Annotated in this window: 40 protein-coding genes; 21 read left to right on the top strand and 19 right to left on the bottom strand. The window is 73.6% G+C overall.

Annotated elements, in window-relative coordinates; genetic code table 11:
* Window positions 1-557 precede the first annotated feature (557 nt).
* From ABD296_RS32450 to ABD296_RS32440, 3 genes are all read right to left on the bottom strand, one after another.
* A complete protein-coding gene (locus tag ABD296_RS32450; RefSeq protein ID WP_344275948.1) occupies window positions 558-1,982 on the bottom strand; it encodes a metallophosphoesterase in 1,425 nt (474 codons plus the stop codon).
* Window positions 1,983-2,179: 197 nt separating this feature from the next.
* On the bottom strand, window positions 2,180-2,890 hold the full coding sequence (locus ABD296_RS32445; protein WP_344275945.1) for a type 1 glutamine amidotransferase: 711 nt from the start codon (window positions 2,888-2,890) through the stop codon (window positions 2,180-2,182).
* Window positions 2,880-4,130: a Mur ligase family protein gene (locus ABD296_RS32440; RefSeq protein WP_344275942.1), complete on the bottom strand. Its 1,251-nt coding sequence runs from the start codon at window positions 4,128-4,130 to the stop codon at window positions 2,880-2,882. Before ABD296_RS32440 ends, ABD296_RS32445 begins: the two co-directional genes overlap by 11 nt.
* Before the next feature lie 431 nt (window positions 4,131-4,561).
* Here ABD296_RS32440 and ABD296_RS32435 point away from each other — a divergent pair, with 431 nt between their 5' ends.
* The 6 genes from ABD296_RS32435 to ABD296_RS32410 all read left to right on the top strand — a co-directional run bounded on the left by ABD296_RS32435 (window position 4,562) and on the right by ABD296_RS32410 (window position 11,076).
* Window positions 4,562-6,265, top strand: a complete 1,704-nt coding sequence (locus ABD296_RS32435; protein WP_344275939.1) for a hypothetical protein — start codon at window positions 4,562-4,564, stop codon at window positions 6,263-6,265.
* 262 nt (window positions 6,266-6,527) lie between these two features.
* The gene (locus ABD296_RS32430) at window positions 6,528-7,487 is read left to right on the top strand and encodes a hypothetical protein (protein WP_344275936.1); all 960 of its coding nucleotides are present in this window, start codon (window positions 6,528-6,530) and stop codon (window positions 7,485-7,487) included.
* Window positions 7,488-7,626: 139 nt separating this feature from the next.
* Window positions 7,627-8,808 carry a cytochrome P450 gene (locus ABD296_RS32425; protein WP_344275933.1) on the top strand — a complete coding sequence of 394 codons (1,182 nt, stop codon included), beginning with the start codon at window positions 7,627-7,629 and terminating at the stop codon, window positions 8,806-8,808.
* On the top strand, window positions 8,805-8,993 hold the full coding sequence (locus ABD296_RS32420) for a ferredoxin (protein WP_344275930.1): 189 nt from the start codon (window positions 8,805-8,807) through the stop codon (window positions 8,991-8,993). The genes ABD296_RS32425 and ABD296_RS32420 overlap by 4 nt, the downstream gene beginning before the upstream one ends.
* Window positions 8,990-10,126, top strand: a complete 1,137-nt coding sequence (locus tag ABD296_RS32415; RefSeq protein ID WP_344275928.1) for an NAD(P)/FAD-dependent oxidoreductase — start codon at window positions 8,990-8,992, stop codon at window positions 10,124-10,126. Before ABD296_RS32420 ends, ABD296_RS32415 begins: the two co-directional genes overlap by 4 nt.
* Window positions 10,127-10,155: 29 nt before the next feature.
* Entirely contained in the window at window positions 10,156-11,076 is a 921-nt protein-coding gene (locus tag ABD296_RS32410; RefSeq protein ID WP_344275926.1) for a LysR family transcriptional regulator, read from the top strand.
* Window positions 11,077-11,100: 24 nt separating this feature from the next.
* Here ABD296_RS32410 and ABD296_RS32405 read toward each other — a convergent pair whose 3' ends face one another.
* The 10 genes from ABD296_RS32405 to glf all read right to left on the bottom strand — a co-directional run bounded on the left by ABD296_RS32405 (window position 11,101) and on the right by glf (window position 28,478).
* Entirely contained in the window at window positions 11,101-11,457 is a 357-nt protein-coding gene (locus ABD296_RS32405) for a DUF5955 family protein (RefSeq protein ID WP_344275923.1), read from the bottom strand.
* Window positions 11,458-11,473: 16 nt separating this feature from the next.
* Window positions 11,474-13,357 (bottom strand): hypothetical protein, encoded by a 1,884-nt coding sequence (locus tag ABD296_RS32400; RefSeq protein WP_344275920.1) that lies wholly within the window; start codon window positions 13,355-13,357, stop codon window positions 11,474-11,476.
* Window positions 13,358-13,466: 109 nt separating this feature from the next.
* Window positions 13,467-16,556 carry an ATP-binding protein gene (locus ABD296_RS32395; protein WP_344275918.1) on the bottom strand — a complete coding sequence of 1,030 codons (3,090 nt, stop codon included), beginning with the start codon at window positions 16,554-16,556 and terminating at the stop codon, window positions 13,467-13,469.
* A gap of 67 nt (window positions 16,557-16,623) precedes the next feature.
* On the bottom strand, window positions 16,624-18,708 hold the full coding sequence (locus ABD296_RS32390; protein ID WP_344275916.1) for a coiled-coil domain-containing protein: 2,085 nt from the start codon (window positions 18,706-18,708) through the stop codon (window positions 16,624-16,626).
* A 276-nt stretch (window positions 18,709-18,984) separates the two neighbouring features.
* Complete coding sequence (locus ABD296_RS32385) at window positions 18,985-20,862, bottom strand: class I SAM-dependent methyltransferase (RefSeq protein WP_344275913.1); 1,878 nt, start codon at window positions 20,860-20,862, stop codon at window positions 18,985-18,987.
* On the bottom strand, window positions 20,852-23,512 hold the full coding sequence (locus ABD296_RS32380; RefSeq protein WP_344275911.1) for an HAD family hydrolase: 2,661 nt from the start codon (window positions 23,510-23,512) through the stop codon (window positions 20,852-20,854). Before ABD296_RS32380 ends, ABD296_RS32385 begins: the two co-directional genes overlap by 11 nt.
* A 78-nt stretch (window positions 23,513-23,590) precedes the next feature.
* Entirely contained in the window at window positions 23,591-24,355 is a 765-nt protein-coding gene (locus ABD296_RS32375) for an ABC transporter ATP-binding protein (RefSeq protein ID WP_344275908.1), read from the bottom strand.
* Window positions 24,356-24,358: 3 nt separating this feature from the next.
* Window positions 24,359-25,228: an ABC transporter permease gene (locus ABD296_RS32370; RefSeq protein WP_344275905.1), complete on the bottom strand. Its 870-nt coding sequence runs from the start codon at window positions 25,226-25,228 to the stop codon at window positions 24,359-24,361.
* A complete protein-coding gene (locus ABD296_RS32365; RefSeq protein ID WP_344275902.1) occupies window positions 25,225-27,312 on the bottom strand; it encodes a glycosyltransferase in 2,088 nt (695 codons plus the stop codon). The genes ABD296_RS32370 and ABD296_RS32365 overlap by 4 nt, the downstream gene beginning before the upstream one ends.
* Window positions 27,309-28,478 carry a UDP-galactopyranose mutase gene (gene glf / locus ABD296_RS32360; RefSeq protein ID WP_344275899.1) on the bottom strand — a complete coding sequence of 390 codons (1,170 nt, stop codon included), beginning with the start codon at window positions 28,476-28,478 and terminating at the stop codon, window positions 27,309-27,311. The genes ABD296_RS32365 and glf overlap by 4 nt, the downstream gene beginning before the upstream one ends.
* 135 nt (window positions 28,479-28,613) lie before the next feature.
* Here glf and ABD296_RS32355 point away from each other — a divergent pair, with 135 nt between their 5' ends.
* Genes ABD296_RS32355 through ABD296_RS32340 form a run of 4 tightly spaced genes read left to right on the top strand, consistent with a single transcriptional unit; the run spans window position 28,614 to window position 33,736 of the window.
* Window positions 28,614-29,912: a hypothetical protein gene (locus ABD296_RS32355; RefSeq protein ID WP_344275896.1), complete on the top strand. Its 1,299-nt coding sequence runs from the start codon at window positions 28,614-28,616 to the stop codon at window positions 29,910-29,912.
* 2 nt (window positions 29,913-29,914) lie between these two features.
* Window positions 29,915-31,111 carry a hypothetical protein gene (locus ABD296_RS32350; protein WP_344275893.1) on the top strand — a complete coding sequence of 399 codons (1,197 nt, stop codon included), beginning with the start codon at window positions 29,915-29,917 and terminating at the stop codon, window positions 31,109-31,111.
* Window positions 31,108-32,079 (top strand): glycosyltransferase, encoded by a 972-nt coding sequence (locus ABD296_RS32345; RefSeq protein ID WP_344275890.1) that lies wholly within the window; start codon window positions 31,108-31,110, stop codon window positions 32,077-32,079. Before ABD296_RS32350 ends, ABD296_RS32345 begins: the two co-directional genes overlap by 4 nt.
* Entirely contained in the window at window positions 32,057-33,736 is a 1,680-nt protein-coding gene (locus ABD296_RS32340; protein WP_344275887.1) for a glycosyltransferase family 39 protein, read from the top strand. Before ABD296_RS32345 ends, ABD296_RS32340 begins: the two co-directional genes overlap by 23 nt.
* Here ABD296_RS32340 and ABD296_RS32335 read toward each other — a convergent pair.
* On the bottom strand, window positions 33,733-35,166 hold the full coding sequence (locus ABD296_RS32335) for a family 43 glycosylhydrolase (protein WP_344275884.1): 1,434 nt from the start codon (window positions 35,164-35,166) through the stop codon (window positions 33,733-33,735). The two genes, ABD296_RS32340 and ABD296_RS32335, sit on opposite strands and share 4 nt — an antisense overlap.
* A gap of 231 nt (window positions 35,167-35,397) precedes the next feature.
* On the opposite strand from ABD296_RS32335, the gene ABD296_RS32330 reads away from it, so the two are divergent.
* From ABD296_RS32330 to ABD296_RS32320, 3 genes are all read left to right on the top strand, one after another.
* Complete coding sequence (locus tag ABD296_RS32330) at window positions 35,398-36,960, top strand: sulfatase family protein (RefSeq protein WP_344275882.1); 1,563 nt, start codon at window positions 35,398-35,400, stop codon at window positions 36,958-36,960.
* 55 nt (window positions 36,961-37,015) lie between these two features.
* Window positions 37,016-38,140 carry an alpha/beta hydrolase gene (locus ABD296_RS32325; protein WP_344275879.1) on the top strand — a complete coding sequence of 375 codons (1,125 nt, stop codon included), beginning with the start codon at window positions 37,016-37,018 and terminating at the stop codon, window positions 38,138-38,140.
* Between the two features lie 112 nt (window positions 38,141-38,252).
* Window positions 38,253-41,621 carry a WD40/YVTN/BNR-like repeat-containing protein gene (locus ABD296_RS32320; RefSeq protein ID WP_344275875.1) on the top strand — a complete coding sequence of 1,123 codons (3,369 nt, stop codon included), beginning with the start codon at window positions 38,253-38,255 and terminating at the stop codon, window positions 41,619-41,621.
* Window positions 41,622-41,721: 100 nt separating this feature from the next.
* Here the strand turns inward: ABD296_RS32320 and ABD296_RS32315 are convergent, their stop codons facing one another.
* Both ABD296_RS32315 and ABD296_RS32310 read right to left on the bottom strand, forming a co-directional pair.
* Window positions 41,722-42,816, bottom strand: coding sequence for a glycosyltransferase (locus ABD296_RS32315; RefSeq protein WP_344275873.1), 1,095 nt, complete (start codon window positions 42,814-42,816; stop codon window positions 41,722-41,724).
* A 272-nt stretch (window positions 42,817-43,088) separates the two neighbouring features.
* Window positions 43,089-44,522: an LCP family protein gene (locus ABD296_RS32310; RefSeq protein WP_344275871.1), complete on the bottom strand. Its 1,434-nt coding sequence runs from the start codon at window positions 44,520-44,522 to the stop codon at window positions 43,089-43,091.
* A gap of 138 nt (window positions 44,523-44,660) precedes the next feature.
* On the opposite strand from ABD296_RS32310, the gene ABD296_RS32305 reads away from it, so the two are divergent.
* The 4 genes from ABD296_RS32305 to ABD296_RS32290 all read left to right on the top strand — a co-directional run bounded on the left by ABD296_RS32305 (window position 44,661) and on the right by ABD296_RS32290 (window position 48,947).
* The gene (locus ABD296_RS32305; protein WP_344275868.1) at window positions 44,661-45,605 is read left to right on the top strand and encodes a DUF6177 family protein; all 945 of its coding nucleotides are present in this window, start codon (window positions 44,661-44,663) and stop codon (window positions 45,603-45,605) included.
* Between the two features lie 118 nt (window positions 45,606-45,723).
* Window positions 45,724-46,443 (top strand): VC0807 family protein, encoded by a 720-nt coding sequence (locus ABD296_RS32300; RefSeq protein WP_344275866.1) that lies wholly within the window; start codon window positions 45,724-45,726, stop codon window positions 46,441-46,443.
* Between the two features lie 44 nt (window positions 46,444-46,487).
* On the top strand, window positions 46,488-47,486 hold the full coding sequence (locus tag ABD296_RS32295) for a hypothetical protein (protein ID WP_344275864.1): 999 nt from the start codon (window positions 46,488-46,490) through the stop codon (window positions 47,484-47,486).
* A gap of 33 nt (window positions 47,487-47,519) precedes the next feature.
* Window positions 47,520-48,947, top strand: coding sequence for a DUF1266 domain-containing protein (locus ABD296_RS32290; RefSeq protein ID WP_344275862.1), 1,428 nt, complete (start codon window positions 47,520-47,522; stop codon window positions 48,945-48,947).
* A gap of 33 nt (window positions 48,948-48,980) precedes the next feature.
* Here the strand turns inward: ABD296_RS32290 and ABD296_RS32285 are convergent, their stop codons facing one another.
* Both ABD296_RS32285 and ABD296_RS32280 read right to left on the bottom strand, forming a co-directional pair.
* A complete protein-coding gene (locus ABD296_RS32285) occupies window positions 48,981-49,460 on the bottom strand; it encodes a hypothetical protein (RefSeq protein WP_344275860.1) in 480 nt (159 codons plus the stop codon).
* Entirely contained in the window at window positions 49,457-51,154 is a 1,698-nt protein-coding gene (locus tag ABD296_RS32280; protein WP_344275858.1) for a MinD/ParA family protein, read from the bottom strand. The genes ABD296_RS32285 and ABD296_RS32280 overlap by 4 nt, the downstream gene beginning before the upstream one ends.
* Before the next feature lie 341 nt (window positions 51,155-51,495).
* Here ABD296_RS32280 and ABD296_RS32275 point away from each other — a divergent pair, with 341 nt between their 5' ends.
* Entirely contained in the window at window positions 51,496-52,230 is a 735-nt protein-coding gene (locus tag ABD296_RS32275; protein ID WP_344275856.1) for a hypothetical protein, read from the top strand.
* A gap of 77 nt (window positions 52,231-52,307) precedes the next feature.
* Here the strand turns inward: ABD296_RS32275 and ABD296_RS32270 are convergent, their stop codons facing one another.
* Window positions 52,308-52,583 (bottom strand): hypothetical protein, encoded by a 276-nt coding sequence (locus tag ABD296_RS32270; protein ID WP_344275854.1) that lies wholly within the window; start codon window positions 52,581-52,583, stop codon window positions 52,308-52,310.
* Between the two features lie 236 nt (window positions 52,584-52,819).
* On the opposite strand from ABD296_RS32270, the gene ABD296_RS32265 reads away from it, so the two are divergent.
* The 3 genes from ABD296_RS32265 to ABD296_RS32255 all read left to right on the top strand — a co-directional run.
* A complete protein-coding gene (locus tag ABD296_RS32265) occupies window positions 52,820-53,227 on the top strand; it encodes a YbaB/EbfC family nucleoid-associated protein (protein ID WP_344275852.1) in 408 nt (135 codons plus the stop codon).
* Window positions 53,224-53,526 (top strand): WXG100 family type VII secretion target, encoded by a 303-nt coding sequence (locus ABD296_RS32260; protein ID WP_344275850.1) that lies wholly within the window; start codon window positions 53,224-53,226, stop codon window positions 53,524-53,526. The genes ABD296_RS32265 and ABD296_RS32260 overlap by 4 nt, the downstream gene beginning before the upstream one ends.
* A gap of 8 nt (window positions 53,527-53,534) precedes the next feature.
* Window positions 53,535-55,309 (top strand): WXG100-like domain-containing protein (locus ABD296_RS32255; RefSeq protein ID WP_455363869.1); only part of this gene is annotated, 1,775 nt, incomplete at its 3' end.

Genomic DNA, 55,309 nt, shown 5'->3' with positions numbered 1-55,309 from the left:
GCGACGCCGAAGGCGCCCTTGACTTTGGAGGGGCGGCCCCGTACGCCAGCGCCACCCCACCACACGAACACCCTTCCCACTAACAGCCGAATACCCCGTGCACCAACTCCGCAAGACAATGATATGCGTCGCTCCAGGAATGGCGATCAGAGCCCCGGTTCAGGCGAGCGACATACGGAGGTCGATGTTCACCACACGGTCGCTGAAAGGCTGCTGAGGACCCCAATGGCCGTTCCCGCACTGCGATCATCCACAGGCGGTGTCGCCGACGGCGTCCACCCAGCTCATCACGAGCCCGCCGGACGCTCCCGTCGCGGCCAGCGCCAGGCCAGCGCCAGGCCGCCGCTTGGCCGCCTGGCGAAGGTTCCGGGCACCGCGCCGCGCAACTCCCACGCGTCGCCGTCGTAGACCGCCCAGTAGATCGACGTGTCGGCGCCCGGGCCCGCGCCAGACCATGTAGAGCGGACGCCGCCCGGATCCGGACCGGGCCCGCGACGAGGCGGCCGACGTCCTCAACGCCTCGCCCTGATCGCCGGGCTGCGCCGCCGGCCCGGGGGCTACGCGGCGGTTCTGAGGCCGGACAGGTCGCGGGGGACGACGGAATTGCGGTCGGTCACGCGGTTTCCGAGGGACAGTTGCGGCCAGAGCCCGGACAGTTCCTGCCGGCTGCGCTCGCTCCACGCGCGGGCTTCGGGGCTGTGGGTCTTGTAGAAGTTCAGCGCGTAGCCGCCGGTGTGGACGCGGACGAGGGTGAAGCCGCCGGGGTATTCCTTGACGGCCCCCACCTCCTGCTGGACGACGCGGGGCGCCAGCGGGAACACCGAGCGCTGGTTCCGGTGGGTGTGGCCCGCGTGGTGGAGGAAGACGCCCGGGGTGCGGGCGTAGGCGCCGAGAATGCGGAGCGATTGGCCGGCGTCGAGGGAATGGGTGCCGGTGATGGACAGCGGGTCGTTCTCGGTAAAGACCGGGTGGTGGCCGAAGACGAGGGTGGGGCGGTCGGGGTCCTTCTTGAGCTCGGATTCGAACCAGGCGTGCTGTTCGGCCGAAAGGCCGCCCGAGTCGCCACCGTCGCCGGGCTTGTCGTAGGTGTCGAGGCCGATGACGCGGAGGCCGCGCAGGTCGTGGGAGTAGTACGTGCGGCCGGACGGGAAGAACGCGTCCTGGAAGCAGTCGTTCCCCTGGTACTCGCCGACCGTGCAGGTGGAATAGGCGGCGCCTTCGTGGGCGCGGTCATGGTTGCCGCGGGCGACGAAGTAGTTGCCGAACGCGTCGAGAATGCTCTTGGCCTTCAGCAGGTCGGCGGGGGCCGCTTCGCTGGAGACGTCCCCGGCGGCGAGGAGGTAGTCCGCGCCGCGCGCATGGGCGTCCTCGATGAGCGCCTTCGCCATGATCTCGGGATAGGGCGGGTGCCCGGGAATCTGCGAGATGCCTTTGATCCAGGGGAGCTGGCCGACGAGTCCGGCGACCGTTTCGCCGAGATGCAGGTCGTTGCAGAGCGCGATGGAGAAAAGGTGCTCGCCCGGCGGCGGCTGGGGCGTGGTGAAGGCGAACGTGTCGTCCTGCGGAGTGCCCGCGGCCTGGCCGGCCGCGAGCCCTGTCGCGGTGGCGGTCCGGCCATTCGAGCGGGCCTTGTAGTAATAGGTGCGGCCCGGTTCCAGATCGGTGAGCTCGACGTAGTGGTACGGGGTCCCCGACGGGCCGTGGGCGGTGCGGGTGAGGCGGGACGGGTGCGTCCCGTAGACCACTTCGGCGTCGGACGGGACGGGCTCCATCCGGCCCAGCCCGTCGTCGGTGCCCGCGGCGCCGGTGTACCAGGTGAGGACGGCGGACGTCTCGGTCAGCGTCACCAGTTCGAGGTTCACCGGGCGGACGGCGCCGGCGGCGCGCGCGGGAGGCGGGTCGAGAGCGGGCAGCAGGCCCGCCCCCGCCACGATCGCGCTCCAGCGCAGCAGCTCGCGGCGGCCGGGACGGCAGCAGATCATGATCGCCACGCTGGCACCCCGGCGGCCCGGAGGCCAGCCCCCTAACCGAACGTTCACCGGACCGCCGCCCGCGGCGACGGCCGGGTGCGACGTCACGTCGGCCCGCACGGCGGGCGGCACCGCCGCGACGGCGAGCCCCAGCCCGCCGGTGGCCGGGCCGCACCGGGGAATCCGGTGTCCTCAGCCAGCCGGCCGGGTCAGGTTTGGACGGCGGCGAGGCGTTCCTCGCGGAGGCGGCCGGCCCACGAGTCGTCGATGGGCTGCAGGTCGCGGCCGACGGCCCAGCGCAGCAGCAGGTCGGCGAGGCCCGGGTTGCGGACGAGCGCCGGGCCGTGCATGTAGGTGCCGAGCACGCGGCCCGCGTAGGCGCCCTCGTAGCCGTCGCCGTTACCGATGCCGTGCAGGACCTTCGCGAACGGGCGGGCGTTCGGGCCGAGCCGGGTGACGCCCTGGTGGTTCTCGAAGCCGGTGATGCGCGGGACGTTCAGCTCGCCCGCGACGTCCCCGACGATCTCGCCGACGGCGCGCTGCTCGCCGCGCCCGGAGCTGATGTCGAGCAGGCCGAGGCCGCGGACCGGCTGGCCCTCCTCGCCGCCGAACTCGTGGCCGAGCAGCTGGTAGCCGGCGCAGACCGCGAACACCACCGCGCCGGACTGCACGGCGCGGGCGAGGCCGCCGTCGCCGAGCAGCCGCTGCGCGGCGAGGATCTGCGGGCGGTCCTCGCCGCCGCCGAGCAGGTAGATGTCGCCGTCGGAGGGGACGGGCTCGTCCGAGCGCAGGTTCACGGTCTCGGTCGGGATGCCGCGCAGCGCCGCGCGCCGCTCCAGGACGATCGTGTTGCCCTGGTCGCCGTAGGTGCTGAGCAGGTCCGGGTAGATCCAGACGATCTTGATGCGGTCAGACGACACGGCCGTACCTCGTTCGGATGTTCTGGAAGGCGGTGTAGTTGGCGATCACGTCCAGGTGCCCGGGCGGGACCGCCATGACGGCCTGGTCGAAGTCGTCCACCACGGTGAACGAGACGTCGGCGGCCTCGAGGCGGGCGGCGAGGTCGATGCGGCGCTCGCCGGCGATCCAGACGGGACGCCCGCGCAGGATCCGGTAGTCGACGTCCCACAGCCAGGAGGTGTCGCGGCCGTCGGGGCCCTGCGCGTTGATCGACAGGGCGACGGGGCCGGGCGCGGGCTGCAGGACGTCGAACGCCTCCAGCCAGCCCGCCGGGTTCTTCGACAGCAGCAGCCGGAGCGTGCGGCCCTCGTGCTCGACGGTGGTGTAGCGGCCGGCGACCGACCGCACCTGCGACAGCAGCGGCAGCGCCTGCTCGGGCGGGACGCCGAACTGGGCGACGACCGCGAGCGCGATCAGCGCGTTGGACCGGTTGGCGCGGCCGGGCAGCGACAGCTGCGCCAGCGAGAACGCGCGGCCGTCCGGGCCGGTGATCTGGTCGCCCTTGAGCGCCCAGTCGGGGCGGGGCCGCCGGAAGTGACACTGCCGGCACGCCCAGTCGCTGTCCTCGTCGGTGTCCTGCCGGTCGAGGGGGCCGCCGCACTCGGGGCAGCACCAGGAGTCCTCGCGCCAGTGCTGGCCCGCGGCGACCCATGTCACGCTCTTGGCGGACGACGCACCCCAGGTGACCAGCGGGTCGTCGCAGTTGGCGATGACGTGGCTGTTGGGGGACGCCTCCAGCGCGCGCCGCCACTTGCCGGCGAGCAGCCAGATCTCGGCGGCGCGGTCCATCTGGTCGCGGCTGAGGTTCATCAGCGCGACGATGTTCGCGCCGGTCTCCCTCAGCACCATCGGGACGTACTTCTCGTCGCACTCCAGCACGCCGTAGCGGGCGGTGGGCGCGGACGCGAGCGCGGACACGTGCCCGGTGGGCATGTTCGCGCCGAACGCGTTGGTGGCGACCTCGCCCAGCGGGGTCATCGCCGAGGTGATCAGCCGGGTCGTCGTCGTCTTGCCGTTGGTGGCGGACACGAGGACGAGCTTGCGGTCCTTGGCGAGGCGGGTGAGCAGCTCCGGATCGAGGCGCAGGCCGATCCGGCCGCCGATCACCGAGCCGTCCCCGCGGCCCGCCATCCGGGACATCTTGGCGGCCGTACGACCGAGCGCGACGGCCAGCTGCGAACGCAGCGGAAGATCGCTCATGGACTCCGTCTTCTCTGGATGCGCCTGTCTCGTTCGACTGCGCGGTCTTGTCGGGTGCGCCCTGAACCGCTCCGAGCCTAGCCGCTGCGCGCAGCGCTCGCGGCGCGCCAGGCCCGTCGCGGCGGCCGGTATGCGCGGTTCTCCGGCGGCGCGCCGCCGCCCGCCCTAAGATGTGAGCAGCCTCACAGGCGACCCGGTAAACCACCGGCGGCAATCTTGACCGGCACCGAGATGTCGTGATTCGGTGCGAGCCCGTTAGCGGTGAGTCCAGATTCCCATCCACGCGCCCTCGAACGCCATCACCCACTACTTTTGTCGGAGCCCCGCCGGCTTGCGGGGTTCCCTGGAGATGTGCGGGGAGGGCGCCCGCCCGAACCGGCGGGCCGAGTTTCGCGAAGCGTGGCAAGCGGCGACAAGGCGAGGTCAGAGCGATGCAGTGTCCGACGTGCGGTTCTCACACGCCCGGGACGCTCGGCAAGTGTTCGAACTGCGACGCGCCCATCGACGTGTACTCGGTCGGGCCGCTGCCGGCTCCGGTGCCGGACGGCTCCGCGGCGCTCGGCGGGACGGCCGGGCTGGACGAGAAGACCATGATGGTGCCGCCGCCGACGCCCGCGTGGGCGTCCGCCAACCCGCCGCCCGGCGACCCGGAGTCCACCGCGACGTGGACGTTCGACCCGGACGCGGAGGGCTACACCCCCTCCGGCGGCATGCCGGCCCTGCCCGCAGGCAACGGCAACGGCGGCGGGCACGGCGCCACGGGCGGCGGCACGAACGGTGCCGCCCTCCCTCCGCCGCCGATGTGGGCCGGGCAGCCGGACACCGGCGGTCAGCCGCAGGTGCCGGCAGGCATGAACGGCCAGGCACAGCCGGGCATGAACGGCCAGGCACAGCAAAGCGTGAACGGGCAGGCGCAGCCGGGTGCGAATGCGCAGCCAGGCGCCACCGGGCAGGCGAACGGGTATGAGCAGCCGGCGCTCGGTGCGCCGCCCGCGGCCGGCGCGCCGGCGCTGCCGCCCGCCGGCGGGATCGGCGGCCGCTCCCTCGCCCCGGAGGCGCCGCCGACGCCGGTCGAGTCGATCGTCCCGGACTCGTGGTTCGCCCAGCCGCGCAAGCCCGACCCGCAGGAGGCCGCGGACGCCACGCAGGTCTACGGGCAGCAGCAGCCGCAGCAGCCCGCCGGCCAGGCGTGGGGCGCGCCGCTGCCGATCGCCGGCTCGCAGCCGCAAGCCGAGGCGACGATGCTCGACGCGGACGCGGGGCGGCTCGCGTCCGGCCCGATGGGGGCGCCGCTCGACGGGCGCACCCGGATGGACTTCGGGCAAGGCGGCGGCTTCGACCAGACCCGGATGGACCCTGGCGGCACGTCCGTCATGGGCGCTCCCCCGATGGGCCCCGGCGGCCCGGACGGGTACGGCGCCCCGATGGGGCAGGGCATGCCGATGGGGCAGATGAGCCCGATGGGCCCCGGCGACCCCGCCTATCCCGGCTACCCGCCGCCCCCGGCGCGCTCCGGCGGCGGGCCGAGCAAGCCGCTGCTCATCGGTGTCGCGGCCCTCGTCGCCGTGGCGCTCATCGCGGTGGCGTTCGTCGTGTGGCCGTCCGGCGGCGGCAAGAACGAGGCGTCGCCGAAGGCGTCCGAGTCGTCCACCAAGCCGGTCTCGCAGCACGAGAAGGTCAGCCCCAAGGAGAAGGAGCAGGCCGAGGCGATGAGCGCGGTGCTGAACGCCAGCGTCGACGCCCGCCGCGTCCTCGCCGGGGCGCTGTCGCGGACCGGCAAGTGCAAGGACATGCCGACCGCGATCCAGGGGTTCCAGCAGGCCGTCCAGCGCCGCCAGAACCAGCTGACGCGGACCCGCCAGCTCCAGGTCGCCCAGCTGACCAAGGGCGAGCAGTTGCAAACGTCGCTGGCTCAGGCGCTGCAGGCGTCGTTGCAGGTCGACCAGCTGCTGCTGAACTGGGCGCGGCAGAGCGGGGCGCACTGCCACGGCAAGCCGAAGCCGAACGCCGCGCACGTGCCGGGCCGCGCGCAGGGCGAGCGGCGCGCGACGCTGGCCAAGCAGCGGTTCGTCGCGCTGTGGAACCCGGTGGCGAAGAAGACGGGTCAGCCGGCGCGCAGCTGGCAGCGGGTGTGACCGCCGGACGGCCGCGCGCACAACGGTCGCGCCCGTGACGGCCGGGCGGGAGTGACCGTCCGATCACAACCGGGTTGCGACCCGCGGGCGGCCCATCCGCTGCGGGGAATGGGGCAGTATCTTGTCACCGATGCACCTCACGGGGTAAGGGGCTGTTATGCGGTGTCCGGGCTGCGGAAGCGACACCAATCCGGCGCTTCCCCGTTGCACGCGCTGCAACGCGCCGGTGGACCCGGCCTCGTCCGGCGGTCCCGGCCATACCGTGGCCGCGGGTGAGGAGACGTCCCGCGACCCGTCCGCGGAGGACGAGACCACGCGCGACTACGGGGTCCCGCCCGCCCCCTCGGGCGGCCTGTTCGAGAAGCCGTCCGCCGGCGCTCCAGGGCCCGCGCCGGGCGGTTTCGGGGGCGGCTACGGCGATCCGCTGCCGCCTCCCTGGGTCCCCGTTCCCGACCCGCCTGAGCAGCCCGAACCGTGGCGGCCCGACCACACCACGCCCCTGCCGCCGTCCGGGGAGCACGCGACGCGGCTCGGGGCGGAACCGTGGGGCGAGACGTCGACGCAGCTCGGGCCGGAACCCTGGGCGGCCGAGCCCGCCATCTGGCAGCCGCCGGCGCCCGCGAAGCGGAACGGCGCGCTGTTCCTCCTCATCGGGGCCGGTGTGGTGCTGCTCGTCGTGGTCGCGCTCGGCATCGTGTTCTGGCCGAGCGGCTCCGGCAAGCCCGCCCGGTCCGTCGCCGGCCCCGCGTCGTCGGCGTCGGGGCAGCCCGTCACGACCGACGACGAGAGCCCCAGCGACTCCCCCTCGCCGGACGACTCGCCCAGCGGCGACATGACGACGCAGGCCCGCGCGGTCGACGGGCTGCTGGACGCGATGGCGCAGACCCGCTCCGAACTCGGCACCGTCGTCGAGGAGGGCTGCACCACCGGGGGCCTGCAGCGCATCCACGACGAGCGCCAGGGACAGCTCGACCGGGCCAACGCCCTCGACGTCAGCGCGCTCGACAACGGCACCGCGATGAAGGACGCGCTCGTCCGGGCGCTTCAGGCGTCGGTCGAGTCGAACCAGCGCTACCTGGACGTCGCGCCCGGCTGCCCGTCCGACGACGACGTGGCGGGCGCCAACCAGGAGGCGTCGGACGCCAAGAACGAGTTCATCGGCTACTGGACGCCCATCGCCCAGCAGGCCGGACTGCCCGCCCGCGACGGCGACAACATCTGACGGCTGACCCGTCGTACCGGTCTGTCGACCGAGGCTGGTCATGCATCAGATTCATGTCTGCCCATATCGAACATGCGTTTGCCTGATGTGACTCCGGTCGCTTCACTGGGTCGACGATGACCGACCCGAGGTGAAGCCGATGACCGATCCCGCCCCGCCCGTCTCCGATCTCGACCTGTTCGACGACACGGTGCTCGTCGACCCCTACCCGTCCTATGCGGCGCTGCGCGATCTCGGCGCCGCCGTCCACCTCCCGGCGAACGACGTGTACGCGCTCACGAGGTACGACGCGATCCGCGACGCCCTGGGCAACTGGGAGACGTTCTCCTCCGCCGGGGCCATCGGGTTCAACCCGGCGGTCAACGAGGCGCTGACCGGCACGTCCCTCGCCTCGGACCCGCCGATGCACACGCGGCTGCGTGCGGCGCTGACCGCGAACCTGTCGCCGCGGGCGCTGCGCGGGCTCAAGGACGGGATCGCCGCCAAGGCCGACGCGCTCGTCGCGGAGCTGGCCGCCAAGGGCTCGTTCGAGGCCATCGACGCGCTGGCCCGCGCCTTCCCGCTGGAGGTCGTCGCGGACCTCATCGGGTTCACCGGCCATGTCCGCGCCAACATGCTGCGCTGGGGCCAGGCGGCGATGCAGGTCATCGGGCCGATGAACCGGCGCACCGAGGAGAGCTTCCCGATCGCGGGCGAGCTGTACGCGTGGTGCTCGGGCGTCACCGCCGACGACCTCGCGCCCGGCTCGGTCGGACGCGGGATCTTCGAGGCCGAGACCCGCGGCGACATCCCGCCCGGCACCGCCGGCCACATCATCCACCAGTACCTGGGCGCCGGCGTCGACACCACGATCGCGTCCATCGGCAACATCGTCGCGCTCTTCGCCGCGCACCCCGAGCAGCTCGCGCTGGTGCGGGGGGACCCGTCGCTGGTGCCGGCCGCGTTCAACGAGGTGCTCCGCTACTGGGCTCCCGTCCACGCCTGGGGACGCCGCGCGACCCGCGACGTGGAGGTCGGCGGCGTCCTGATCCCGGAGGGCGCGAAGGTCGCGATCCTGTTCGGCGCCGGCAACCGGGACCCGCGCCACTACGACGACCCCGATGTGTTCCAGGTCGAGCGCAACCCGGTCGACCACCTGTCGTTCGGCTACGGCCCGCACGGCTGCGCCGGGCAGGGGCTGGCCCGCCTGGAGGGCCACGCGGTCATCGAAGCCCTGGCGCGCCGCGTCGAGCGGCTCGTCGTCGGCACCGCAGTGCGGGTGCCGAGCAACATCACCCGGAGCATCGAAGAGCTCCCCGTCCTGGAAGTGTTCCCCGCATGAAGATCGTCCTCGACCGCCCCCGCTGCGAGGGGCACGGCCTGTGCGAGGAGGCCGCGCCGCAGCTGATGCATCTTGACGACGACGGCGAACTCGTCCTCGACCGCGAGGAGATCGGTGACGCCGAAGCCCCGCTGGCCAACGCCGCCGTCCGGGTCTGCCCGGTCGCGGCCCTGCGCCTCGCGTGAGCGCCCCGATCAGGCGGATCGTCGTCGCCGGCAACGGAATCGCCGGGCTCACCGCGGCGGACGCGCTGCGGGCGAACGGGTTCGACGGGGAGCTGACCATCGTCGGCGACGAGCCGCACGCGGCCTACAGCCGTCCGGCGCTGTCGAAGGCGCTCCTGCTCGACAGCGGTGACATGGCGTCCCACGTGCTTCCGGCGGCGACGCACGGGGCGAAGGAGATCCTTGGGGTCCGAGTGTGCGGGCTGGACGTGAAGCGCCGGCTCGTCGGCCTCGACGACGGCTCCGACCTCCCGTATGACGGGCTCGTGATCGCCACCGGTTCCCGCGCACGGCGGCTGTCCGGCCTGCCCGGTGAGTTCACCCTGCGCGGGCTGGACGACGCGCTGGCGCTGCGCGGTCGGCTCGTGGGCCGTCCACCGGTCGCCGTGGTCGGCGGCGGACCGCTCGGCATGGAGATCGCCTCGGCGTGCCTGGCGGCGGGCTGCCGGGTCACGCTCGTGTCCCAGGGCGTCCCCCTGACCGCGCAGCTGGGACCGTACCTGGCGGACGTCTTCCTCACGGCGGCCGTGGAACGTGGGCTCACCATCGTCCAGACCGGCGCCGCCCGGATCGAGGGGGATGCGGGAGACGCCCGGGCCGTCTTGGACGACGGCACCGCCGTCGAGGCCGAGCTGGTGGTGTCCGCTATCGGCGACGTCCCGAACACCGAGTGGCTCGGGGGCACGGGCCTGGCGGACGGCGGCGTCCTCCGGGTCGACTCGCGCGGGCTCGTCCGTTCCGGCATCGCGGCGGCCGGTGACCTTGCGGCGTTCCCGACGCCGTACGGCCTGCGGCGCATCCCGTTGTGGAGCAGCGCGATCGAGCAGGCGAAGGTGGCCGCAGCCGCCCTCGTGCGGGGAGATGAGGCGCCGCCGCTCCAGTTCCAGCCGTATTTCTGGACCGAGCAGTTCGGGCTCAGTCTCAAGGCCGCGGGTCATCTGCCGGTGGACGGAGAGCCGGTGTACGTCGAGGGTGAGCCCGGCGGGCCGGGCCTGATGCGCTGGTCCCACGGTGACGGCTCCGGTACGGCCGTGGCGCTGAACCACCGGATCCCGATCCCCCGGCTGCGCCGCGTGAGCCGAACCGCGGCTTGAATCAGGCCGCCGCGTAGAGTTTCGTCGCGATGAGCGATGACGGCGGGGGCACCACGGGTTCCGGGTTGGACCGGCTGGCGTCGGTCAACCTCAACCTGCTGGTGCCGCTCCTCGCGGTGCTGGAGGAGCGCTCGGTGACCAAGGCCGCCGAGCGCGTCGGCCTGACCCAGCCCGCGATGAGCCACGCTCTCGGCCGGATGCGGCGCCTGCTCGGCGACGATCTCCTCGTCCGGCAGGGGAACGCCGTCACAATGACCCCCCGCGCGATGGAGCTGATCGCACCGTTGCGGGCGACGCTCCAGCACGCCGCGGACGTGGTCGCCTTCCCCGGCTTCGATCCGGCGACGGACCGCCGGGTCATCACCATCGCGATGACCACCAGTACGGCGTTCGTCCTCGGAGGCCGGCTGGGGCGGCTCGTGGCGGAGCGGGCCCCGAACGCGACGCTGCGCCTGCGCACGATCACGGTGCCGACCGAGTCCACGTTCACCGAGCACGGCGTCGACGCCGTCCTGATCTCCGAGGGGTTCGCGTCGCCGCATCCGCGCGAGCGCCTGTACGACGACCGCATCGTGGTGGTGGCCTCGGCGGACACGCCGCCGGAGGCGAGCGCGCTCGACCTGCTGACCACGCAGCCGCACATCGTCGTGGACACCGAGCGGCGGCCCTTCCCCTACTCGGTGCTCGACGACAAGGGGATCGGCTACCGCGTCGGCCAGCTGGTCTCGGACTTCCTGCTCGTCCCGTACCTGGTCGGACGCGCCGGCGGTGTCGCCCTGCTCCGCTTCCGGGTCGCCGCCGAGATGCGGGACCTCGTTGGCCTGCGGGTCGAGGAGTTCCCGTTCCCGCTCCCCGGGCTGGGCATCGACATGGTCTGGAACCCGCATCTGGGCGACCGCCACTTCATCGAATGGCTGCGCCTGCTCCTCTTCGACGCGGCGCGCCCCTGACGGAACCAGGGTGCCCCGCCCCGGTCAGCCGCCCATGCCGACCGCGGCGGCGAGGGCGCGGACGGCTTCGGCCAGCGCCGCCACGCCGGCGACGCGGCGGCCGAGCCGGGCGAGGGCGCCGCCCATGCGCTCGGGGTCCGGGTCGTCCTCCTGCGCCTCCTCGTGGACGTCCGCGAGGTCGCGGCGGGCCCGCGCCGCCTCGGGCAGCTCGGCGGCGTGCCGCTCCAGCAGCGCCTCGACGCGGGCGAGGGCCTCGGTCACGTCCGACCCGGCCGCGCCGGCGATCTGCTGGTTCTGGGTGACGTTGTCGCCGGTGGCGACCTGGCCGGACACGTTGGCGTGCCCGCCGATGCTGATGCCCCGGTCACCGTGCTGGGCCATGCCGTCCTCCACGAGGTCAGGGGTTGATGCGCGTCTGCCGCTGCTCGACGCTGTGTCCGGACGCGACCTGCCCGTGGACGGTGCCGCCGGTCATGATGACGCCCTGGTTCAGGATGACGCCGGCCTGCGCCCGGTAGGCCGACACGTCGATCCCGCACTCGTCCGACAGGTAGTCGAGGATCGCCTCGTTCACCCGCCGCTCGATCAGCCGCATGTACTTGTCGACGTCCGTCTCCTGGACGAACGTCGCGAAGCCGTCCTCGGCGAACAGCTCGCGGACGCTGATCCGCGCGCCGTAGTCGTGCGAGGTCTTGCGCGCCGGGTTGCCGGACGAGGTCGCCGCGACGAGGCTGCGGGCCATCGTCCAGCAGGTGGTGAGCATCCGCGGCCAGGCGAGCAGCGTGCCGGCCAGCACGGTCCGCCAGCTCTCGGTCAGCGTGCGGAACAGCAGGGTCACCGCGTCCCAGTCGGGCAGGCGGTCGACGATGCGGTACTCCTCGCGGACGGGCGGCAGGACCGTCGTGACGAACTGCCCGTAGAGCATGCGCCCCTCGACCGCGAGGTAGACGAACGCCGAGAGCACGACGTCCTTCTCCTCGGCGGGCGCGACGGGGCGGCCGTCCGGCGCGTCGATCGCCTGGCCGTGCCCGGCGACGGTGATGCGCTGGTAGCAGCGCAGGTCGCCCTGCGGATGCCGCATCATCGCCTCGACGGCCTCGGCCGAGGCGACGGAGAACGGGACCCCGGCGGTCGCGTCGATCAGCGGGTGCCCCTGGAACCAGCGGCCGCTGACCGCGTCGACGGGGCGGGGCCGCTGCCCGCACCGGCCGCGGCCGACGATGTGGACGTCGCTGACCAGCCCGGTGATGCGCTCGTTCGGGGGAAGCGGGGACCGGTCCGGGACGGGCTCGCCGGGCCGCGGCGGCGGCGCCTCGTCCCGCATCCGAAGGATCTTGGTGCGGATGCGGTCGTGCATGGTGACCGCGTCCACCCGCCGGGGGCCCGGGGAGGCCGCGTCGCCGTTCGGGGAGGCCCCATCGCCGTCCGCAGCGCCTGGCCCGGACGCGGCGCGGTCCAACTCCAGCGCGATCGACCAGACGCGGGACCAGGGCGCCGTCACGTCGCCCGCGCCGATGAAGGGGTTGGCGCCCGAGTAGAGCGTCACGTTGCCGTGCTGCGCCGACCGCACCCGGTCGAGCACCAGCCGGACCCGTTCGCTGTACGAGCGCGGCCCGGGCCCCGAGGCGCCGGGCCCGAGGTCGCGGGCCATGACGTGGAAGACGACCGCGAGGTGGATGAACACGACCGTCGCCATCACGAGGAACAGCAGCATGATGGTCAGCAGCACGTGGTCGGTCTGCAGCGAGTCGAGGAAGCCGGTGTTGTCCTGCTCCTCGTAGCCCTCGAAGCCCTGCTGCTGATCCCGCAGCCCGAACAGGACCACCGGCAGCAGGCTCAGGGCCGCGAACCAGCCGAGCGCCAGCCGCCACCGCCACCGCAGCCGCCGCCACGGGACGTGCAGCAGCATCGTGACCAGGAGGTAGAGCGCGGCGATGGCCGGCACGAGCATCCACGCGACGACGAACACGGCGATGATCGCCAGGTCGCGGACGAGCCGGAACCGGCGGGCCCGCACGGCGTGCAGGATCACCGGTCCGAGGTCGAAGCCGAAGGACGGCACGACGGCGCGGTGCTCGTCGTCCAGGAACTCGGCGATGACCCGGTCGCAGAGCCGCCGGTCGAGGTAGACGGCGGCCGACAGGTAGCGGGTGGCGCTCTGCAGCGGCTGCCCGGCCGTGTCGGCGGCCTGCGGCGCGTGCCGGAAGAAGGGCTCGGGAGGGATCCGCGGGTGCCCGCCGGTGTCCCGCGGGTGGGTCCGGTCGTCGGTCTGCGGGTCCATGTGCCGCTTCCTCCGCGGGTGGGCGGGCCGGTCCGAGGGAAGAATCTAGCGGCGAGCGTGCCGTTCGGGTGGATTATCACCGAATCGTGATCGCATCGTCGTCGACCGCTCACGCATCGTCGGCGCCGCCCGGTTCGGCTTCGGGGACGCGGGACAGGAAGGGAAGGCCGGCGGACGGGTCGGCGAACGGCTCGACGAACCGTTCGGGCCAGCTCAGCACCGGTTCCAGCCATGACTCGGCGCGCATCGCCCCGGCGACGTGCTCGATCTGCTCCTCCTCGGGGAGGCCGATCGCGATGACGGCGAGGTCGGCATAGAAGCCCGCGTTGTCGTCGTCGCCTTCGAGGGCGGTGAGGGCGAGCGGGCGATTGCGGTCCAGCTCCATCGACAGCGGGTGGCGGCGCAGCGCGCGCAACCGGTGGCCGAGCTTCGGCGCGGGCGGCTGCTTGAGGCCGGGCAGCTGGTAGTCCAGCGGCGGCGCGGGCGCGTGCTTGTCGGGGACGCCCGCGCCGTAGGGGAACAGCCGGTCCAGCTCGTGCAGCCAGCGGAGCTGCGGGATCACCCAGTTCGGGCCCGGGGCCGCTTCGGACGTGCCGCCGCCGAGCAGCCGCTGCGCGACGGCGGCCGCGGTGGCGGTCAGCTCGGACGGCGGGTACACGGTGCGCAGCGCCCATGACCGGCGGGTCACGGCCCGTTCCAGGACGGTCGCGAGCGCGCACTCGCGCAGCCGGGGCGCCAGCCGCGACCAGGCCCGGCCCAGCTCCGGCGGGACGGCGGGCACCGGGCGGTTCACCACGTGCGCGAGGACGAGGGTGTCCGCCCACAGGCGCAGCCACGCCCAGTCCGGATGGCCCGCGACGAGGTCGGCCTCGCGCAGCTCGTAGAGGGTGCAGGCGCGGCCCGACCGGCACTCGCAGCCGCACGCCGCCGACCGGCGGCCGTCCACGGGAGGCGGCGGGCCGGGCAGCTCGGCCTCGCGCCCCTCGCCGAGCGGGACGCGGACGCGCAGCGGGCGGTCCATCCCGTCGGCGAACACCGCCGCGACGCCCGGACGCAGCGACACCACCTCGCGGGACTGGTCGGCGTCGAGATTCATCGCCGCGCCGACCTGGTGCCGGTCGTCGTGGGCGGGCAGCCGGTGCACCACCTTCAGCGCGGTGTTCTTGATCACGTCGGGGACGAGCTTGGTCGGGATCTGCTCGGCGACGATGATGCCCTCGCCGTACGCGCGGATCTCCGCGAGCATCCCGGCGAACAGCTCGACGGCGTGCGAGCTGCCGCGCTCGGGCCCGCGGTTGCGCAGCAGCCGGTGCGCCTCCTCGATCACGATGACGTGCCGCAGCGCCGGGCCGTCGGAGCGGTCGCGGCGCCGCTCGCGCATCCGCAGGTGCTCGACGATCCGGATGATGAGGGTGCCCATGAGGAACGCCTTGTCCTCGTCGTTCGCGACGTCCTCGATGGCCAGGACGATGTTGTCGCGCAGCATCCCGCCGATGTCGGCCGGGTGGCCGCCCTCGAAGAACCGTCCGGCGGAGCCGATCCGCAGCGAGCGGAGCCGGACGTCCACGAAGCCCTGCACGTCGGCCATCAGCTCGCGCCCGTACCCGACGTCCTGGATGACCTGGAGCGCCGCGTTCTGCAGCTGCTCCAGCGTCGGGACGGCCGGCTCGATCAGCGAGCCGGGAACGCCCGCGCCGGTCACCACGTCCCAGCCGTTGGTCTCGTAGACGCGCTGCAGCGCCTGCGCCATGATCTGCGGGAACGGCTCCTCGGCGTCGAACGCGGCCTGGAACAGCGCGCGGACCATGTCGATGTGCGCCTGCACCGGATAGCCGGGCTCGGGCGCCAGCGGATTCACCGACAGCGGAACCGACCCCGGGTCGGACGGGTTCACCACCGTGACCGGGCCGCCGATGTCCTCGATGCGGCCCGCCATCGCCGCGTACTCCGACTTCGCCGGCTCGATCGCCAGCCACGGCACGCCCGCGCGGGTCAGCTGCTCCAGCAGATGCCGGACGGTCTGCGACTTGCCCGCGCCGGTCGCGCCCGTCACGAACACGTGCCGGTTGATCGTCGAGCGCGGGACGGTGAACGTGCCGACCTGCCGGTCCTGGCCGTCCAGGATCGCGCCCAGCTCGATCCGCGCCTCGGCGGGCCGGGACGGCTCGTCGTCGGTCTCGGACGTCACGTCGAAGTACCCGGCGTCCAGGACGCGCAGGCCCGGCACCTCGCGGCGCGGCAGCCCGGCCAGCGCCGCCAGCGCGCCCGCCGTCGCGACGAACGGGTAGCGCTGCTCCGGCTCGGCCGACGGGCGCAGCGGCGCCGGTTCCGCGCCGGGCCGCAGCATCTCCTCGAACGTGCCGCTGCCGTGCCCCGACCGCAGCCGGTACGGATGGTGCCCGAGCTCCATCGAACCGACGAGGACCGGGGCGATCTGACCGAGCTCCGCCTGCGTCGCCGCGCCCGCGACGACCCGGACCTGCCAGAGCCCGGCCTCGCGGAACGCGTCCAGTTCGGCGAGCCGCTGGTCGGCGCGGGCAACGGCGAGGCGGGCCTGCTCGTCCTCGCCGCGCCGCAGCATCCGCAGCTCGTGGTGCAGCTCGCGCATCTCGGTGTCGATCAGCCGCTCGTCGCACGGCTCGGCGACCACGAACCAGCCGAACGGCCGCTCCATCAGCGTGACGAGCGTCGCCTCGAACAGGCCGGGGCCCGCCTCAGCCGCGCCGACCTGCGGGGCGAGCCGTCCGGGACAGCGCGTCCAGGCCATCCGGGACGCCTGCCGCAGCCAGCCGTCGCCGACCGGGACGCCGCGCGCGCCGCTCGGGAACAGCAGCCCCTGCGCCTCGCCGCCCGGCCCCGGCGCGCCGATCGGGCCCGCGTTGGTGATCAGCTCCAGCGGGGCGCCGCCGCCCGCCGACAGCCACCCGACCACGAACGGGCGGTTGCGCCGCGCCGCCGACAGCGCGGCGGGCAGCACGCTGACGAAGTCCCATTCGGCGGACGCGTTCCGCTGCGGCGCCGGGATCGCCTGGATCCGGTACCAGGGCCCCGGCAGCACGACCGCCTCGCCCCACCCTTCACCCCGTCCCTCGCCAGGGCCCGCTCCGCCCATCCGGGGCGGCGGCGCGCCGGGCGGCACGCCCGCTGCCCGTCCGTACGGGGGCATACCGGGCGGCATGGAACCTGGGGGGAACGTCACCCGACCATCCTTACCCGCGCCCTCACCGCGCGCCACCGCCCCTGCAGCAAGTCAATGAGAGGGCGGGTCAGGCGGGCGGGTCGGCCTTGTGGCGGCCGTTGCGCTTCAGCGGCGGGACGATCCGGCGCGAGCGGGGCGCGGCGCCGCGCGGCAGCGCGTACCGGGCCCGCGGCGCGGCGGGCGGCGCGGACGGCTCGGACTGCGGCGCCTCCTCCGGCTCGGCGTCCGCGGAGCCACCGCCCGCATCGCCGTCCGGCACCCCGTCGCGGTCACCGGGCTCCTCACCGGCGGCCTGTTCGAGGGCCTCCTGCTCGCGCAGGTACTCCTCGAACTCCATCGAGTGCGCGGTCGGCAGCGTGATGATGCCGGGGTTGGCGTCCACCAGCATGATGCGGCGGCCCGTCGCGCCGGAGTGCGTGAAGACCATGGCGGTCGGCGGCAGCTCCTGGAGCTGCGGCGGCTCGACGAGCAGCTCGCGGAACCGCTGCTTGGCGGCGGGCCGGGCGGTGACCGTCCGGCCCCACGCGGTCGCCGAGCTGATCCCCTCGACCAGCACCGAGTCGTCGGCGGCGGGCGCGGGCAGCGGCGACCAGACGGGGTCGGTGAGGCCGTCGCCGCGCGGGCGCGCGTAGGCGACGGTGCTGGCGTAGCTCTCCCCCGCGACGTCGAACAGCGTCTCGCCCGCCGAGTCGGTGATCTCGGCGACCAGCAGCGGCTGGTCGGTGCCGATGTGCTCGGCGGCGACGCGGGCGTCCTCGGGGTTGCCGAGCCGCATGAACCCGACGGCGGCGTGGCCCCGGCGGCCGAGGCGCTCGCGGACGTGCCGCGGGATCGACCGGTACATCAGGACGAGCCCGGTCCCGGTGGCCTCGCAGGCGTCGATGAGCCGGTCCAGGACGTCGCCGCGCAGCTTCTCGGCGCCGCACAGGAACAGCGTGTGGTCCCAGCGGCCCCCGGGCGGCGACTCGCGGATGCGGTGGGTCAGCGCCGTCGTCACGTAGGTGCCGAGGATCCGGTTGGTGAGGACGCCCGCGCGGCGGTCCATCGACACGACGTGCAGCCGGGACGGCGGCAGCCCCACCGGCTCGGTCGCGAGCCTCTCCAGCTTGCGCAGCTGCGCCTCCAGCGCCCAGGCGCGGCGCACCACGATCCGGTCGGTGGCGTCCCGGCCGAACAGCGTCGCGACCCGTTCCAGCTGCTCGTCGGTGAGCAGGCCCTTGCGCAGGTCCTCGCGCGGGTCGCCGACCTGGGCGAGGACGCGCAGCGCCGCGGTGATGCGCGGGATCGTCGCGTCCGGGCCGAGCACCTCGATGAGCCGTTCCAGGATCGAGTTGTCGAACGACAGGTCGCGGGTGCCGCCCTCCTCCTCGCCGGCGCTCACCACCAGCGACAGCACGTCCGCGAGCGCCTCCGGGCTCAGCCCCCGCGACATGTCCAGGCGCGGCAGGTCGGCGGGCAGCACCCAGACGAGCGGGTCGTCGCCGCGGTCGGCGGCCAGCCGCAGCAGGTCGTGCGCGACGGCGCCCTCGGACAGGTCGATGACGGTGAGCCGGGCGCCGACCGCCAGCCGGGCCGCGCCCATCGTGGTGACGGCGGCGGACCATCCGGCGAGCGTCCCGCCGACCACGTCCACCCGGTCGACGCCGGGCGGGACCGCGACCGGATACCACTCGCGCTGGCTCTCGTACGCGCGGTGCCGCCGCTCCCACTCGCGCCGGGCGTCGTCATAGGCGCGCCGGGCCGCGTCGTGCTCGCGGTCGCGGGCGACCCGCTCCCGCTCGCCGCGCTCCCGCTCGTCGGCCATCCGCGCCCGGACGGCCTGCTCGTCCCGCCACAGCGCGCCGCCGGTGATGCCGAGGACGACCGCGCACGCCAGCAGCGCCACGCCCGCGAACGCCCACGGCAGCATCCCGGCGACGCCGCAGGCCAGGAACAGCGCGGCGCCGGCGACGGTGCCGCCGGTGGCGATCCGCAGCGGGCGCGCCGTCATGTGCTCGGCGGGGCGCCGCGCGGGCGGCCCGGCCGACGGCCGTTCGGGCGTCTCGGGGAGCCCGGGGGGCGGTCCCGGGTCCGGGTGCACCTGCGCGTAGCGCCAGCCCACGTAGACGCGGTCGGCCTGTGTGAGCCGCGCCATCGCGGACCCGCTCGCCATGTCCGTCACGTCGAGAGACCCCTGGGAGTCGCGGAACGGGGGAAACGCCGGGGGTTGCAGTTCGGTTCGTCGGTGCTGTCTGTCCCTACACCGCAAGAGTAAAGAGCCTGCCGGGGTCCCGTGTCACGTTCGGCGGAACAGGTTCTCAGAACCGACCCGGACCACCAATTCGGTCACCAAGGCGACCACCGGCAAACACCGGACACCGCACCCGGCCAAGATTGGCCGGATGCGGTCAGAGCATCTCCCGGCGGTTGGCTCGCCCGCCCCAGCCCCTCAGCCCTTCGGATCCGCCTTCGCCGGGAGGAACGCGTCCAGGGTCATCGTCCGGTGCGGGTACTTCCAGTCCAGGCCGCCGAACATGATGTACATGCCTTCCGGCCGGCCGGGCACGAAGTAGTTCCCCGCCCACTGGTCCGGATTCGTCACCGGCGCGTCCGGCGTGAACTGCGCTCCGAGCGGCTCGTACTTCACGTCGGCGCCGAACACGGCGTAGGCCGCGGCGTCCACGAAGTTGGAGTGCGCGATGTCGCCGCGCAGGTGGGTGCCCTTGAGCGCGAGGCTGTGCACCCGGTCGCGGGCGAAGTGCAGCGCGCTGAGGTCCTTCACGACCTGCCCGAAGGCATGCGCACCATCATGGTGGATCATGGCGCGCACCGGGTTCTCCTCCAGCAGGACCTTCTCCACGTAGGTGGGAAGATCGCCGTGGAACATTCGGACGCGCTGCATGGCACCCGGGAAGATGCGGCGCAGCCGTTCGTAGGTGAACTGCAGGTAGGCGTGGTTGACGTCGACGAGGTCCAGCTCCAGGCCCATCGGCTCGACGCAGCCGGCGAGCACGACGGACGAGCCGCCCATGAAGACGCCGAGGTCGACGAGCCTGGTCAGCTCCTGGTGGCGGGCCTCCGCGCGGCCGAAGAGGTCGAAGTAGTGCTGGGCGCTGCCCTGGTCCTCGTAGGCGAGCCCTCCGGCCCCGACCCGGGCGGCGATGCGGTCGAACACGGTGTTGTGCCCCGCGAACGCCTCCAGGTCGGCGCGGTGCCCGCCGAGGATCGGGATGCCGAGGAGCTCGTGCAGCTTCTCCGCGTCGACCAGCGCGGGGTCCTGCTGGAGGAACGTCCCCCAGGTCTCGCGGTGCATGGCGACGGTGGTGACGTAGTCGTTGCCCGCCGGCCCCTTCGCACGTTCCGCGGCGCGCGGCCGGGACCCCGACCCTGCGGTGGCCCGCTGCAGCTCGGCCCGCAGCTGCTCGATCTTCTGCTGCTGGACGGCGATGGTCTCGGCCAGCCGGTTCGCGTCGTCCGCGCGCGACACCGCCTCGTACTGCAGCTGCAGCACCCGGGAGTACAGCGCGATCCGGTTGTTCTCCATGGACGCGAGGAGCGAGGAGGAGGTGAACGGGCGCAGCGCCGCGAAGATGTGGTCCGCGCCCGGCGCGTCCTCCCGGACCAGCACGCCGAACCCGAACACCGCGGGGACGATCTCCAGCCGCCACCCGCCGCCGCTCTCCGCCACCGCGTCCTCGACGGCCGTCAGGACCCCGTTGCGCTCGCCGCCGGCGTGCGTCGCGGCCGTGAAGGCCCCGCGTCCGACGAATCCGGCCGGGGTCACCTCGTCGTGCCAGACCGTCGGGCCGTCGGCCGTTGCCGGATGCACGTCCTCCGGCGGCAGGGTGGACGGCTGGTAGTAGAAGTCGCGGCGGCCGGACGGCCACAGCACATCGTGGAGGACGACCACCGCGTCGGGGGCGTTCCTCGTGATCCAGTCGAGCTCCGCGCGGACGACCGCGTAGTTGTGGTCGCCGTCCAGCACGTAGAGGTCCGCGACGGGCAGGCCCTCCAGCGCCGCCGGCGAGTACCCCTCCACAAGGGTGAGCCGGGGATCGGCGTCCAGGACCGCGCGCAGGTCGTCGTCCGGGCTCGGCTCGACGCAGTACACGTGGGCGCCGAGATCGGCGTACACCGAGCTGACCTGGCCGGACTCCACGCCGACCTCGATCACCGTGCCGATCTCGCGGCAGCCGAAGACGGCCGCGAACAGCTCCCGGAACACCGACATCGAATGCAGCAGCAGCGGCGCCTCGCGGGCCGCCCGTGCCTGCCGGTGCGGATCCTCGCGGGACCCGGTCATCTCCTCGCCGTGCTCACGAACCATCGCCGAGCTTCCTCCTGGCCACTCGTCCCGCCCCGGCCGCGACGCCCTTCACACCGGCCGCGCGGTACTCCTCGCGGAGCCTGTCGGTGAGCCGGGCGGTCCTCGCGGCGCGCGCGGCCTTCCTGTCCACGGGCATCCGCGGCGCCATGCCCGTCATCGACTGCGGCAGCATCGCGAACGCGACGGTGATCTGCCCGGACGACACCACCGGCGCCCCGGCGCGGCGGGCGAGCGGCAGCCATACCGCCGCGTAGGAGGTGTCGAACTCCATCAGGTTGCCGCCGAGGTAGCGGCAGTCGGCATAGTGCAGGCCGACGAAGTCCTCGGGCATGTCCCAGCGCAGCACCTGCTCGTGGCGGCGCCCGCCGGCGATGACCCGGGCCTCGATCCAGTCGACCCGCACTATCGCGGGCCGGCCCGGAATGGCCAGGGAGATGTCGACCGTGTCGTGGTGCTCGAAGGCGAACCGCGCGAACGACAGCCCGTTGTGGTTGATCCGGACGCGGCGCCGGATGGGCTCGTGCCACCGGTCGTCCGACGTCCGGTACCGCAGCCGCGTCTCGTAGCGCTCGCCGGAGGGGTCGAAGGCCTCCGTGCGGATCGCCCCGTCCGCGATGGCCTTGGCCGCGGCGCCGAGTCCGGTGTCGGACGCGGAGAGCAGCGCGGGCCAGAAGGAGTCCCGCATGTGCAGGTCCTCGAGGTCCCCCGGGGAAAGGTAGGGGATCGCGGGCTTCAGGTCGGCGGGCAGCAGCGTGGTGACCAGCGTGGAGCCGAAGTTGTCCTCGTGCACCCAGTTGCCGAAGACCGCCGCCTCGTCGGAGGTGGGCGACTGCAGCGCCGAGATGAGGATCCGCGCCAGCCGCTCGCGGGCCGCCGGCAGCGCGAGGCTCGGCCAGGCGCCCTCGGAGAGGGTCACGTACCGGTTCCACGTTCGCTGGAACGCCAGGATGCCGTCCTGGACGGTCCGGCGTTCGGCGTTCTGCGACGGTGAGTCGGCGGAGTCCCCGAGGACGGGACCGCCCTCGTCGGTGAAGCCGATCAGCGACCCGCACAGCGCGTTCACGCACTGCTCCACGACCTCGGGGCTGCGGGTGACCGTCGCGGCGACCGCGGCGGGATGCCCGGCCTGCGCCAGATACCCCTCGGCGCGCAGGCCGGCCAGGTACAGCCGCTCCGCGCGGTTGTCGGTGGCCAGGTACAGCCCGGACGGCGCGATGTCGATGCCGGCGATCTCCAGGACCCGGGCGAGCTGGCGCTGGATCGTCCCGCCCCAGCCGAGGTCGACCAGGGTCAGGTCGGTGCCGTCGAGCGCGCCCGCCTCCCGCAGCGACCGGAGCAGCCGCTCGCGCGCGGCGGTGACCGTGACGGCGAGCCGGTTGCAGAGGTGCGGCGTCTCGGTCAGCGCCTCGCTGACCCGGTCGGCGATGTCTCCGTTGTCGACGACGGTGTCCAGCTCCGTCGCGAGCCCGGGCACGTCGCCGGGCTGCAGCTCCAGGACGGCCAGCGCCTGCCGGACGGTCAGCTGGTAGCCGCTCCGGACGAACGCGTGCACCGCGTCGGTGTCGAAGGGGTCGAGACCGGCCAGCGACGTCACGAACCGCGACAGCCAGACCGGCTTGGCCTCCAGGTCGAAGCCCCGGGCCTGCGCGGCGTCGTTGATCAGCTTGGAGAGCAGCTCCCCCTCGCGCATCGGGCACCACAGCATCCGGGTGCCGTTCTCGACCGCCCGCTCGGCGATCCACTCGGCGAACCCGGTCAGCACCGGGCCGAGCACGCCGGCCCCGTACCGCCAGGCCGTCTCCAGCGCCGAGGTGGCGAACGGGCCGCCGGCGTGCACGGTCTTGGCCCGCAGGCTCGTCAACCCGAGGTCGCCGTGCCGCTCGTCCAGGTCGGGCGCGTGCTCGCCGGCCGGGGCGAGCGGCTCGTGCTCGCGCTCGAGGACCTGCGTGTACGGCTCGTCCAGGCGGCGGTAGCGAACCGTCCGCACGCCCAGCCCGGCCGGCACCTCGTCGTCGGCGACCTCGTTGTCGCCGATGTGCACGATCTGCTCCGGGCTGCGGCCGAGGTCGCGCAGCACGATGTCCCACAGGCCGGACGCCTTGTCGGTGCCGTGCTGGTTGGAGCGGAAGATCCGGACGTCCTCCATCGGGCCGAGCTCCGGGCGGTCCAGCAGGTGCGCCAGCTGGTCCTCGGTGAAGTAGGTGTCGGAGACCAGGACAACCTCGACGTCCTGCTTCCGCGCGGCCTTGACGACCTCGGCGACGTCCAGGTCCACCACGGTGATCTCGCGTTCGAGCCGCAGCTCGGCGGCGACGAGCTGGTCCAGGGACGCCGAGCCGAACACCCCGGCCGGCATCGCCCGCCAGATGTCGAACAGCGAGACCTCGGTGCCGAGGGTGTCGCGGCTGCGGCGGGCCGCCTCCTCGGCGCCGATCCGCATCCGCCGGAAGGTCGCGTCGGTCACCCACGGCGGGCACAGGCCCGCGTCCCGCAGCCGTGCGCCGAGCAGCGCGAACGCGTCGGTGGGGCGCGGCACGCGGCGCCACAGCACGGTGTCGAAGATGTCCAGGGACAGGACGGAGCACGTCCCGTCGGCGACGATCCGGTAGACCTTGTCGAGCAGGGGGTGACCGGCTTCGTTCGCGCTCATCGCCGCTTCCCTTCCATGGATTCCGGCCTGGTCGCCTGTCCGGACCGACGGCCGCGCCGCGCCGCGGCTCGGGATACCTTATCCACCGATTTCTCCCATTGCCGCCGCTCGGCGGGCCTGCCGGTCCTCGCGGACCAGCCGCCCGGCCTCCTCGGTGGGCCCGTCATAGACGACCCGGCCCTGCCGCATCGTGACGCCGCGGTCGCAGAGCCCGACGAGCATCTGGATGTCGTGCGCCACGATGACCATCGTCCGGCCCTCGCCGCGCAGCTCCCTGATCCGCTCGAGGCACTTCTCCCGGAACGGCGGGTCGCCGACGGCCAGCACCTCGTCGATGAGGAAGACGTCCGGTTCGGTGTGCGCCGCGATGGAGAACGCCAGCCGCATGAACATGCCGGACGAGTAGAACTTCACCTGGTCGTCGAGGAACCGCTCGATCCCCGAGAAGTCGACGATCGCATCGAACTTGCGCTGGATCTCCGCCCGGGACATGCCGAGGATCGCGCCGTTGAGGTAGACGTTCTCCCGGCCGGTGAGCTCGGGGTGCAGCCCGGCGCCCACGTCGATAAGCCCGGCGATGCGGCCGCGCACCCGCACCGAGCCCTCGTCCGGCTGCATGACCCCGGACATGAGCTTCAGCAGCGTGCTCTTGCCCGACCCGTTCAGGCCCATCAGCGCCACGGTCTCGCCCTGGTGCAGGGTGAGGCTCACGTGGTCGAGCGCGGTGAACCGGTCGGACAGCCGCTGCCCGCGGAAGGCGCGGACGCTCATCTCCTTGAACGAGTGCGCGTGCCGGAGGGTGAAGTGCTTCGACACCGAGTCGATGACGATCGAGGGGATCAACGGCTACAGCTCCTGAGCGAAACGCTTCTGCATGCGGGCGAAGAGCACACGTCCCGCGAGGAACACCAGCACGGCCTCGGCGAGCGCGACTCCCGCGCGCTCGTACAGGTCCGGCGGGAAGGCGAAGGTCTCGTCCGTCCCCGGGTACCAGAAGGCCCGCTGGAACAGCGAGATGGCGCTGACCAGCGGGTTGGCCAGGTACAGGTCGAGGACCCAGCCGGGCGCGTGGTCCCGTACGTGCGTCCACGGGTAGATCATCGGCACCGACCAGGTGATGACGATCATCGAGATGTCCACGACCTGCTCCAGGTCGCGGAAGAAGACGTTCACCGCCGCGAAGGCCAGCCCGATGCCGAACCCGAGCACCACGATGATCGCGAGCCCGAGCGCCCCGGCGCCGAGCGCGACCGGCGACGGCCGCCACCCGGACGCGACCGACGCGACCATCACGATGAGGACCCCGGGCAGGAAGTGCACCAGCGAGACCAGCGTGGAGGCCGTGGGGAACAGCTCGCGCGGCAGGAACACCTTCCGCACGAGCGGCGCGTTCCCCGTCACCGACCGGGTCGTCGAGTGCAGCGTCTCGGTGAACAGGTTGATCAGCACCATGCCCGAGAACAGGTAGACCGGGAAGTCCTCGACCGACCGGTTCGTCCCGAGGAAGACGCCGACGACGTAGAAGTACACCGCGAACTGCACGGCCGGCCGCACGTAGGACCAGCCGAGGCCGAGGAACGACCCCTTGTAGCGGGCCCGCAGCTCCCGGCGCACGAGGAGGCGCAGCAGGTACTTGTTCCGGAAGGTCTCGCGCAGGCCGCCGCTGTCCCCCGGCGGCCGCATCGGGGCCGCCGGCCGCGGTTGCGTGATCGTCATTCCTGCGGTGACCTCGCCGGGCGCACCGGGCCGTCCTGCTCCGCGGATTCGAAGGTGCGGCGCCACGACTCCGGGGAGGCCAGCTCGTCCATGGCCACCTGGTAGCGGCCGGCCAGTTCCGGCCATTCCCGGCTGAGCCTGGCGTGCAGCACCGACGCCCGCCGAAGGATCCGCCTGAACCGCTCCGGGTCGCGCTGGTACCAGGCCACCTTGGTGCCGTCGGCCGAGGAGACCAGCGCGCTGTCGACCTGCGAGAGAAGGCCCCAGTGCCGGTCGATGTGCGGGACCACCACCTGGGGGTTGCCCTGCGCGCCCGGGTCCACCGGCCGCAGCTGCTTGACCGTGCCCAGCATCGCGCTCGCCAGCACGTTCACCTTGCCGCGCGGCGGCCTGAAGCCGCGGCCCCGCTTCGGCGGCTTGTTGCGGTGCACCGGCGGGAACTCCTCGTGGCTGGTGCGGTTCTGCGCGTCCGGGAAGGCCGCCCGGAACGCGTTGATCTCGGCCAGCTTGCCGGCGATCCCGGCGTGCATGTGCTCCGGCCCGGTCAGCACGTCCTCGATCGCCGAGAGCATCAGCTCCGCGGTCGAGTACTGCAGTGCCAGCGCGTGCTTCACCGCGATGATGAAGCTCTCCTTGACCAGGTTGCCGCCCCGTTCGTAGGGCGAGTGCAGCAGCGCGGTGACCAGCCGGTTGCGCTCGTGGAAGTAGGCCTGCCAGTCGATGCCGTCGTCCTTGTCCTGCCAGGGGACGTGCCAGGCGGCCATGCCCGGCAGGGACACGGTCGGGAAGCCTGCGGCGCCCGCCCGGACGCAGTACTCGGCGTCGTCCCACTTGATGAACATCGGCATGGACAGCCCGACCTTGCGGACGACGTCGACCGGGATCACGCACATCCACCAGCCGTTGTAGTCCACGTCGACGCGCCGGTGCAGCCAGGGGGTCTCGCGCAGGCTCCCCGAGCTGGTCTTCACGCGCGGTTTCACGCCGGCCGCCTCGACGAGCGCCTGGGCGACGGGCGCCTTGGCGAAGTCGTGCTCGCGCTTGGTGTTCGGAGCCTCCTCCCACCACCAGCGGTACTTGGCGACGACCTCGCCGTAGGCGTGCAGCTGCGAGCGGACGAACAGGTTGAACATGTGGCCGCCCACGATGGTGGGCGTGCGGGCGAAGTCGGAGAACGCGACCGCCCGCAGGATCCCCTCGGTCTCGGTCACCACGTCGTCGTCGAGGAGCAGGACGTAGTCGCTGGTCCCGGCCTGGAGCGTCTCGTCCATCGCGCGGGAGAAGCCCCCGGACCCGCCGAGGTTCGCCTGCTCGATCACCTGCAGCCGGGCGCCGAGCGCGTCGGCGGCCGCCGCGAACCTGCCGTCGTCGCGCACCTTCTGGTCGCCCTGGTCGACGACGTAGACCCGGTCCACCACGTCGAGCACCTCGCCGGCGCCACCGAGGGCGAGGAGCTGGTCCACGCAGAACGACGGGCGGTTGAAGGTGGTGATGCCGAGGCTCACCCGGCCCTGCCGGACGTACCCGCCGCCCGTCCCCGGAGCCGCGCACCAGTCGGCCCGCTCCAGCACGGCGTCCCGCTCTCCGGCCAGGATGTCCATCCAGTACCAGCCGCCGTCGATGAACGGGCGCAGGCTGAGGGAGAACGTCTCCTCCTGGGAGGCCTCCGAGTCGATCTTGACGGAGGCGACCCGCTGCACATGCCCCTTGGAGCTGGAGCGGTAGACGATCACGGTGCCCTCGCCGCGGGCGCGCACGCGCAGCACGACGTCCTCGACCGACGTCCAGCGCCGCCAGTAGCTCGCCGGGAAGGCGTTGAAGTAGGTGGCGAACGAGACCCGCCGTCCGACCGGCACGACCAGGCTGCGGCGGCCGACGCCGTCGCCCGGCGCGCCCGTGGCGGCGGCCTCCACCTCGGTGGAGGCGGCGAGCGCCTCGGCGCCGCGCGCGATCTCCCCCTCGACGTACAGCTTCAGCACGTCCAGATCGCGGTCCACCGGCATCACGACGCGCTGCAGGACGCGCAGCGGCTCGTCCTCGCCGCCCGTCCCGGCCGCGCGGCCCGCCCCTGTCTGATCGGTCACTCGTCCTCGCCTCCGTTGATGAGACGCGCACCCTCGGCGAAATGGGGACGCAACTGGTTGTCGATCATGTTCAAAGCGCTCGCGATCGCCATGTGCATGTCGAGGTACTTGTAGGTCCCGAGCCGCCCGCCGAACAGCACGCCGCTCTCGCCCCGGGCGAGCTCGCGGTAGGCCAGCAGGCGGGCGCGGTCCGCCGCCGTGTTGATCGGGTAGTACGGCTCGTCGCCGCGGGCGGCGAAGCGCGAGTACTCCCTCATGATCACGGTCTTGTCCGCGGGGTAGCGGTCCCGTTCGGGGTGGAAGTGGCGGAACTCGTGGATCCGCGTGTAGGGCACGTCCTCGTCGGCGTAGTTCATCACCGGGGTGCCCTGGAAGTCGCCGGTCGGCTTGACCTCCATCTCGAAGTCCAGCGTCCGCCAGCCGAGGTCGCCCTCCACGTAGCCGAAGTAGCGGTCCAGCGCGCCGGTGTAGACGACCGGCACGTTGCCGACGACGTCGTCGCGCATGTCGAAGAAGTCGGTGTCCAGCCGCACCTCGATCCGCGGGTGGTCGGCCATCCGCTCCAGCCAGGCCGTGTAGCCGTCGGCCGGCAGCCCCTCGTACACGTCGTTGAAGTAGCGGTTGTCGAAGGTGTACCGGACCGGCAGCCGCGTGATGATCTCCGCCGGCAGGTCCCGGGGGTCGGTCTGCCACTGCTTGGCCGTGTAACCGCGGATGAACGCCTCGTACAGCGGCCGGCCGATCAGCGAGATCGCCTTCTCCTCCAGGTTGGACGGCGCCGTCACCTCGGCGGCCTGCCCGGAGATCAGCTCCCGGGCCTCGTCCGGGGTGAAGGCGCGGCCGAAGTACTCGCAGATGGTGCCGAGGTTGATCGGCAGCGAGTAGACCCGCCCCTTGAAGGTCGAGTAGACCCGGTGCCGGTAGCCGGTGAAGGAGGTGAACCGGTTGACGTACTCCCACACCCGCCTGTTGGAGGTGTGGAAGAGGTGCGCGCCGTACCGGTGGACCTCGATGCCCGTCTCCGGCTCGTCCTCGCTGTAGGCGTTGCCTCCGATGTGCCCACGGCGGTCGAGCACCAGGACGCGCAGGCCGAGGTCGGCCGCGCACCGTTCGGCGACCGTCAGTCCGAAGAACCCGGAACCGGCCACCACGAGATCTATGTTCACTGGACGGCGTCCATCCCCGTGTGGGAGAGCGGAAGAACCCAGCTGCGCAGAAAGGCATCAGCCGGGCCAATGGTACGGAATGGGGCTAAGATACCCGGCGTTCGGTCGGCACTGAGGCAGGAATCAAGGAACGCGGTGGCATCCCCCACTTCCGAGAGCGCGACGCAGAGCGCGCGCCCCGCGGTCTTCCTGCACGTCGGAGCGGCCAAGAGCGGGACGACGTATCTGCAGAACGTGCTGTGGCACAACCGCGACCGGCTGCGCAGGCACGGCTTCAGCTACCCCGGCGAGGACCCCGCCGCCCACGTCAGGGCGGCCTTCGACCTCCGCCGGACCTTCTTCCGCGACGCCTCCGACCCCTCGACGCGCGGCGCCTGGCACGAGCTGGTCGCCGAGGCGCGCGACTGGCCGGGCACCACGATCATCTCGCAGGAGCTGTTCGCCCCCGCCCGGGTCCGCTACGTGCGGGAGGCCATGGCCGACCTCGCATTCGCCGACGTCCACGTCGTCTTCACCGTGCGCGATCTCGGCCGGCAGATACCGGCGCACTGGCAGGAGGACGTCAAGAACCGGTTCACCACGTCGTTCGACGACTTCGTGGCCGCGCTGCGGCGCGCGGACTGGCGCAGCTTCGAGACCGCCCGGCTGTTCTGGGGGCTCCAGGACCCCGTCGCGGTGCTCGCCCGCTGGGGCGTGGAACTGCCCCCCGAGCGGGTCCACCTCGTCACGCTCCCCCCGCCCGGCGCCCCCCGCGACCTGCTGTGGCAGCGCTTCTGCACGGCCGTCGGCCTGTCGCCTTGGCGGTACGACCTCTCCGGCTCGTTCTCCAACCCCTCGCTCGGCCTGGCCGAGACGCTGTTCCTGCGGGACCTCAACGAGTCCCTCGACGAACGCGTGGGATGGCATGTCTACAACGACCAGGTCAAGCTGTTCCTCGCCCAGCAGGTGCTGACCGCCAGGCGCTCCCCCACCAAGATCGCCCTGTCCGCCGACGACCTGATGTGGGCGACCGACCGCGCCATCGAGAGCGTCGAGCAGCTGCGCGCGGCCGGCTACCACGTGGTGGGCGACCTCTACGACCTGGTCCCCACCGCCTCCCGGGGAAAGCGCGGCGCCCGCCCGTCCACCGGGCCGTCCGGGGCCGAGATGGCCGACGTCGGCACCGACGCGGTCACCGCGCTGCTGCAGCGCCTCCTGGAGGTGGAGCAGAAGGGCGCGCCGGTCGGCGGCTCCGCGGTGCCGGTCCCCGAACGCATCGACCTGCTGCGCGAGGAGACCGCGGAACTGGCGGAGTACACCGCCGCACTGGTCCGGGACGCGGCGCCGCTGTCCGCGCGGGCCGCCGAACGCTACCCGGCCGTCCGCCAACTGCGCGGCGCCTACCGCCGGATCCAGCGCGGCGGCCGATCCGACGTCGAGACGAACACGGGGTGACCATGGGCGGGGACCGACCCGGCAAGACCGTCTACCTGCACGTCGGAGCGCCGACCGCCGGCACGGCGTTCCTCCACGACGCGCTGTGGGCCAATCGCCGGCGCCTCGGCGACGCCGGCGTCTGCTACCCCATCGCGGGCCCGATGGAGCACTTCGGCGCGGTCATGGACCTGCGCGAGATGAGCTGGGGCGGGCACCGCGACCCGGCCTGGGCCGGCGCCTGGGACCGCATGGCGGAGCGCGTCCACGACTGGGACGGGCACACCGCGGTCTTCTCCCAGGGCCTGCTCGGCGGCGCGACCGAGCACCAGGCCAAGCGGGCCGTGGCGGCGCTCGAACCGGCCGAGGTGCACGTGGTGTTCGCCACCCGCGACCTGGGCTGGCAGCTGATCTTCGACTGGCAGGAGCAGATCAGGCACACGCACACGATCACCTTCGAACGGTTCGTCGACGACCTGATCACCCTCGGCGCGGCGGCCCCGGAACCGTACGGGGAGATGTTCTGGGGGCTGCACGACGCCGTCCGGGTCCTGCGGACCTGGGAGTCGGTGGTGCCCAAGGAGCGCATCCACGTCCTCACCGTGCCGCCGCCCGGGGAGCGCCCCGGCCTGCTGTGGGACCGCTTCAGCGCGCTGACCGGCATCGACGCCGGCACCTGCGACGTCGGCGGGATCGCCGAGGAGGAGCCGCTCTCGGTGATCGAGGCGGAACTGCTGCGCCGGCTCAACGAGAAGATCGCCCCGGCGCTGGGCGGCGACTACGAGCGGCTCGTCCGGGACCACCTCATCGGGCACGGGCTCACCGAGGGGACCGACGACACCGGCCGCACCCGTATGGGACTGCCCGCACGGCACGCCGCCTGGGCCGCCGAACGGACCCGCGAACTCGCCGGGTCGCTGCGCGCCTCCGGCTACCGGGTGGCCGGCGACCTGGACGAGCTGGCCACCTCCCGGCACCCGGAGCAGGTCCTGCTGCCGGGCGACGTGCCGGAGGAGCTGGTCGCATCGGCGTCCGTCGGCGTCGCCGCCGCGCTGCTCCGGGAACTGGCCAGGGCGAACGAGCGCATCGGGCTCGCCCACCTGCAGGGCGAGCTCGCCGACGTCCGGCAGAACCTGGACCGCCTGGTGCAGGCGCCGGCCGCGGCGCCGCCCGCGCTGGAGCGCGCCGCCCGCCGCGCCACCGGCCGGCGCGGCCTGTGACCGGGGGTCCGGCGGGCGGTACCGCCGCGTCCGTCACCGCCGTGGTCGTCACCTACAACCGGCGCTCCCTGCTGGAGGAGGCGCTGGCCGCGCTCGCCGGCCAGTCCCGTCCGCCGGACCGCGTCGTCGTCGTCGACAACGCCTCCTCGGACGGCAGCGCGGACGTCGTGGCGCGCGGCTTCCCGGACACCGACCTGCTGGTCCTGCCGCGCAACATCGGCGGGGCGGGCGGTTTCGGCGCCGGTATGGCGCACGCTCTGGAGGCCGGAACCGATCTGCTCTGGCTGCTGGACGACGACACCGTCCCCGAGCCGGACGCGCTCGGCGAACTCCTGGCCGCCCGCGACCGGGCGACGGGCCCGGACGGACCGCCGGCCCTCGTGGCCAGCCGCGTCGTGTGGACCGACGGCCGCGACCATCCGATGAACACCCCGCGCGCCAAGCCCCGCACCCCGCCCGCGGAGCGGGAGATCGCGCGGGCGGCCGGCTGCGTCCCGGTCCGCTCCGCGTCCTTCGTCTCCGTCCTGGTGGACGCGGCCTCGGTGCGGGAGCGCGGGCTGCCCGTCGCCGACTACTTCCTGTGGAACGACGACTTCGAGTTCACCACCCGGCTGCTGCGCGGCCGCCGCGGGGTGCTGTGCCCGCGCAGCGTCGTCGTCCACAAGACCAAGGAGTTCGGCGGGGCGGACGCCGACCCGGGCGACCGCTTCTTCTACGAGGTGCGCAACAAGATCTGGCTGTTCAGCGGCAGTCCGGGGCTCGCACCGCCGGAACGCGTGCTGTACGCGGGGTCCACGCTCAGACGCTGGACCCGGACCTTCGCCGGATCCCGGGACCGGGCGGTGCTGCGCCGCGCCATGCTGCGCGGCCTGCGCGACGGCCTGCTCACCCGCCCGAAGCCGACCGCCGACCTGCTGCGCGAGGTCGGAGTGGAGGTCCCATCCGATGACGAGCCTCGCCCTCGATAGCCCGGCGCGCGACGAGACGGCGCGCCCGGAGCGGCGGCTCGCCCGGTGGGCGGTGCCGCTGGTTCCGGCGGCCGCCGCGCTCGCCATCAGCCTGGTCTACCTCGGCCGGCCCTCGTTCTGGCTGGACGAGGCGGCCACGCTCAGCGCGACGGGCCGCCCGGTCGGGCAGATGCTGCGCCTGTTCCACAACCTCGACCTCGTGCACGCCTTCTACTACCTGGGCATGAAGGCGTGGGTCGCGGTCTTCGGCGCCGGCGAGACGGCGCTGCGCCTGCCGAGCGCGCTGGCGACCGCGGTGGCGGCCGGGGGCGTCGCGCTGATCGGGCGGCGCTGCGCCGGGCCGATGGCCGGGCTGCTGGCCGGACTGGTGTACGCGGGATCCATTCCCGTCGCGTCCTTCGCGCATGAGGCCCGCTCGTACGCGATGGTGGCCGCGGTCGCGGTGCTGGCCACCTATCTGCTCATCCGGGGCGTCCACCCGCGGGAGCGGCATCCGTGGCGCTGGTTCGCGGGGTACGGGCTCGCGATCCTCCTGCTCGGTCTCCTGCACCTCGACAGCGTCCTGCTGCTGCCGGCGCACGGTGCGACGCTCCTGGTGGCGCGCTCCAAGGCCCGCCGGTCGTGGTTGCGCTGGACGGTCTGCGGCGGCCTGGCCGGCGTCCTTCTCCTCCCGCTCGCGCTGACGGCGCACACCCAGGCCGACCAGGTCGCCTGGCTGCCCCGGCCGACGTGGACGCTCGTCTGGCAGCTGGTGAAGTTCATGGTCGGCGGCCGGGATCTGCTCTGGCCGACCCTGGTGCCGGTGCTCGCCGGCGCCTTCGTCGGCCTCCGGACGCGCGGTGCGGACGCCGTGGAGGGCTCGGACGGCGCCGAAGGCCAGCACGGTGCCCGGCGCCGCGCCGACGGGTCCAGCGTCCCGCTCACCGTCCTCACGCTGCCCTGGCTGGTCGTGCCGTCGGCCCTGCTGCTCCTCGCGTCGCTAGTGGCCGACCCCATGTTCATGTTCCGCTACGTACTGTTCTGCGTGCCCGCCCTGTCACTGCTCATGGGGGCCGGGCTGGCCGCGATCGCCGCCATCGGCCGTCCGTGGGTTGGCGGCGCCCTGCTCGCGGTGGCGGTCGCGGTGCTGGTCGTCCCGTCCGTGCAGCCGCAGACCGCCCTACGGCGGCACGACGCCAAGCTCGACGACATGCGCACCGCCGCGGAGATCGTGCGCCGCCAGGCGCACCAGGGAGACCCGATCGTCTATCTCAACGGTGTCGTCCGCTGGGACGCGGGCGCCTATCCGGACGCCTTCGGCCGCCTGCGAGACATCGGGATGGCCGAGGACCCGGTGCACGCGGGCAACTTCTCCGGCATCGACAAGGCCCCCTGGCAACTGCGCGGCCCGCTCATTCATTCCGACCGGGTGTGGATGATGCGCACCAGAGCCATCAACGAGAACCCCGGGCCGCTGGTGGACCGGCGGCTGAAGATGATCCAGGCCACCGGCCCCTGGCGGATCGCGGGCAACTGGCGGTTCAAGGGCGGACGGCTCATCCTGTACGTGCGGACCGGCCCGTACCGGGCTCCGTCGAAGGCGCACCCGAAGGGGGCGCCCGCCACGCCGCAGCGGGCCCTGCCGAAGCCGCGCCGCACCGTCCCCGCGAAGCCCTAGCGGATCTCGAGGTAGTCGACCTGGCCCTGCCCGTCGACCCGCATCAGGCTGAGCGTGTTCCAGCCCGCGTTCAACGTCGCCTCCACCGCGGCGGACGCCCAGTCCGCGTCCTTGGTCCCGCGCAGCGTGAACGTCGCGCCCGCGAGGCCGTTCGCCGAGAACTCCAAGTGGGAGTCCTCGCCCGACCGGTTGGCGTATCCGATCCGCACCGAATAGCGCCCGCCGGCAGGCGCGAACACCGGGACGTCGAGGCGGCAGCCGTTGCGGTCGAACGGGCCGACGGCCGAGCCGCCCGACGCCTCCGGCCGCCGGAGCACGGAGACGCAGCCGTTCAGCCGTCCCCGCTCGGCCTCGTACCGGACGGGCACTCCCCGCAGGACCGGCCGGGAACCGTCCCAGCCGAGCGCGGCCACGTACATGCCGCGGTCCACCGTCGACCCTCCGTGGTGCTTCAGGATCCCGTGGAACACCAGATGGTCGCCGGTCTCGTCGCTGAGGACGTCCGCGCTGCCCGGGCCCTCGACCGCCCCCCGGTACGCGCCGGTGGACTGCAGCGGCCACGGCGACTTCTGGTACGGGCCCTGGAGGGACGCCGCGACCGCATAGCGGGTCTGGTAGTCGGATTTGAAGTACCAGCCGGCCGAGTAGAACAGCACGTACTTGCCGCCGCGGCGCACCAGGTCGGGCGCCTCCACCAGCACGGGCTCGCTCCTGTCATGGCCGATGAGGCGCTTGGCCGGCCCGTTCACGCGCAGCCCGTCCGCGGTGAGCGGGACGAGGTAGATCGCCGCCGTCTTCCTGGCGTCGCTCTTGTAGAGCAGGTACCGCGTCCCGTCCGTCTCGATGTAGGAGGACGGGTCGATGGCGCCGCCGAGGTCGAGCGGGCACACCAGCGGCGGGCCGTCGACCGGGACGAACGGCCCGGCCGGCGAGATCGAGGTCGCGACGCCGATGCACTGGACGTCGCGGTCCCGGCGGGCGGCGGAGAAGTAGAGGACGTACATGCCCGACCCCTGCCGCGGCGGCACGACCTCGGGGGCCCAGGTCCGCCCCTCCTCCGCCCAGGACGGGAGCCGTGCGAGGCCGTCGCCGGGCGAGCGGGTCCACGGGCCGGCCGGCGAGGGCGCGGTCGCCACGGGCATCGTCGCGTCGCCGTTGTTGGTGCCGTAGGCGTAGTACCGGTCCGCCGCCTTGATCACCGTCGGGTCGGCGAACCATCCGTCGAGCACCGGCTCGACGGGCGAGTAGCCGGGCGGGGTGATCGGCGTCTGGGCGCCGGCGGGGGTGGGCGGCGGTGTCGACGCGCGCGGCCGCGGGACGGACGAACGTCCCGGCCCCGCTCCGGGTGCCGGCCCGGCCGCGCCCGGCAGGCATGAGGCGGCCATCACCACGACCAGCGCCACGACGGCGCTGATCACGGTTCCGCCCACCAGTGGCGCCGACAGCCCGCGCTCTCGCAGAACCCCGCCCTCCCTCACCCGTCCTCCGCATGATGCCAACAAGGCGCATCGAACCGCGAACTGGCGCCAAGTGCACGAATCGCCACAGGGCTCGTTACCCTTGCAGGCCGGACCTCTGATCATCTATCGCCGGCGCACGCCGTGACACGGGCATCGCGGCCGGGCGCGAGGCGCCCGCGCACCGGGAGGGAAGGGCGGACAGTGACCCGACAACGGCGGCTCCGCCCGCGTGTGCGGCCGGGCCGGCCCCGGCCGGCGCGTCCGCGGGGACGCGCGGCGGCCGTCCTGCTGTGCCTCCTCGCCGCGTTCGTGGCGAGCGGTTGCAGCGATCGGGCCGCGCCCGGCGCCGTCCAGGGCAAGCGAACGGCCACGCCGGCCGCGGCGAAGAAGCCGAACATCATCTTCGTGCTCACCGACGACCTGTCGTGGAACCTCGTCGCGCACATGGCGCAGGTGCAGAAGATGCAACGGGACGGCCTGACGTTCGACGAGTTCTTCATGGCGGACTCGCTGTGCTGCACATCCCGGGCGACCATCCTCACCGGGCGCTACCCGCACAACACCAAGGTCCGCACCAACTTCCCGCCCCTCGGCGGGTACCAGGTCTTCAAGCAGAACGGCGGGGAGCAGAACGCGTTCGGCCCCGCGCTGCAGAAGGCCGGGTACCGCACCGCGTTCCTCGGCAAGTACATGAACGGCTACCAGCCCGACGACAAGCAGGGCGGGGCGCGGCCGTACGTGCCGCCCGGGTGGAGCGAGTGGTACGTCGCCGGCAACGGCTACCCCGAGTACGGATACAACCTGAACGAGAACGGCCGCCTCGTCTCCTACGGCCACCGGCCGCAGGACTACCTGACCGACGTCCTGGCGAACAAGGGCACCGACTTCGTGCGGCGTGCGGGCGGCTCGTCCCAGCCGTTCTTCATGGAGATCTCGACGTTCGCGCCGCACGGCCCGTTCGTGTCCGCGCCCAGGTACGCCAAGAGCTTCCCCCACCTGAAGGCACCGCGGTCGCCGTCGTTCAACGAGAAGGACATCAGCGACAAGCCGTCCTGGCTGCGCAAGCACCCCAAGCTCGGCAAGGGCGCGATCGCCCGGATCGACGAGGGGTTCCGCGACCGGGTCCGCATGGTCCAGTCGGTGGACGACATGATCGGCCGGATCCGCGGCGAGCTGGCGACGCTCGGCATCGACCGCGACACCTACGTGGTCTTCGGCTCGGACAACGGCTTCCACATGGGCGAGCACCGGCTGGCCGGCGGCAAGATGACGGCGTTCGACATCGACATCCACGTCCCGTACATCGTCACCGGGCCGGGGGTCGGCGCGGGCCGCCACGTCGGCGAGTTCGCGCAGAACACCGACCTCGCGCCGACGTTCCTCGGCATGGCCGGGCTGCCCGCGCCCGCCGGCACCGACGGCCGGTCGCTGGTCCCGTTCCTGCGCGGCGGGAAACCGGCCGGCTGGCGGCAGGCGGCGCTGGTCGAGCACGTCAAACCCGCACCCTCGCCGGACGACCCGGACCGGCAGGACTCCGCGCCCGGAGCGCCGACGACTTACAACGCGATCCGCACCGGCGACGCGCTCTACGTCGAGTACGCCGACGGCGAGCACGAGTACTACGACCTGAAACACGACCCCGACGAGCTGCGCAACATCGCCGCGCAGTTGCCCGAGCAGCGGCGGCGGGAGCTGTCGAACCAGCTGTACGCGTTCGTGCACTGCTCTGGCGACGGGTGCGCCGCCGCGGGGCAGACCGGGTGAGCGGAGCCGTCCGATCCACCGGGAAGAACGGCCCGACGAGGGGGGAACACGTTCCATGCAGCTGACCAGCACGGCCTTCGTCGTCCTCGTCTGCCTGCTCGCCGTGGCGGCGCTGGCGGGGACGCTGTGGGCGCTGCCGAGGATCGGCGGCCGCGGGTTCGGCGCACAGGCCGCTCGGGCCGGGCTGCTGGCCGGCTGCCAGCTGTTCATCACGCTGGCCCTCGTCACGGGGATGAACGCCTACTTCGTCTTCTACGCGAGCTGGAACGACCTGTTCGGGCGGCTGGACGGGCCGGTCGCCGTGCAGAGCCTCAAGGCCGGCGCGGGCGCCTGGGCCGGCGGCCCGCTGCCGCACACCGTCTCGCCGCTGTCGGTGAAGCAGGGCCTGCACGACCCGTCCCGTGACGGGCAGCTGGAGCAGACGACGATCCACGGCGCGCGCACGGGCCTGCAGGTGCAGGCCTTCGTGTACCTGCCGCCGCAGTACTTCCAGCCGCAGTTCAAGGACCGCAGGTTCCCGGTGGCGCTCGTCCTCGCCGGGTACCCGGGCGACCCGCGCGGCATCATCGAGCGGCAGGCGATGGTGAAGCTCGCCGCGAAGGACATGCGCAACGGAACGATCCAGCCGACGGTCTACGTCATCACCCGGACGATGGTCGCCCCGCCCCGCGACACCGAGTGCACCGACGTGCCGAGCGGGCCGCAGTCCCTGGCGTTCTTCGCCCAGGACGTGCCGAAGGCACTGAGCGCGACCTACCGGCTGTCGGCCGACGAGCGCGGCTGGGGCGTGATCGGCCAGTCGACCGGCGGCTACTGCGCCGTCAAGCTCGCCATGATGCACTCGGACCGGTTCGTCGCGGGGGCCTCGCTCGGCGGCTACCTGCACGCGATCAAGGACGCGACGACCGGCGAGCTCTACGGGGGCAGCGCGGCCGTCCGCAACGACAACGACCTGTTGTGGCGGGCCCAGCACCTGCCGCCCCCGCCCACCTCCGTCCTGCTGGCCTCCAGCAAGGTCGAGAAGGGGTACCGGCAGGCGCAGCAGTTCATCAAGCTGGCGAAGCCGCCGCTGCGGGTGGACACCCTGTTCCCGTCCGACGGCGGCCACAACTTCGGCACCTTCACCCGGCTGACGCCCGAGATCATGAGGTGGATGAACGGGCGGCTGAAGGCCGGATGACGGCGGCCGGGGTCCGCAACACGGACCCTCGGCGCGAATGCGCCATTATCATCGCTCACGACCATCGGACACGCGGGCGACGTGTACGGGACCTGAGGCTGGGAGTGCGGGCGTGACTTCGACCGGAAAGCAGGATGGCGACCACGGTCCCGGTGAGGGCGGGGTCGAGCGTCCCGAAGCCGGGCGGCCCGGGCAGGCGCCGCCGCCTCCGCAGTGGCTGAACGAGCCCGGCGGGACCGGGCCGTCCGGCGCCGCGCCGCCGCTGCCGGAGCCGGCCGTCCAGCCGCCGCCGTTCGGCGAGCCGCTTCCCGAGCCGCCGGACGACGAGTCCGACCGGACGATCAGCGACATCGACATCAGCGGCACCATGCGCACGCAGGTGTTCTCGCCGGGCGGCCAGGCCCCCGGCGCGGGCGGCGAGTCCGCGCGCCCGGCGCTGCCGCCGTTCCCCGGCGCGCCCGGCGCCGAGCCCCCCGGCGGCGCGGTGGGCGACCGGACCATCCTGGACGCCTCCGACTGGCTCGGGAGCGCCGACGACGACGATGACGACGCGGACGTCACCCGCGTCGAGCGCCCCGCCGCCCACCGGCCCCAAGCGCCGGCGCAGCCGCCCGTCCAGCCTCCCGTGCAGCAGCAGCAGCAGCCGCCGCCCGCTCCGCAGCCCCCCGCGCCGTCCCCGCAGCCGCCCGCGCCGTTCCCCTTCGCCCAGGACATCCCCGGCACGCCGCCCGCGCCTGCACCCGAGCCGTTCCCGTTTGCTCAGAACATCCCCGGCACGCCGCCGGCGCCCGCGCCGGAGCCGTTCCCGTGGGCGCAGGAGATGCCCGGCAACCCGCAGGCCGCGCTGCCGCCGACGCCACACGCGCCGGCCCAGCCCGCGCCGCCGCAGCCGGGTCCGCAGCCGCCCGCACCCGAACCGTTCCCCTGGGCGCAGCAGATCCCGGGCGTACCGTCGCCCGCGGCGCCCGCACCCGAACCGTTCCCGTACGCGCAGGAGATCCCGGACGGCCCGCCCGCGCCGGCCGCCCCGGAACCCTTCCCGTACGCGCAGGACATCCCGGGCGTGCCGTCACCCGCGCTCCCCCACCCGTCGAACGGCGTGCAGCCCGTCGCGCCCCCGCCGGTGATCGACGAGCCGTGGCGCACGCCCGCGCAGGGCGGCAAGCGCGACCGGACCCGCAGAAACCTCAAGAAGCCGCTGCTCATCGGCGTCGCCGCGGTCGCCGTGGCGGCGCTGGTCGGCGGCGGCGTCGTGCTCGTGCCACGGCTGGTCGGCGGGAGCGATGACGCGGACGCCGGCGACGGCGGCGGCGCCAAGCTGGCGGGTGCGCTGTTCCCGGTGAACCGTTCGGCCCAGACCGACGGCCGCGACCAGCAGATCACCGGTGTCGCGGCCGTCGGGTCGACCGTCGTCGCGGTCGGCGGCGAGTCCGATCAGGCAAGCGCGCGCGGCCTCTTCCTGGTCTCCGCCGACGGCGGACGCACGTTCAAGCCCGCCGCGCTCAAGGGCACCGGCGACGCCGTTCCCGCACCGGGCGACGTACCCGCCGCGGTCGGCGGCTCGTCGCACGGCTGGGTCGCCGTCGGCACCCGGGCCGGCGGCGGCGCCGTCTGGACGAGCACCGACGGGCGCGCCTGGACCAGGCAGCCCGACCCCGTCGGGGACGTCTTCGGGCGGCACAGCCGCGTGCAGCGGATCGTCGGCACCGACTCCGGTTTCCTGGCGATAGGCGAGCGGAGCCAGAAGGGCGACTTCAGCGACGCGGTCCCGGTCGTCTGGCTGTCCGCTGACGGGCGCCGCTGGGAGGCCCGCGCGGCCGACCAGATCGGCCTCGACGTCGAGAACGCGAAGTTCTCGCTGGTCGAGGCGGCCGCCGGCGGCAAGGTGATCCTGCTGGAGGCGCTCATCACCCCCAAGGGCGGCAAGCAGGGCCCCTACCGCAAGGTCTGGCGTTCCGAGGACGGCGGCCGGACGTGGGCGGTCTCGGAGGTTCCGGTGCCGAAGGGCAGCCGCGGCCTGGTGATCGGCGGCGGCCCGGCCGGCTTCGTCGCGGTGCGCGAGGTCACGGCGTCCGGCGCGCCGGCCGGCCAGGCGTTCGTCTCCAAGGACGGCGGCAGCTGGACCAAGGCCGGCACGCTGAGCACGAGCGGCTACCGGCGGACCAGCCAGCTGCTGGTCGACGAGCGGGGCTACGCGGCCGTCGTCGTCCGCGGCCGCGACGTGCTGGTGTCGCGGAGCGCGGACGGGCGGAGCTGGCAGGACGCGGGGACGTCGGAGTCCAAGGCCGGGCGCAGGCTCACGGCGGCGGCGCTGGCCGGCGAGCAGACGGTGGTCGTCGGCAGCGAGCCCGGCGGCGGCGACACCGACCCGCTGCTGAGCGTCTGGGACGCGCGCGGCACCGCGATCCCGGTCGATCTGACGAAGGTGCCCGGCGCTCTCCGGCCCGACCACACGGTGCAGGACGTCAGCGCGGCCGGCGGCCTCACCGTCGCCGTGGGCAGCGCGTCCGGCGACGCCGACGTCTGGACGTCCAAGGACGGCGCCTCCTGGCGGGAGGCACAGGGGCTCGGGGCGGCGTTCACCCGGCCCGGACCGCAGCGTCTCACCGACGTGACCGACGGGAAGGCCGGCTGGCTGGCGGTCGGCTACGACCAGGCGTCGCCGCGCCGCCCGCTCGTCGTCACCTCGGCGGACGGGGCGGCCTGGCGGGCCGCCGACGCCGCCGCCCCGTTCGCCGCGAACAAGAACGGGGTGCCGGTCACGGCCGCCGCCGCGAGCGGCCCGGCGGGGTACGTGATCGTCGGCACCGAGGGCCCGTCGGCGGCGACCTGGTTCTCCGCGGACCTGAAGAACTGGGAGCGCGGCAGGAGCGCCGCCCCGAACGCCCTGGAGGGCCGGGCGGGAGCCGGCCACTGGATGCTGGACGTCGCCGCCGGCTCCTCGGGCTACATCGCCGTCGGAGGCGGCCACGGCGGTAGCGGCAACCGTCCGAACGTGTGGACCTCGCCGGACGGCAAGCAGTGGACGCTGCAGGAGCTCCAGCTTCCCGGCGGCGTGCAGGAGGGGCACTTCACCCACGTCGCGGTCAAGGGCACCACGGTCGTCGCCACCGGGATCGCGGCGACCGGGAAGGGGCTGGGCTGGCTCGGTTACGTGTCGGCCGACTCGGGCCGGACCTGGCGGCCGCTGCCCGCGCCCGGCGGCGGGACGAACCTCACGGTGACGGCCCTCACGGCCACGCCGAAGGGCTTCGCCGCCACCGGGACGACCGGCGAGCCGGGCGCGACGGACGTGGTGTCGTGGACGTCGGCGGACGGCTCGTCGTGGAAGGCGACGACCCCGTCCGGCAAGGGGCTCTCGGGCGAGGGCGACCAGCGGATCACCGGGCTGGGCGTGGCCGGGAACTCCCTGCTCGGCGTCGGTGACACCGTCGCCCAGAGCGGTGAGCAGCCCGTCCTGTGGAGCCGTCCCGTTCCGTAGGAGGCCGGCCTCGTCCCGTGGAAGTGCGGAGGCGGGGGCGGTGACGACCGGGGCCCGCGCGGGTCCCGGTCTCGGCGCGCTCCTTACCGAGGCGGTGCGGTCAGCCTTCCCTCGGGTCGGCGGTCGTCGGGTCCTGCGCGCCGTAGGCGGGCCAGATGTCGTAACCCGTCTGGACGTCGTCGTCGGGACGCGCGTGCCGCGGCCGGTACCTCGGCCCGTCGGGGACCGTCATCGTCGGGTCGGAGCCGGACGCGACCGGGTCGCGGAGCGTCACCTCCGGGTCGGGGACGGGCATGCTGGGCAGCCGGGCCGCGGCGTTCGCGGCGGCCGCCTCGGCGGCCTCGGCCGCCTTCGCCGCGTTGCGGCGGGCGCCGTACGGGGCGACGAGCATCCGGTAGAACGGGCGCCGGATCGGGGTGGGCACGAGGCGGTATCCGCCCCGGACGATGACGTTGCGCACGTACTGGCGCCGCGAGATGAAGCCCTCCGCGAGCATCTCGCGCTGCAGCCGCAGTTCCGACTGGAGCAGCTCGCGGCCGCCGCGCCGGTGGTAGGCGCCGTCGCCGACGCGGTAGTAGACGAGGGGTTCGGCGACGTTCACCAGGCGGGCGCCGGCGGCGATCATCCGGACGAACAGCCAGTAGTCCTCCATCAGCGGCAGGTCGCCGTAGCCGCCGGCGGCGATGACGGCGCTGCGCCGGTAGACGACCGTCGGATGGTTGAACGGGTCGTGCAGCCGCGAGTAGCGGACGATGTCGCCGGGGTCGCTCGGCGGGATGCGGCGGCCGACGACGTCGCCGGTGTCCCGGCCGAACTCCAGCAGCCCCGCGCCGACCAGTTCCGCGCCCTGCCGCACCAGCGGGACCTGCAGCTCGAAGCGGTGCGGCATCGCGATGTCGTCGGCGTCCATCCGCGCGACGATGTCGTGCCGGGCGGCCTGCAGTCCCGCGTCCAGGGCCGGGCCGAGGCCCCGGTTGACCTCCAGGTGGACGAACGTCACCTCGACCGGGCTGGTCGCCACGATCTCCTTCAGCGCCACGGCGATCTCCGGCGGGACCGGGCCGTCCTGGACCAGCACCACCTGGTCGGGGCGGAGCGTCTGGTCGTCGACCGCGCTGCGGAAGGCGTCCCGGACGTACTCTTCCCGGTCACCGCCGTAGACGGTCATCAGAAGGGTGAAGGGTTCGGGCTGCATCGGTCCGTTTCCGGGTGGGGCCGTGGCGGCCGTCGGAGCGCGAGCCGCGGCGGGGGCGTGGCCCGGGAGCGGCTCCTCGGGGGTGCTGGGGTCGGGCGGGGGGCGGGTCGGTGAGAGGGACAGGGACGGGGCGATGATCGGAAACGTCGCCCTTCATGTGACGCTTTAGTGTGGTTGATGGTTGCGCGTCGCCAAGATACCGGTGTGGTGGAACTGATGACGATGGAACGTGCCCGACCCGGTCCTGGAGAGCCCGCTCCGGGGTGTCCGACTCAGGTCTGCGCGCATATGTCGCGGTCGGCGCGGATCTCGCCGGCCACCTTCGGCACGGCCGCGCCGCCGCCGCTCAGCTTCGCGCCGTCCTTGCCGATGACCAGGTAGACGTAGCCGGCCTTCGCCTTGGACCAGGCGGCCGACGGGTGGCCGGGGACCGCCAGCGCCGTCCGCGCGGCCTGCCCCTCGGCGCCCTTCCCGTAGAGGATCTTGGTCTTGGACGCCGACTTGACGGTGCCGACCTTGACGACCTTGAAGCCGCGCTCGGTGAGCGCGTCGGCGGTCCGCTGGGCGAGGCCGTGCTCGCCGGTGCCGTTGAAGACGCCGATCCTGACCTGGGCGGGCGGGACGGGCTGCACCTTCTGCTGCGCGGGCACCGGGGTCGGGGCGGGCTCGGGCGGGGTGTTGTCCTCGCGGATGGCCTGGAAGAGCGGCTCGGCGAGCTGCTGGTTGAACTGGACCCGGTTCTTGTCCTTCGGGTACGCCATCGTCGGCACCGTGACGAACCGGACCTTGCCCGCGCTCATCCCGCGCAGGCCGCTCGCGAGCTTCTGCATCACCGAAAGCGTGAGCTCGTCGTCGGCGTGGATCGACTTGGTGGCGGCGGACAGGAAGTTGTAGGTGCGGCCCGGGTCGGTCAGCATCCCCTTGTCGGTGGCCTTCTTGACGACCGAGGCCATGAACGCCTGCTGCCGCTTGATCCGGTCGAGGTCGGAGCCGTTGCCCAGCACGTAGCGGGTGCGCACGTAGCCGAGCGCCTGGTCGCCGTGCACGGTCTGCCTGCCCGCCTTGAGGTGCAGTTCGGCCTTCGGGTCGTTGACGGGCTTGTCGACGCAGATCTCCACGCCGCCGAGGGCGTCCACGACCTGCTTGAAGCCGGCGAAGTCGACCTCGACGAAGTGGTCGATGTGGATCTTGGTCATCGACTCGATGGTGCGCCAGGTGCAGGACGGGCCAGCGTTGGAGAACGCCGAGTTCAGCATGCCGAAGTAGGCGGGGATGGTGGAGCCGTTCTTGCGCTTGCAGCTCGGGACGTCGACCATCGAGTCGCGCGGGAAGCTGATGCCGATCGCGCCGGCGCCGCCGGGCGAGATGTGCAGCAGGATCGTGGTGTCGGAGCGCTCGCCCTGCTCGGTGCCGTACTGGGCGTTGGCGCCCTGCCGGCTGTCGGAGCCCATCATCAGGATGTTGATGGAGTCGTTGAGCTTGGCGGGCCGGTCCTTGCCGAGCTTGTCCTTCACGTTCTCGCGGTGGATCTGGCCGTCCAGCCGCCGCCAGAACCCGTACGCGGTGAGGCTGCCGCCGACCAGGATCACCGACATCGCGATCGAGACCCAGCCGAGCACGCGCCAGAGACGCCCCCGCGGCGCCGGCGGTTCCGGCGGCGATGGGGCGCTGTAGTACACCGGCGCGGGTGAGGCGGCTCGCTGCATCCGTAACATTTCAGCACAGATTGGACAGCGGTCACCCCCGTCACGGGAAACTCGGCCGGTAGCGGCGGGCCAGGGGGCCGTGCGGTGGCCGCGGACCCGCCCGGGGGCCGGCGGCGAGGTGACTAGACTCCAGTGAAGATGAGCATCGTAGACGCGCTGACCGACCAGGCCATGGTCGTGCTGCAGGACCGGCCGGTCGTCGCGCTGAGCGCCTGGCTGAACCGGGCGCTCGGCGAATGCGCCGGCACCGGCCGCACCCTGCAGCTGGTCACGCCGCTCGGCTCCCGGCTGTCCCTGCCGCTGCGCAGCGCCGCGTCCGGCGCCGAGCTGCAGTGGGTCGTCCACAACGACGACGGCTACTACGAGGGCCTGACCGGGCGCCCGATGAGGTGGAGCGGTGCCGCGTTCGTGCCGATCCCGGAGGCCCGCGACTACGCGGCCGGGTTCACCACCCGTCCCGCCGCCCCGATCGGCTCGCAGCTCACCCTCGTCTACCGGATCCGGCACGGCGCCGACGGGCATCTCGGCGGTCCCGTCGAGCGGCTGCTGCAGCTGACCACCGGCAAGCTGCCCGCCGGGCTCGGCCCCGCCGAGCCGCTGGAGCACCCGTGGCGGCCCGACCGGCTCACCGAGTACGCGCGCGGCCGCTCCACCGCCCGGCTGCTCGTCGTCGGCGACGGCCCGCGCCCCGCGCAGGCGATCTGCGACTTCACCGCGACCGAGGGCGGCGGCGTCGCCGAGGTCAGCACCGTCACCGTCGGCTACGGCCCGGAGGACCCGCCGCCGCTGCAGCATCTCGGGTCGCTGGTCGGGGCGCTCGCCGCCGACCAGCCCGTCGCGTCGCTGTTCGTGCAGCTCACCCCCGGCCGCGCCGACCTCACCACCGAGCCGCGCTGGACGGGCGCGCCCTCCCCGGTCGCGCTGGCCGTCGCGGGCGCCGTCGGCGGGCCGAACGGGATCCCCGGGCAGCAGGTCGGGCCGCCGCGCCAGCCGCTGACCATGTTCCCGCTGGGCGACGGCCGTTCCCAGGACGGCTGGCAGCGGCACAGCCTGCTGATGCAGCACCTCCAGTCGGCGTCGTAGCGTCCCGCCTTCCGCGGTGACATTTGTCCCGCCGAGCCGTGGACGGACGGATCTGCCGGGCCCGCCCCGGTTCTCGCGAAGCTTGGACCACCGCACGCGAGACACCACGGAGGGCCCGATGAAGATCCACCAGACGCACGCCGCGCGGCCGGGCACCGGCGAGGGGGCGCAGGCCGCCAGGGCGCTGGCGCCGTTCGCCGTGGACGTGGCCGTCCCGCTCGCCGTCTACTACCTCGCCCACAAGGGCTTCGGCCTGGACCTGGTGGCGTCGCTGGCGCTGAGCAGCGTGGTCCCGGCCGTGCGGACCGTGGGCGGCGCCGTCCGGAACCGGACGGTCAACGGGCTCGCCGGGCTGATGCTGGCGGTGAACGCGGCGGGCATCGCGCTCGGCTTCGTCGCCGGCGACCCGCGCCTGATGATCGCCAAGGACTCCGGGATCAGCAGCGTGATCGGGCTGTCGATCCTGGTGTCGGCGTTCCGGGCGAAGCCGCTGATGAGCGCGGGGCTGAAGCCGTTCCTCACCAAGGGCGAGGCGGCCCGCGAGGCGGCGTGGGACCGGCTGCGCGCGGGCTCGGCGCGGTTCCGCGGCCTGGAGCGCCGCTTCAGCGCGCTGTGGGGCTGCGCGCTGCTCGCCGAATGCGTCGCGCGGATCGTCGGGGCCTACACCGTCCCCGTCGAGACGATGGCCTGGCTCGGCACCGTCATGCTCGTCGCCGCCATCGGCATCTGCGCCGTGGTGAGCGGCGGCGCGTCCGAGCCGATGAAGGAGATGGTGGACGCCGAGGCGCGCGCACCGCAGGAGCGCGAGGCCGCGACCCCGGCGGCCATGGCCGCCTGAGCGCCGGCGAAGACGAAGCGAGCACCCGCGGAGAAGGCAAGGACATGCGCGCACGAGGCATCAACTACGACACCGGCTTCTTCCCCGGCGGCCGCAACAGCCGCCCCGGATTCGACCGGGCGGACGTCCGGCGCGACATGCGCGCCATCGCCGCCGACCTGCACTGCACCGCCGTCCGGATCAGCGGGGGCGACCCGGACCGGCTGAGCGCCGCCGCCGAGGAGGCGGCCGCCGCCGGGCTGGAGGTGTGGTTCGCGCCGTTCCCGTGCGAACTGGACACCGGCGAGATGGCGGCGCTGTTCGCCGAGTGCGCCGCGCGGGCCGAGCGCCTCCGGCGCGGCGGCGCGGAGGTCGTGCTGGTGATGGGCTGCGAGATCAGCCTGTTCGCGAAGGGCTTCGTCCCCGGAGACGACGTGTACGCCCGGATCCAGGCGGTCACGTCCGGCGACCCGGAGGTGTACGCCGCGATGGGCGACGTCCCGGGCCACGTCAACGCGTTCTTCGCCGGCGCGGTGGCGGCCGCCCGGGAACGGTTCGGCGGCCGGGTCACCTACGCGGCTGGCCCGTGGGAGGAACTGGACTGGGGACCGTTCGACCTGGTGTCCGTGGACGCCTACCGCGACGCCGGGAACGCGGCGCGCTACCGCGAGGAACTGCGCGGCCACTTCCGGCACGGCAAGCCCGTCACCGTCACCGAGTTCGGCTGCTGCACCTACCGGGGCGCCGGCGACCGGGGCGGCACCGGATGGATGATCGTCGACCGGGGCGCCGAGCCCGCGCGGCTGACCGGCGCGTACGTCCGCGACGAGCAGGAACAGGTCCGCTACCTGCGCGAACTGCTGGAGGTGTTCGAGGCCGAGGGCGTCGACGGCGCCTTCTGGTTCACCTTCGCCGGCTTCGCCCTCCCGCACGACCCGGCCGACCCCGCCCGCGACCTCGACATGGCCTCCTACGGCGTCGTCGCGATGGCCCCGGACGGAACGCGGTGGCCCAAAGCGGCCTTCCATGCCCTCGCCGCCGCATATGCCGCACACGGCCGATGATCTACCCGTAACGGATGAGGTACGGTCCCCTTCATGGGACCCGACGGCCAGCTCGGCGCGCTTGAGCGGGCCGTCGAGGGGACCCTCGCCGAGGGCGCGCTGGAGTTCGACGACGACGAGGCCGTACTGCGGATCGAGGGCTCCCTCGTCCTGACCACCGGCTGGTTCCTGTCCTGCGCCGCCGCCGGCGTCGTGCTGCTGCTGCTCGGCGCCGTACTGTCGCTGACCGGACTGCGGGACGCCGCGACGTGGGCGCTCGCCCCCGGCGCCGTGATGGTCGCGCTCGTCCTGGCCTTCCTGCTGGCGCTGCGGTTCACCCCGCTGCCCGCGCTCTGGCCCGAGCTGGAGCTGCGCTTCACCGAGCAGGCGATGGTGCACCGGCGGACCCGCGTCCCGTTCGGCGACCTGCGCCCCGAGCACCTGGTGTGGAAGAACGGCCGGTTCTTCCGCCGGCTGTACGTCCGGCACCCGTCGCTGCGCAAACAGCTCGCCGGGTTCTTCGAGAGCGAGGAGCGGCAGGCCGAGGAGTTCCAGCGCCGGCTCTGGGAGCTGATCTCCGCGCCGGACCTGCCCGGCGTGCTCACCCACGGCAGCGACCTCACCCCGGTGCAGCGCTGGATCATCGGCGCGGGCGCCCCGTACGGCGCGATCAACGGGTTCCGGCTGGACCGGCTCGGCGCCGCGCCCGGCGAGTCCGCGGCGGCGGCCGACCGGCGCACCGCGCAGGAGCTGCTGCGCGAGCCGTGGGGCGCCTACGACCTGGAGCAGCTGCTCGCCGCGGTGAACTGGCTCGTCCAGGACGGGCACCGCGCCGACTTCACCATGGACGCCGAGATCGCCGCCCGCCCGCGCGAGCTGCAGGAACGCTACGCCGAGCTGCTGCGCGAGGTGGACGCGCTCATCGCCGCCGACCGGCTGGAGCCGCCGTTCGTCGAGCGGCTGATCGAGCTGGTCCGCGTCCGGTACGGGGACGAGGGCGCCGCGTACGCCAAGCTCGTCCCGCCGCTGCTGCGCGACGAGCCGGGCGCGGACGCCAGCGAGGAGGGCGGGGAGCTGGCCCAGTTCCTGCACCGGCTCTTCAACGACCGCGACCACGCCGGCGAGGAGCTGCACCGGCTGGAAGTCCTGGCCGACCCTGACCTGCGCACCAACGTCGGCCGGTTCCTCATCTGGGACTACGCGCGCGCGTTGATGCTGTACCGGTGGGGCCACATGGTGGGCTGGCTCACCGAGGAGTACTGCTGGGAGCGGATGCTGCCGCTCGCCCTGGACATCCAGCGCCGCTACACGTCCTGGCACGACATGGCCACCTGCTACCTGCAGGGCCGGCTGCTGTGGTCGGGCGGCGGCGGACGGGCGCAGGCCGAGTACGACCGGCTCGTCGAGCACCTGGCCGGGGAGCGGCGCAGCCCCTGGAACCTCGTGCCGTGGGACCTCGACCTGACCCGCGACTGGCCCTGACGTGGCCCTATCGGGCGCCGCTCGGCCGCCGCGTCAGCCGCCGATGACCCCGCCCTGGTAGGCGGCGCCGTCCGGCGCGTTCCGCGGGTCGCCGGGCACCTCGGCCGCCGCGCCGCCGTCCTCGCCGGACGCCCGCCAGCTCTGCGCCGGGGCGTCGCTCTCCCCGTCCGGGTACACGGTGCCGCCGAGCCAGTGCACCAGCGAGTCGGCGAACTTGCGGGCGACGCGCGGCGCGTCCGGCAGGTCGGTGACCGCGCGGATGTCCACCCACCAGACCGGCGCGACGACCCGGGCGGCGAACTCGGCGCCGAGCAGCCGGCCGATCTCGCCCTGCACCGACACCTGCACCGCGTCCTCGATCGCCACCAGCAGCCGGCCCTCGGCGTCGTACAGCAGGGTCGGCTCCGGCTCGCCGCCGCGCAGCTCCAGCGGCTCGCCCATCGCGATCATGCCGTCGGCGACCGCGTGCACGTCCGGGCGGCGGCGCACCAGCGCGACCAGGTCGCTGCTCATCGGACCACCCCCGCGCCGAGCGAGCGGGCGAACACCTCGTGCACGACCTGGACCCCCGCCATCCGCGCGGCGGCCGACACCCGGCCGAGGTCCAGCGAGCTGCCCGTCGCCAGATGCCGGTCGTAGGGCACCGCCACCACCGGCAGCCCCCACGCGGCCAGCATCTGGTGGGCGCGCTGCAGGTCGGCGCCGACCTGCGGGGCGTGCGACACCATCGCGATCACGGTGCGGCGCAGCACGTCCTGCTGGTCGTTGGAGACGAACCACTCCAGCGCCCCGCGCGCGCTCAGCGCCCCGTCGACCGTGCCCGGCGTCACCAGCACCAGGCCGTGCGAGCCCGCGATCACCCCGCGGTTGACCTCGGTGAGGATGCCCGCGCCGCAGTCGACGACCGTCGCCGCGACGTACCGGCTCACCGCGCTCAGCGCCGTCTCGAACGTCTCCAGCGTGAACTCGCCGGCGATCCGGCCGCCGCGCGTGGACGACAGCACCCACAGGCCGTCGGGGGTGCGGGTGAGGAACCGCGCCGCCTCCTCGAACGACTGCGGCTGCTGCCCGGCGAGGTCGAACAGCGACAGCTGCGAGCGGACGCCGAGCCGCAGCGGCAGCGAGCCCAGCTCGGCGTCGGCGTCGGCGGCCAGCACCCGGTCGGCGCGGTGCCGGGCCAGCTCGGTCGCGATCAGCGCGGCCATCGTCGTCTTGCCCGCGCCGCCGCGCACGCTCGCCACCGCGATCTGCCGGGAGCTCGGCACGGACCGCTGCATCATCTCGGTGAACGCGGCCAGCAGCCGCGCCTCGCGGGCACCGCCGCCGACCGCCTTCAGCACGCCGCGCCCGACCCGGCGGGCCAGCACGTCCAGGTGCTGGTTCCTGCGGACCAGGTCGGTGGGCGGGATCTGCTGGCCGCCCGCGGGACCGGGGGCGGCGGGCTGGCCGGGCAGGCCCGGGTGGACGGGCGCGCCGGGCTGCCCGGCCGCGGCCTGCTGCGCCGCGGCGGCCGCCGGGTCGGGCCAGGCGCCCTGCTGCCCGGTCTGCTGCCCCTGCTGCTGCGCCGCCTGGTCACCGGCCGCCGGGATCGCGCCGAGGACCGGGTTGACCGCGGCCTCCCAGTCGAAGTCGGAGTGCACGAGCGGGTCGGCCTGCTGCTGGGGCTCGGCGGGGACGTCCGCCGCCTGCTGCGCGGCCTGCTGTGCGGCCTGTTGCGCCGCCGCCTGCTGCTGGGCGGCCTGCTCCTGAAAGGCCTGCTGCTGCGCCGCGTACTGGGCTGCCTGCTGGGCCGCTTGCTGGGCCGCCGCCTCCTGTTGAGCCGCCGCCTGCTGCTGGGCGACCTGCGGGGACGGCACCGGTTCGGGCGCCGGCGGTTCGGGGAGCAACGGCGCCGGTTCGTCCTGGACGTTCTGCGACGCCTGCGCGACCTGCGGGAACGGCGGAGCCTCGGGGACGGGGGCCGGTGCCTCCGGTGCCGGCTGCGCGGCGGGCCGCTGCATCGGCCGCTCGGCCGGCGCGGTCGGCGCCTGGGCCACCTGCGGCGGGACGGACGGGGCGGGAGCCGGTTCCTGGGCAGGCTGGGGCGGCGCGTCGGCGCCCCACGACCCCTGTGCGGGGCCGGACGGCGTCGCGTCGAGGACCTGGAGGCCCCGCCGGGAAACGCCGATCTCGCGCAGTACCGCCTGTTGCCAGCTGGAGTCGGACACCTGCCTCCCCTCTCCCCGCCAAGCCTACGAGACACCCGTCGCCCCACGCACCGCCGCGGGCCCGGCGGCGGCACCCGGGCAGGCGCCGGGGCACCGTGCACACCGGTCTCACCGGCACAGACGACCTCAGACCGGCGATCTGCCCTGAAATCACCATTACCTGCCCGCTACTCTTGCCGGACCTCAGTCGGCACCCCGCCACGTACCATCCGCCCGGAGCGAGCATGAACCCCCCTGAATGGCCCGGCCAGCCCCCCGGCGGGTCCGGATTCCCCCCGGCCCCGCCCGGTCCGCCGATGCCCGGACCCCCGATGCCCGGCCCCCCGATGCCGGGGCCGCCGATGCCCGGTCCGCCGGGCGCCCCGATGGGCTTCCCGCCGCCACCGCGGCGCAGCGGCGGCGGCCCGCTCGTGCCGCTGCTGATCATCGGCGTGGTCGCGGTGCTCGCGGTCGTCGGCGTCGGCGCGTTCTTCCTCCTCAGCGGCGACGACAACGACGACCCGCCGATCGCCGTGCGGACGCCGACCTACCTGACCCCGTCCTCCCGGACGACCACCGTGCCGTCACCGCGGACGTCCATAGGCGGCGGCACCGGCGACCCGGCGAGCGTCCTGTCCCGGACGATCCGGACGGCGAAGGGCAACACCTTCACCCAGGCCGGCACCCGGAACGAGTCGTGCACCACCCGCGCCAACGCCAAGCTGCTGACCGCGCTGCGCACGCACCCGTGCATCGGGCTCATGCACTCGGCGGTCTACGCCAACCCGGGCCGGACCATCGTCACGTCCGTGTCGATCATGACGCTGGCCAGCGACTCCGCGGCCGCCAGCGTGCGGGGCGTCACCGACCGGAGCGGCTGGCCGAAGCTGCTCACCCCGTCGGACGCCAGCGGGCTCCCGCAGCCGCGCGCGAACCCGGCGTACTGGACGCGCACCTGGTCGCAGGGCCGCAACGTGATCTACGCGCAGTCGTACTGGAAGACCGGCGGCCCGACCGGCGGACGCACCGGCCAGGTCTTCGCGACCGCCGGCGAGCTCGGCGTCGAGGTCACCAACACGCTGCTGTGGTCCAACTGATGGAACGGCCGGACTGATGGACCGTTCCCGCGCGGGAGCCGGACGGGCGGGAGGCCGCCCGTCCCGTCCCCGCGCGGTCAGCCGTCGCGCCGCGCCGCGTCGCGCTTGCGGGCCTGCGCCCGCTCGTAGGAGGCCAGCGCGCGCTCACCGCCGGGCCGCAGCTCGAACCGGATCCCGCGATCGCCCTCGAACGGCTCGCGATGGTCGAAGCCACCGGTGTAGATCTCGGCCGGCACCCGCTCGGGGAACGCGTCGCAGTACGGGATCCAGGTGTCCACCGACGTCTCCGCGTCGGGGTTGGCCCGCTGCTGGAGACGCACGCACGCGTCACAGATGCTGGGTCTCCTGCGCATGGTCCGGCCGTCCTCTCCGCCGTTCGCCCTGCCGTCCGCTCGCGCCGCCGGACGCACCGCCCGCGGCCACGCCGCAGTGTTCCACAACCGCGGTAACGCCTCCCCGTCCGGCCGCGATCACCAGGGAACGGGTTGCGACATGAGCGAGGAAATCACCATAATGATCGCTCTCTGTGTGTCTGTGATCGTGCGCGGTCGCGGGCTCGTTCAGCTCCCGACGAACAGAGGGGTCCCCCGTGCGCGCTGAATGGCAGGCGCATATCGACGAACTCCTGCAGACCTACCAGGAGAAGCGCCGGCAGATCCAGGACATGCAGTCCCGGCTGGAGACCGTCGAGGCGTCGGCCGAGGCCGCCGACGGCATGGTCCGCGTCAAGGTCGACCGGCAGGGCCGGCTGACCTCGCTGGAGTTCGACCCGCGGGTCTCCCGCAGGCTCGGCAGCGAGGAGCTCGCCGACGCCGTCATGGAGGCGTCGAAGAAGGCGCAGGCGGACGTCGCCGACCAGTTGCGCGAGGCGATGCAGGGCCTCGCGCCCGAGGGCGGGCCCGGTCAGGGCGGCGGGTTCGACCTCGCCAAGCTGCTTCCCGAACGGCCGGACGACATCGAGGCCGTCCGGCAGCGCCTCGGGATCCAGCCGCAATGACGTTCGACGGCTACGAGGTCGACACCGAGGCCCTCAAACGCGCCGGCGGCGGGTTCGACACCAACGCCGGCACGCTGCAGCAGATCTTCGACACCCTCAACTCGGCGCTGCAGGCCGAGGGCAAGTGCTGGGGCGGCGACGAGACCGGCCAGAAGTTCGAAGAGGGCTACGCCGAGCCCAGCAAGAGCGTCCTGGAAGCCTTCCCCAAGCTCAAGACGGGGCTGAACGGCATCAAGAAGGGCGTCGACGAGATGGCCAAGGAATACAAGAAGGCCGAAGACGCCTCGAGGCTGAAGTGAGCTGATCCGTGGGTCTGGAAATCCCCGCCGAGGTCCAGTGGCTGTCGTGGATCGTCGGCTCCGACTGGCCCGAGGGCGACGAGACCGCGATGCGGCGCTGCGCGGACGCCTGGCGCCAGGCCGCCACCTCCATCAACGAGCTCGTCGGCGACGTCACCGGCACCGTGAACAACGTGCGCGGCACCCTGGACGCCGAGGCGGCGGAGAAGTTCCAGAAGAACGTCGAGCAGTGGACGACGACCGACCCGCGGCTGCTGCCCAGCATGGCGGAGTCCTGCAACAAGCTCGCCGAGGTCCTCGACGCCGGCGCGCTGGACATCGAGTACGCCAAGTACATGTTCATCGCGCTGCTGATCGTCACCGCGATCGAGATCGCGATGCTGATCGCGGCGGCGTTCGAGACGTTCGGCGCGTCCACCGCGGGGATCCCGGTGGCGGAGGCCGCCGCCCAGACCTCCTCGCGGCTGATCTTCAAAGAGCTGATGGAGAAGCTCAGCGAGAAGCTCGGGGAGAAGCTGCTCGCCTCCGTGCTCAAGGGCGCCGCGTTCGGCGCGCTGCAGGGCGGCGGGCTCGACCTGCTCGTCCAGGGCGTCCAGATCGCCGAGGGCAACCGCAAGGGCGTCGACTGGGGCAAGACCGCCGGCGCCACCTTCGACGGCGCGATCGGCGGCGCCATCTCCGGCGGCATCGCGCACGGCGCGGGCAAGATCCCCGGGGTCGGGGACGCGGCCGCCACCCCGCTCGGCAACATGTTCAAGGGCGCGGCGCGCGAGGGCGTGTCCGAGGCCATCAGCGGCGTGGCCGGCACGGTCGCCACGTCGGCGATCCACGGCGACCCGCTGACCTGGGACGCCGTCGCCAAGGGCGCCACTTCCGGCGCCTTCGGCGGCGCGGTCGGCGGCGCGAAGGGCGGCCTGCACGACTTCGAGGTGCCGACGCCGGGCGCCGATCCCGCCTCGAACATCACCCCACCGACGACGACGCACACGCCCTCGGTCGGCGACGGCGGAGGCGGAGGCGGTTCCGACGGCGGCGGCTCGGGCGGATCGTCAGGCGGCGGCTCGGGCGGTGGCTCGGGCGGTGGCGGCGGCACGCACGCGACCGGCGGCGGAGGCGGCGGCTCCTACGGAGGCGGCTCGGGCGGCGGTGGGGGTTCCCACGCCGGCGGCGGTTCCGATGGCGGCGGAGGCGGCGGTGGGAACCGCATCTCCACCCTGCTCGGCGACACCGGCGGCGGAGGCGGCGGAGGCTCGAACCACGGCGCCACCCTCGCATCGGCGGCCCCGGAAGGCGGCGGAGGCGGCGGCTCGTCCTACACGGGCGGAGGCGGCTCGTCCGGCGGCGGCCTCGGCTCCAACCCCGCGGCCTTTAGCGGCGGAGCCCCCTCCGGCGCGGACGGCGGCGCCCCGGGCCCGTCCTCGTCGAGCGGCGGCCCAAGCGGCGCCGTCCCCATGGGCGGCGGCACGACCCCCGCCGGCGCCCCCGCAGCAACCGGCGGCGCCCCCACCCCAGGCACCGGCAGCACCGGCCCCGGCGCTTCGACCGGCTCAGGCAGCGGCACCGGCGGCTCGACCGGCGCGGGCAGCGGCACCGGCAGCTCCGGGAGCGGCTCCAGCAGCTCAGGCGGCGGCGCCCCGGGCGCTCGCCCCGGCGCGGGCGGCGGCACCCCCGGCGGCCCGCCGCCCTCCTCGGCGGGCGGGGGCCCGTCCACCCGGCCCCGCTCGTCCGGCAGCGGGTCCGGCCGCGGCCGCCGCGGGGAGGACACCCCCTCCCCCCGCGGTAG

The sequence above is a fragment of the Actinomadura napierensis genome, from assembly GCF_039529375.1.
Classification (GTDB): Bacteria; Actinomycetota; Actinomycetes; order Streptosporangiales; family Streptosporangiaceae; genus Spirillospora; species Spirillospora napierensis.
This window is presented reverse-complemented; position numbering and strand designations above follow the sequence as displayed.

Bases quoted from the DNA above. Each gene is read 5' to 3' on its own strand.
- ABD296_RS32450 (WP_344275948.1), bottom strand. From the start codon at position 1,982: ATGATCTGCTGCCGTCCCGGCCGCCGCGAGCTGCTGCGCTGGAGCGCG.
- ABD296_RS32440 (WP_344275942.1), bottom strand. From the start codon at position 4,130: ATGAGCGATCTTCCGCTGCGTTCGCAGCTGGCCGTCGCGCTCGGTCGT.
- ABD296_RS32435 (WP_344275939.1), top strand. From the start codon at position 4,562: ATGCAGTGTCCGACGTGCGGTTCTCACACGCCCGGGACGCTCGGCAAG.
- ABD296_RS32425 (WP_344275933.1), top strand. From the start codon at position 7,627: ATGACCGATCCCGCCCCGCCCGTCTCCGATCTCGACCTGTTCGACGAC.
- ABD296_RS32420 (WP_344275930.1), top strand. From the start codon at position 8,805: ATGAAGATCGTCCTCGACCGCCCCCGCTGCGAGGGGCACGGCCTGTGC.
- ABD296_RS32410 (WP_344275926.1), top strand. From the start codon at position 10,156: ATGAGCGATGACGGCGGGGGCACCACGGGTTCCGGGTTGGACCGGCTG.
- ABD296_RS32405 (WP_344275923.1), bottom strand. From the start codon at position 11,457: ATGGCCCAGCACGGTGACCGGGGCATCAGCATCGGCGGGCACGCCAAC.
- ABD296_RS32400 (WP_344275920.1), bottom strand. From the start codon at position 13,357: ATGGACCCGCAGACCGACGACCGGACCCACCCGCGGGACACCGGCGGG.
- ABD296_RS32390 (WP_344275916.1), bottom strand. From the start codon at position 18,708: ATGGCGAGCGGGTCCGCGATGGCGCGGCTCACACAGGCCGACCGCGTC.
- ABD296_RS32385 (WP_344275913.1), bottom strand. From the start codon at position 20,862: ATGGTTCGTGAGCACGGCGAGGAGATGACCGGGTCCCGCGAGGATCCG.
- ABD296_RS32380 (WP_344275911.1), bottom strand. From the start codon at position 23,512: ATGAGCGCGAACGAAGCCGGTCACCCCCTGCTCGACAAGGTCTACCGG.
- ABD296_RS32370 (WP_344275905.1), bottom strand. From the start codon at position 25,228: ATGACGATCACGCAACCGCGGCCGGCGGCCCCGATGCGGCCGCCGGGG.
- ABD296_RS32350 (WP_344275893.1), top strand. From the start codon at position 29,915: ATGGGCGGGGACCGACCCGGCAAGACCGTCTACCTGCACGTCGGAGCG.
- ABD296_RS32340 (WP_344275887.1), top strand. From the start codon at position 32,057: ATGACGAGCCTCGCCCTCGATAGCCCGGCGCGCGACGAGACGGCGCGC.
- ABD296_RS32325 (WP_344275879.1), top strand. From the start codon at position 37,016: ATGCAGCTGACCAGCACGGCCTTCGTCGTCCTCGTCTGCCTGCTCGCC.
- ABD296_RS32315 (WP_344275873.1), bottom strand. From the start codon at position 42,816: ATGCAGCCCGAACCCTTCACCCTTCTGATGACCGTCTACGGCGGTGAC.
- ABD296_RS32310 (WP_344275871.1), bottom strand. From the start codon at position 44,522: ATGCAGCGAGCCGCCTCACCCGCGCCGGTGTACTACAGCGCCCCATCG.
- ABD296_RS32305 (WP_344275868.1), top strand. From the start codon at position 44,661: ATGAGCATCGTAGACGCGCTGACCGACCAGGCCATGGTCGTGCTGCAG.
- ABD296_RS32300 (WP_344275866.1), top strand. From the start codon at position 45,724: ATGAAGATCCACCAGACGCACGCCGCGCGGCCGGGCACCGGCGAGGGG.
- ABD296_RS32295 (WP_344275864.1), top strand. From the start codon at position 46,488: ATGCGCGCACGAGGCATCAACTACGACACCGGCTTCTTCCCCGGCGGC.
- ABD296_RS32290 (WP_344275862.1), top strand. From the start codon at position 47,520: ATGGGACCCGACGGCCAGCTCGGCGCGCTTGAGCGGGCCGTCGAGGGG.
- ABD296_RS32285 (WP_344275860.1), bottom strand. From the start codon at position 49,460: ATGAGCAGCGACCTGGTCGCGCTGGTGCGCCGCCGCCCGGACGTGCAC.
- ABD296_RS32275 (WP_344275856.1), top strand. From the start codon at position 51,496: ATGCCCGGTCCGCCGGGCGCCCCGATGGGCTTCCCGCCGCCACCGCGG.
- ABD296_RS32270 (WP_344275854.1), bottom strand. From the start codon at position 52,583: ATGCGCAGGAGACCCAGCATCTGTGACGCGTGCGTGCGTCTCCAGCAG.
- ABD296_RS32260 (WP_344275850.1), top strand. From the start codon at position 53,224: ATGACGTTCGACGGCTACGAGGTCGACACCGAGGCCCTCAAACGCGCC.